The following is a 57671-nucleotide window of genomic DNA, read 5'->3' as shown; positions in this document are numbered from 1 at the left end:
AGTAGTTCAGCAGCAGTACATCCTCCGAGCATACCTCACGGATATCCTTGCAAATATTCATCATTTCAGCGATTCCGCGCTGTCCGTACATGATGCCGCCCGCACACAGCGTATCTCCTACGCATTGATCGACACCATATTTTAGTGGAATATCGACATCCGTCGCAAAAGCTTCCAGTCCACCGACACGAATTGTACATATGACATATTTCGCATCCTTCAGCGCTTCACGTCGATTCGTGGTCGCCTTAATCTCGATGGATAGTCCATTCTCCCGAATGTCACGTTGACACAACTCAGTTACCATATCCAGATTATGTTGACTAATATCTGTAAATGAAATTTCGATATCGCTAAATTCAGGTACGGTCAGCAGGTCACGCAATAATCCCCGAGTAAATCCAATACTTCCTGCTCCAATAAATGCTACCTTAAGAGACATTAGCTTCTCATCCACCCTTCCTTATTAAGACCCTTGATATTCTCTTCGTCATTGTAGCAATATCTATTCAGGAAGCGTTACCAATATCGTGACTTCTTCATCCGCTGTATGTACAAAATCCTCACCTGTGAACAACAAAAAGAAGAGATCACAAGACCTCTTCTTCTCTAGTCCCAGGACTTTTTTTCACCCAGCTCCCGATATTTAACAGGCGTTAAGCCGGTATGCTTCTTAAACAAGGTGTGGAAATATTGACGACTGCTGATCCCTACATAATCCGGAATATCCTGAATCGGAATTTCCGTTTGGGAGAGCAGCATCTTCGCCTTATCCATCCGCACCTTGGTCATATATTCTGTCAGTGTTTGGTCGGTATGTTTCTTGAATATCCGGTGCAGATAGCCTGGATGCAGGTTAACAAATGCAGCTACATCCTTAACCTGAAGCGGCTGATCAATATGCTGACGCATATATTGAATACTCTTCGTAACGTATCCGTCCGCAAGCGGCTCATTACCCTCTGCGGTACTTCTCAGCCTTGCGATCCGCACCAGCAGCTGACTGAACAGAAGCTCAATCATGAAGCTGGTGTCTGCAGAATGCTGCCGATCCAGCTCCAGCACCAGACTCTTCAGCACATAATAGACTTCTTCCGGATCAGATAACACAAGATGCCTGAACGGATGCGCCAGAAACACAGCGACCTCCCGCTCCTCCCTTGCTATATGTCCAAGAGAGAAGGGTCCCGAATACGGCTGGAAACCGAATTCTACATTCAGCATTCGACAGGGAGCCGCCTGCTCCACGATTAACCGATGAGGAACCCCCTCATCAAGAATAATAAACTCACCTTTACGCAGTACAATCCGCTCGGTCCTGTCGTCATCTCCCATCACATCAATGGCGCCTGTTCCTTGGATCATATACATGATCTCGGTCCAGCGATGCTCATGATATTCCATCTTGTAGTTCTGCCACTGTTTATAATAATAGGCATAGAATTCAGGTCCAGCCTCGGAAGGCGAGAGCTCATGATGAAAAAAACTGCCTCGCATCACCGCTCCTCCTTAGTCCTCTCGCAGTGCAATATATTTTTGAATGGCAGCTGAAACGGCAGTCATGCTGAGCGGCTTGCTCACATAGTCATCCATTCCAAGCTCCAAATATTTATTGCGATCCCCATGAATGGCATGTGCCGTGACGGCGATGATGTATGGACCTTCGTTACCAGGCATCTCTTGGCGAATCATTCTTGTTGCCATTAGGCCATCCACGACAGGCATCTGGACATCCATAAACACCATATCGTAAGCCTGATCTTTACAGGCCTGTACTGCCTGCTCCCCGTTTGGCACTACCGTTACCCGATATCCCAGCCTGTCCATCATCTTAATGAACACCAGCTGGTTCACCTCATTATCCTCTGCGACTAGAATCTTAAGTGGTTCGACAGAAGCTCCATGATCCTGTTCTGTCTGCTCACTCCATAGGCCTGCTGAAGGAGGCTGAAGTCTGAAGTTAGCTGTAAATATAAATTTGGATCCCGGGCCATCCGGTCTTGGTTCATACCAAATATCGCCCTCCATCAGCTCAACCAGCTTCTTACATATCGCAAGTCCAAGACCCGTACCTTCAATCTTCCGAGTCATATAATTATCGACCTGATAGAAGGGCTCGAATAACCGGTGCATCTTATCTGCAGATACGCCAATTCCTGTATCCTCAACCTCGACTTTGAGCCTCACATGCCTGGATGTCTGCTCGACTTGTTCGACACTTACCGATACACTGCCGCTTGGCGTAAATTTAACTGCGTTGCTCAATAAATTCATCAATATTTGTCTTACCTTGGTCCCGTCACCATACAGATACTCAGGTACGTTCGGCGCAATCGATGTTCTAACCTCAATCCCTTTCTCAATGGCTCTTGGCTGATTAATATAGTAAGCCTCAGACAAGGTTGTTCTCATGATGAACATTTCATGGACCAGGTCAATCTTACCGGATTCAATCTTGGAAAAATCCAAAATATCGTTAATAATGTTCAGCAAGGTGCTGCCGCTCTGCTTAATAATTTCAACATACTGGCGTTGTTCAGATTCAAGCTCGGTTTCCAGCAGCAAATCTGTCATACCAATGACACCGTTCATCGGCGTACGAATCTCATGACTCATCATCGCCAGGAACTCGCTTTTTGCCTTATTTGTTTTCTCAGCCGTTTCTTTCTCGATCAGAAGCCGCCTTTGCTCGGTAATATCCTTCAGAATCAGATAGAAGCCAACTCGATTATTGTGAATAATAATGGGAGCAAGAGAGGCAAGAACCTCGACAAGATGACCATCCTTGTGCTTGATATGATCAATTCCCTCTTCAATCAGCGCATGATCAAGCTCGTCTGATTTTAGATTCGCCAGTATTTGTTCGTCAATCAGCCTGGCAATTCTTGTCCCGATTAATTCCGCAATGGTGTAACCCGTCAATGTTTCTGTCATTTGGTTGCCATTAATGATATTGCCGTCCAGGCCAAATGAGATAATGGCATCATGATTGTATTTTTTTAGTGAAGTGTATCTTTCCACACTTTCATTCAGCTTTAATTCTGCTACTTTATTTGCTGTGATATCTATAAGATGGGCAATGAAATAGATCGGCTCCTCTGATGTTTCATCCAGCACCAAAGACACGTGGACACTGGCCCATACCGTGTTTCCGTTTCTATGCACATATTCCTTCTCAAATTTAATCGAAGACGAAGCGCGTTCCAGTAACGCTGATGGATGAACCGCTTCGGAGAAAATGTAATCAATCGCCGGAAGGTTCATGAGCTCCTCCAGCTTATAACCTAAGATATGACAGGCGGACGTATTCGCATGAATCCAATTGCCCTGGGTCGATACTAGAGCAATGCCTATCGGCGCTTGATTATAAATATGTTTTGCTATGGCTTGCTGATCAAATTGCAGGAAATCACTCATTTATCGCCCCTCCTCGTTCAAATATTATACATGAGGTGTCAGCATAGGAGGAGATCGTTTTTAGAAAATAGACAAAATTTACGGATTCTATTTTCTGGAATGTGAAAAAAGCGGCTTCGCTGTACAAGCGAAACCGCCCTCATGCGTCATACGAAGTCACACTGCACTCCCTCGCTGCCCGCTGTTCATCTTCACTAACCTCAAGTCTTGCTTATTCTATAGTCCCTGCCTTGCTTAACAATCTGTACAGCACTTCGGCTGCCTCTGCACGGCTTGTGTGCGTACTTGGATGGAGACGACCCGCTTGATCGCCTAAGATCATCCCGCTGTGCACCAGGTTTGCAAAGCTCTCCTTCGCCCATTCCTGCACATCTGCATAGTCTTTATACTTGCTCAGTATAGAGATCGCTCCTTCCTCTGAAGCGCCCACAAGACGAGCTGCACGATCAAGCATTACGGCCATCTCTGCCCGTGTAACAGGAGTATTGGGGGCAAACGAGCTGCTGGTTCTGCCAGAGATCAGATGATTCTCAACAGCCGCCTGCACATCGTCTGCGTACCAGGCATTCGAAGCTACATCTGTGAAGCTGCTTGCTTCGCCCGAGACTGGAGTCAGATCCAGGGCGTTAACGAGCATGGAAGCGAACTGAGCCCGGGTCACAGACTTATTGGGAGCAAAGTGCTCACTGGATATCCCATGAAGGATTCCGCTTGCGGCAAGTTCAGTAATGCTGTGAGCCGCCCAGTGACCATTCAGGTCTGTGAATGAAGGAGCTTCATCTGATGTACTGTCTTCCGGAAGCTCGCCGGGAATCGTTTCACCCTCTGTATTCATTTCCAGAATGGTAACTGTACCCCCAACCTCATTCGCTACTAGAAGCAGTGGACTTCCTGTAGTACTGTCCGCAGCAGAGATGAATTCCAGCCCTTCCGGTCCCGTATCTGTTGCCAGGATGTCCTCCTGACCGTATTTGCGGGTGTTCACATAGCTTGTAAACACAGGCTTCTCCGGGTTCGTCACATCGTATACCATGACCCCTCCCGTTCTCTCCAGACCCGTAAAGGCATAAAGCTTGTCTCCTACCTCACCAACGGTTACATATTCTGGCTCTGGACCCTTCTTCGGACTCCGGTCGTCCATCTCTTCATCATCATTGCTTACATTGAAGAATTCGGGGTTCGCTTCTCCTGTAATTCGTTCAAAATCGCTTCCGCTGTCATATACCTGCTCCATTGTATCTGCATTCCAGATGGAGAAGGATCGGCCTCCGTACAAGTACAATTCTTCGTATACGCCATTTTGCAAGCCCATTTCGGAAATGACACGAACATCATCATAATCTTCCGTTTGGCCCAGCCACTCAGATAAGGATGCAGACAGCTTGTAGCCCTCTTTTATATCCGATATCTTGAGCTCATTCTCAAGGCCTTCCCATCCTGTCGCATCTCCTTCATTCGCTGTGAAGAGATATGTTTGGCCATTTATTGTATGTGATGCAATACCATCCGGCATATACAGACTTTTGAGTGGAGCATTCTCAAGCTTCACCTGACCATCAGAGATCAGATCCGCCTCGTTTCCAGACTTACTCAGATCCTTAGCTCCCAGCCCTTGCACAGACACTACCTTTGCCTCTGCCAGATCAATTGCAGCAATGGCATTATTCTCCTGCAGAGCTACATATGCCGTCTTATTATCGTCAGAGAGGGCCATATATTCCGGCTCAAAATCCGTTTCTGCCTTCTCCTTCGTACCCATCGAAACGATGATTCCATCCTCATTCACATCACCGCGAATATGTACGTCATCTCCGATCACGGACGGATCATTGAACAAGACCTGCTTTACTTCATTTGTGCGTGTATCAATGATCGTAACACTACCTTTCGGATCTGCCCCGATGCCATCACGAGGCTCTCCCTCATCCGCAGTCAAAATATAACGTCCATCCGGGCTGATCTTGATCATATCCGGCTGCACACCTACCGCATATTCCTTAATCAGCTTGCCATCGTAATCCAAGACCAGCACTTTGCCTGCTTTCATGGAGGCTTCCTCTTGTACTGCTACAGCAACATATTTACCTGCCGTATTCACATCCACGCTTGTCAGATCACCGACCTTAAAATCAGCTGCTGCTGCAAGCGCCTCAATATTAATGCTGTTCACTTTGCTGGTCTTGCCGTCTTCTGCCAGCTTCACAATATCCAGACTTGGCGGCTGCGTAGCTCCGTTGACCAAGTAGAAGCTGTCATTGTCCTTGTTGTATCTAACGATCTCAGCAATACCGCCATCGGCATTGGTTACCCCTACTTCATAGCTTCCGATCTTGTTGATCTGAAACGCATTCAAGCTATTAGCTGCGTCTGCCACAGCCGGTGCTGCCGAATTACTGGCTGCATATACATCTGCCGGACCTGCCGGCACCATCCCCAGCGTAAGTCCTGCGGCCAGTAACATCGTTATGTATCTCCGTGCCTTCATTCTCATATTCTCTCTCCTCAATGAAATAATAGATTTAAGCTGCATTTTGCAATTGTATAAACGAACTGTTAAGAGAACAGCAGTATTGTGTATGACAGGTGTAAAACGAACGAAGAGAGAAATAATATTTCATTCGTAAATATTATAGAGTTTAGGATTAGGATTTGTTTTTATGTACAGCTTCATCCGTGCTTTGCAGCAAAAACAGAGAGGGTATATCCGTATCCTAAAAAAGAAGGAGGCCCCATCAGATGGGACCTCCTGTTTCATTAGAACGCCGGAATCATTGTATCCGGGTGCTTCTCTTCAATATATTTTCTTGCCTCATCGCTGGTAAGTACTTCGGCCAGCTTCTGAATGGCTTCTGAATCCTTGTTATCCTCGCGAGCAACGAGTGAAATCGCGTATTTCTCATCCATTTCCTCAGTTACAATCGCGTCCTTCGGCGTCAGGCCGAGAGGAGAGGCATAGGCAGGATACATTGTTACCAAGTCAACATCCTCATATGCACGAGCAAGCATCAGCAGATCCACTTCCTGGAACTTATAGTTCTTCGGGTTCTCTACAATATCGGATTGAAGTCCGTCGGTGCCGACGCCTTCCTTCAGCTTGATCATCCCGTTCTGGTCAAACATGGCAAGCGACCGTCCGATGTTCGCCGGATCATTCGGAATGGCAATCGTTGCACCTTCCGGAAGTGCATCAATACTGTCATAGTTCTTGGAGTAACCGCCGTAAATGATATGGTAAATCGGAGTGACTACCGTCAGATTGGCATCAGCATTATCATTGTACTGCTGCATGAACACTTGATGCTGGAAGAAATTCGCATCCACTTCATTATTCTTAAGTGCATCATTTGGCTGAATGTTATCCGATACGTTCACAACCTCGAGCTCGATTCCTTCTTCCTTCAATGTCGGCTTCAAGGCTTCCATCATATCAACCATGGCAGGAAGACTGCTTGCCACTCGCAGAGTCTGGGACTCACCTGTCCCTGATGCGCCTTCGTTATTGTCAGCTGTATCGCCGCTATTCGAGCCGCAGCCCGCCGCGACCAGCATTATTGTCAAGATTAATAGGAGCCCTGTCCACTTCATTACTCGTGTGCTGTTTAATGTTCTCATGAATTACAAATTCCCTTCCAAGTTTGATTAGTTAGCGTTTGTCCAAGCTTCTCGATAACAGATTACCCAAGTATTGAACCAACTGTACAAGCACAATCATGATCAAAATTGTAAACACCATCAGCTCAGTCTCATATCTTTGATACCCATAGCGAATGGCAAAATCTCCAATTCCACCGCCTCCCACGACGCCGACCACGGTCGAGTACGAGATGAAGCTGATGGTTGAAGTGGTAAGACCCCGAACCAACCCGGAGCGTGCCTCGACAAACAAGAATTTGAATATAAACTGCGAGAGTGTCGCTCCCATAGACGAGGAAGCCTCGACAACCCCTCTTGGCACTTCAAGCAGTGATTGTTCTGCCAGACGCGAATAAGTAGCAATCGCCACTACGGCAAGCGGTACGGAAGCAGCGACGGTTCCAAGCGCGGTCCCCACAATCATCCGGGTAAAAGGAATCATGAAGACGACCAGCAGCAGGAATGGAAAGGACCGGACAATGTTAACGATAAAATCGAGGATGCCAAATAGGGTCCGATTCTCATATTTCTGTCCTTTGCGCGTCAAATACAGAAGTGTTCCCAGCGGAAGACCCAGCAATATAGCTGCTGCCAGTGAGATCCCGACCATCAGAAAGGTCTGACCGATCGACTTCCACATCTCAGAAGAATAGGTCTCCACATAATTGGGATAGAAATGAACGACATAATCGTAGAGTCCTATAAAAAAATCACTCAACGCTCGTCACCTGCTTCCTGCTCCTCGTACCAGGCCAGCATATCTGGAGGCAATGCACCCTCTGCCAGCTCTACGGTCCGAAGGATTTTGCCCGAGTCCATGAAGGAAACCGATTGGCACAGCCGCTCCACAACAGATACCTCATGCGTAACGATCACGATGGTAATGCCCATTTCCCTGTTGACATGCTCCAGCAGCTCCAGCACACCGCCTGTTGTCTTCGGATCAAGTGCCGAGGTCGGTTCATCACAGAGCAGTACCTGGGGCTGATTTGCAAGCGCCCTGGCAATGGCTACCCGCTGCTTCTGCCCTCCGCTGAGCTGAGCCGGATATTGTGCCGCCTTGTCCGAGAGACCGACAAACTGCAAGTATTCCTGAACCCGCTGATTGCGTTCCTCTCGGGAGACACCAGCAAGCTCAAGCGGAACCGCAACATTCCCATGCACAGTTCGATTAGACAGCAGATTGAAATGCTGAAAGATCATTCCGATCTTTCTTCGCGCTTCCCGCAGCTCGCCTTCCTTCATCCGGGTCAGCTCCTGATCTCCCATATAGACTTGTCCCTGATCCGGCCTTTCCAATACATTCATCATACGAAGAAGAGTAGACTTTCCCGCGCCGCTTGCCCCGATAATGCCGTGAATGGACCCTTGCTCAATATGAAGAGACACATCATCAACGACGGTCAAGCCACTGCCATGCTTCCCTGCCCCGAATGTCTTGCTGACATGGCTTAGCGATATCACGTAAAATTCAATCCTCCTTAATCATAAAAGAGCCCGCACCGGATCGATAGACATGACCCGGGCGAGCGTGTGTAACACTTTTCCAAACAATCGAACCTTATAAATCATAGCATATATGAGTCTGAAATTCCATACATTTTCAACATTTAGGATCTAAATGTCTAAAAACTCAAGCCTCAGTATGGGGTATTCCCTGACTGTGACGTATTTCCAGAAGCAAAGCCCTTAAATAGGGTAGGTACATCATGATATCGGGTATTCGTAATCTTACCAGTGGACGTGCTGCTGTCGGTTCGCAGAATAGAATCCTTGACGTTCGAAATATCCGAGCTGTCTACATTCATCACGACTTTATAGGAGCTTCCGCCATTCTGACGAACAAGCTTGCCAATATCGTCGGCTCTGAAGTTCTTGATATTGAATGTACCTGCGGCATTGGCTTGGAAGACTTTATCGTAGGCTTTATAGGCTGCTCCGCCTGTAATGTTCACCGTTCCGGAGGATTTCAGGGTCAATGCGTCCTCACCCACATCCTGCCATGTTACATTCGTAATATTACAGCTTCCATAACAATGTACACCATCCGCTGCAGGTGCGCCGAGAATAACGTTCTTTAATGTAGCTCCAGCCTCCAGCCTGAATACCGGCTTCTGTCCCTCACCTTGTCCACCATCCCCAAGCGTACTCGGGTTAGCCACGAAGGTCTGCCCCTGTCCGTCATAAGTTTGTCCCGCAGGTACAATAATGGTTTGATTTACCGTGGTAGCCGCATTCATACTTCCTGGCAAAATGCCAAATGCAGCCGCGACCAGAGTCGTAGACAACAAGGCTCCCGTTAAACGCTTCTTCAACACTGTCTTCATCATTCATCCCGTCCTTCTATTTAGAATTTGAATACTGCTCCTCACGATACAGCGTGAATGTGCACCTTCACTTGCATCGTGTGTCCCAGCATATCAAAGGACAGACAAGTACCGGAATAATCATTAGACAAGTTAGCTCATTTCATACGTATCTCAAGGGGCCTGTGTCTTCTATATAACGGATTCATCAGATACATTACGCGCGAGGTTATATACTGCATATCGCCGTAACACGAATAATCATTAGAAGTGTTTTTTACTTAAACCAGCCTTTTTCCTTAAAATGCTTGATCGCCTCAATCCGGTTGCTGACGCCGAGCTTGTCCAGAATGACTGACACATAATTGCGTACCGTTCCTGTCGTAATGTACAGCTCATCCGAAATTTCCTTCGTATTCTTGCCATCTGCAATCAGCTCAAGCACGGCCTTCTCCCGATCCGTCAGCGGGTTCTTCTCGCCGTATCCTTCATCAACCAGCTCAGCCGCATAGATTCTTCTTCCTGACATGACACTCCGAATGGTCTGAGCCAGCTCCTCAATTGGACTGTCCTTAAGCAAGTATCCGCTGACCCCTGCCTTTAGGGCGCGCTCAAAATAACCGGTACGAGCAAAAGTAGTCAGTATAATCACTTTGCAGTCTCTGCCCTTGATTTCCTCTGCGGCGTCCAGCCCATTCTTGATCGGCATCTCAATGTCCATGATGCAAATATCCGGCTCATACTGATGGACGAGCTTAATTGCGTCCTCTCCATTATTTGCCCTGCCGATCACTTCCATATCCTCTTCAAGATCCAAGAGGGATGCGAGAGCCCCTAACAGCATCCGCTGATCTTCTGCAATTACAATTCGTATCAAGATATCCCACTCCTATCTCACTCTGCCGCAAGTACTGCATGTGGCACAGCAATGCGCAGCTCGGTTCCTTCATGTGTCGCAATATGGAGACTACCGTTCACAAATTCAAGCCGCTCCTTCATTCCTCGCAGCCCATTGCCCCGTGACTTCTTAGCCGCTTCTCCAATCCCCCGCCCATTATCCTTTATGATAACTGCCAGCTCGGTTCGTTCAGGATGGATCGTTATGTCACACCTGGTCGCCTCACTATGCTTGACCACATTCGTCACTGCTTCCTTCAGCGACATTCCGAGCACATTCTCGTTCATTAAAGAGAGGTCACTTAGATGCTCTTCCCCTTCAATATGAAGCTCAATGTCAGCCGCCTTCAAAATCTGACGGATTCGAAACAGCTCGTCCTCCAGCCGCGCCCCTCTCATCTGGGTGACCATCTCGCGCACTTCCTTCAGTGCGGTGCGTGCCGTTTGCCTTACATCATCCATCTCACTCTGTGCACGCTTCGGATCACGGACAACTAGCTTGCCCGCCAGTTCGCTCTTCAGGCCAATAAGCGACAGCTTCTGACCCAAAGTATCATGCAGGTCACGCGATATTCTCTGCCGTTCTTCTAGCTTGACCAGCTCGGAGATCCGTTTATTCGCATTCTCCAGCTGGCCTTCGAGCCGATCTTGTTTATTTTTGTTATAGGTGTTGACAGGAAGCAGTATCACAGCCATCATACTGATCAGTACAAAAGGAAGCTGCTTAATGACCACTTCATTGGCAGAAGCCAGTGAATAATTAATCGTAATAAAGGTCGTGACAAGATGTACGGTATACAGCGTAATAAATCCGGCCTTATTTTGAATCGTCCCAATGAAGAAAGCCAGAAAAAGTGAAAAATAAACAAAGCCGAAGATAAGCGCCATCATAACAGATATCGCGATTTGAAGCCCATACCAGATGTATACCGGCCATCCCCTCATGACAAGTCCGAGCAGATTCGAGCCGAAGAAGAGGATGATCAGCAGAACACCGAATACAACATATCCTTTGGAGGAAGATCCGATAATAAAATAAAACGGCAATATAAAACAGACCAGCCATACATAAGGGTTCAGGCCCGTATTTTTGCGAAACATATCCTGCCAGCGATGCATGCTGTTCATTTAAGTTCACCTGCTCATTTCCGAGAGTTCATCATCCGCTGCAGCCCTAATAATAAAAAGACTACAGATATGATTATCTATAGTCATCTTACCATAAGCACTGAAGTCTTATGCTTCCTATTTAAATGGCTGCTGCCTTCTTGTCTGCGAGCTCTCGCTGAGCACGCTCCTTGAGACGCTGCCCTTTCTTGTATTGCCTGAACGTTACAAATTTCTTCATATCCTCGTTCCACAATCGGAACCTCATCGCCTTGAAGCTCTCCAGGACGGTAATCGTCGTAGCTTGCTGCAAAGGCGGTGTGGCGTTGTGTGCCTCCTCCAAATGGTAGTTAGGCACCCTCGGGCTCAGATGGTGGACATGATGGAATCCGATATTACCCGTAATCCACTGCAGCGGCTTCGGAAGCTTGTAATAGGAGCTGCCTTCGACAGCAGCTTGAATATAAGACCATTCTTCCTCACTCTCGAAATAAGAATCCTCAAAGGTATGCTGAACATAGAACAGCCAAATGCCAAGCATGCTTGCAAAATAAAATACCGGCACCTGGACAAGCAGGAATGCCTTCCAGCCGATGGCCAGAATGAGCAGCGCATATACACTCACGATCAGCAGATTCGTTAAATACGTATTTAAGCGTTCCTTGCGCTTAGCACCGCGCCGATTAAATCGATATTGCAGCAAGAACACCGCAATCGGACCGATTCCGAACAGAATGATCGGATTACGATAGACACGATAATAAAACTTGGTATACCATGGTGATTCATTATATTCGGTGACGGTCATCATCCATATATCGCCGATTCCTCGTTTATCCAGGTTACCGCTGGAGGCATGGTGCACCGAATGACTGTATTTCCACTGCATATAAGGGGTAAGTGAGATCACACCCGTCAGCGTACCCACAATGTTGTTTGCTTTTTTATTTTTGAAGAAAGAACCATGACAGCAGTCATGAAATATGATGAATGTCCGAATGACAAAACCGGCAGCAACCAAAGTTATAGGCAAGGTGAGCCAGTAGGATACCGACAAACTTACGTAGGCCAAATACCAAAGCACAAATAAAGGAATAAGCGTATTTACCATTTGAATTACACTTGCTTTGAGCTCCGTTTTTTCGTAAGGAGCTACTTCCTTTTTTAACTGGGATTTAAATGATGCAGACATGACATCGTCTCCTTCACAGCAGGACAGGCAAAGTAACTTAGCGCTCCTTTGGACTCGTGTCCTTATTCTTCTTCCATTGTAGAAGAATAAGGACACCCCTTGAAGTCATAAACGTCAACTCATGAGTATGACAAATGTCATGTATCCTCCTATTTCGTATGTTTAACCAGTTACAGCTGTCCTCCGTACCATTCCAAATATCCAAGCTGTGCGGCCAATAAAAAGCATAGAGAAATCGCCGCCAGCAATATCATCAGGAAGCCCCAATCCTGCCATCTTACTTGCAGCTTCAAATAAAAATCACGATCCCGCTTCCCCGTGAATCCTCTGGATACCATGGCGACAGCTACCCGCTCGGATTTGCGAATGCTGCTGGCCAGCAGCGGAATCGAGTACCTCTTGAACGCGTGAAGAATAAAGCGCACTCCCCTCTCCCGCTGAATCCCCCGCATACGGTGGGCCTGCTGCATCGTCGCAAGCTCTTCCCGGAACAGCGGCAAGAAGCGATAACCTGCCATAATCCCGTAAGCGAGCTTCGGGGACAGCCTGCACTGCTGCATCAGGCTAAAGATCAGCTTCACCGGATCTGTCGTAAGAATGAACAGGAGCGAGAGCGCAGAGAAGGTGAGCGTACGAAGCCCGAGAGACAGAGCGGTAAGCACCGTTTCTCGTCCCGCCTCAAACCCGCCGATCCTGATCCATACTTCATCATTCATAACGATGCTCTCTCTCGGAAAGACAATCGCTGTCCACACATAGCCGAGGGCCATGATCAAGAATGGTGCAAACAGCAGCACCCATCTGCGCCAGGATACTTGGCCAAGCCACGCCGTAAGCAGGATCGTTACGATTAAAGCACTCAGCTGCGTGAAGGGATCAAATGCGAGTGACAGCAGTATGACACCAAGGGTGACGGCAAGGGCCTTAATACTCGGATTCATATGATGGAGATTCCAGCCGCCGTGCTGAGAAGAAGCGGAAGCACTTCCGGCTGATTTGACTGCACTTCCAGCTTCGAATGTGATTGCGTTTGCTTCGTCTGAACTTGTAAGTGCTTCGTACACACTTGAATTATGGACAGGGGCTTCAGCTGTATTCGGGAACTTCTCCGTTCTGATGCTAGAGTCCATTTCTAATGCTCTTGCCAGCTGTACCTCAAGCGGCAGCACCAGCTTCGCCTCAGCAAGTCGCTCCTCAGGCCAGTGCCACAGTGCTGACAGGCTGTCGTCCAGCTCTATCTTTCCTTCCATCATCACAATCACACGAGTAGCGTAAGCGCGGACCCATTCCATATCATGTGTGATCATAATGACCGTAAGTCCTTGCCGGACCCTGGACTTCAATGCTTCCAGCAGCCTCAGAGATGCATAGGCATCCTGGCCATAGGTGGGCTCATCACATATAAGCACCTGCTGCTCTTCCACAAGCATCGAAGCTACGCTGAGTCTTCGTTTCTGGCCCTGACTCAGTGCATAGGGACTGTAGTCTGCAAGGTGAGACAGCCGGAACTCGGATAGAAGCTCTGCTGTCCTCAGCTGAACCTCTTCCTCGGACTTACCTTGCAGGCGCAGTCCAAATGCAAGCTCCTCGCTCACTTTATCCGTAACGAACTGATGCTCGGGATGCTGAAAGACGAGGCCGACCCGCTTGCGGATGACAGACTCCGGCACCCGGATCATATCCTCTCCGCCAGCAAGAACCCGCCCTTCCTTAGGCGTGAGCAATCCGGACAGAAGCCCGGCCAGCGTAGACTTCCCTGCTCCATTCGGTCCGGTTATAGCGATGAATTCACCTGCTCTCACCCGCAGAGAGACATTCTGAATGACAGGCCGATCCTGTCGATAAAATGTCATCCCATGTGCCTCCAGCACAGGAGCATGTCTCTCTCCATCTCCTCTAGAATACAGAGATAGCTCAGAGCTCTTCTGCAAGTAGTCAATTACCTGCCCTTGCTCAAGCTTAGGACGTGATACCCAGTAATGGATGAGCTCTTCAGCAGTGAGTGGAAGAACATCCGCCGATCCCGGTACATATTCACTTAGCTGCCGCTGCAGGCTCACTGGGCCAGGCACCCAAATCCCCATTTGCTCCAGTTCAGCACGATATTTCGAGAAAAACTCGCTCGGTGCAGCCACTCGGCATATCTGTCCTTCCTGATCCATTAGGGCAATACGATCGATGTCTGCCATCCAGGCATCCAGCTGATGCTCGATTAGGAGCACCGTTATTCCATGCTTTTTGCGAAGTGATGAGATGAGCTGAGCCAGATTACGAGTAGCCACCGGGTCAAGATTGGCCGTCGGCTCATCCAATACAAGGATGCCGGGGCGAAGCGCGAGTGCACAGGCAATCGCTAGACGCTGCTTCATGCCGCCGGAGAGAGTGTGAATCTGAGCCGTTCTGTACGGCAGCAGGTCAACCATCTCAAGCGCTTCATCCATTCGGCTGCGGATCCTCTCATGTGGACATTCCACATTTTCCAAGCAGAAGGCAACCTCTTCTTCTACTGTCAGCATACAGAACTGGCTATCGACATCTTGAAAGACAATCCCTACCGCTTGCGCATGCAATGCTGCACTCTGCTCTACCATCGGCCTGCCCCATATCCTGACGCTTCCCGTAACCAGACTCTCGATCTCTTGCGGATAAATTCCGTTCAGACACAGCGCGAGCGAGCTCTTACCGCTCCCGCTTGGTCCCAGGAGCAGCAGCATCTCACCTGGAATCAAGTCGAATGTGATCCCATTTAATATAAGCGGAGCTTCTTCCTCATACTGAAGAGTCAAATCTCTCACTTCAATGGCAGCAGCGGACCTGCAAGTCTCATCGACAGGTTGATCTTTGTCCGTGTGGAGTACCATTATGCTTTGTGTGACCGGGCTGCTGCTTTGGCAACCGGGAAGCTTCGCAGCACACCCGTACGAACCAGTGCATCCGCAATCCATTTTCCGAGCAGACCGGCCAGAATTGCTCCGCTGATGATCCGTACCGCCAGCATGGCGATGACAAATTCAGGTGATAATGCAGCAAAGCCGGACCGGAAGTAGCCCCAGGCGAAGCTGAACACTGCTGCCCCTATACCTGACAGCATCAGGACGGGCAGCGAATATTTACGATAACGAACCGCTGCAAAGACCATTTCTGCTCCAAGACCTTGAATCATCGCCGATACGATAAGAATAGGACCGGTTGTGTTTCCAATCAGTACTTCAATAATGCCAGCAATAGTTTCGGACAAAAAGGCCGCCCCTGGCTTGCGGATAATATAGGCAGCAATAATGGAGACAATGAACCAGATTCCGAAGATCACCTCATAACCCATCGGTCCCATGACACCGGTGAGCAGATTGCCAATTTGTAAAAATACGAGATAAATGACGGCAAATACAACGGACAATGAGCTTAATACGATAATGTCACGCAGCTTCCAGGCTCCCATACGTTATTCCGCCTTCCCTTGCTTCTTATTAGAAGGACTGTTGCAGGACAGCGTTACGGTCATTACGACATGGGACACCGATTCCTGCGTCACTTCAAAGGATTGCTCCAGTGTCTTGAAGATCGTATGTACATCCCCTTCTAGGCGTGTAGCGTAATGAATACCTCCGCCGTAGCTGCCATCCTCCTTCGCAATATCAACGACGTTCGCAATCTTCTTCATGTATTCCGGCTCTCCGAGAGCGTATAGGGCATATTCCGCTGCTCCTTCAATACGGATAGAGGATACGATGTCTTCATTCATTCGGACAGCATCCTCTGACATGTATACATCACCCGCCGAATCACCCGGACAGCCAATAGAGAAGGTGCCGCTGAACACCACGTGCTCGCCTGTCTTGGCTGCATGCAGATAAATCGCCTTCATAACGTCAAAAACATGCTCAAGCCTGCCGCGTACGCAGGTACTTACATCACCGGTCTCTGTCCATACCTTGGAGGTATCCGCCTCTTGGATTGCACCAAGAATAATATCAACAAACCGATCGCTCATCGGATATAGCGAAAAACGACAGCCCACGATTCGACTTGTTCCACATACTTCTGTACTCATTACTCCATCTCCTCAGGTTCGTATTGCTGAAACAACACAAAAAAGAGCTGCACCCCTGAGTGAGTGCAGCTCAATAAAATGTAATGCCCTGAATTTTGCTTGATCTGAACTGAAGCTTGTGTCAGATCGGATGCCGGTTCCGGGCCTATATCATTTCATATCCCCGCACTTCCCCACGCTAGTATGATCTAGATCGGGTGTAAAGGGTTAACCGCCATCGTCCATATCATCGACGTATTGGTCTCTCAGCCAGTTAAGGCACCCCTAGTGCTGTATTTCGATTATGCTGTTCCAATCGTAACCCATTATACTGCTTTCTCCTGTTTTGTAAAGACTCGATTGTCTACACAAATTGGTAAACATGAATTATGATATTTACAACAAAGGAGGGCTCCACATGCTGGGTATTATTAACTTCGAAGTATTTCTGATCTCGTCCATCCTGCTCAATATTACGCCAGGGCCTGATACGATGTATGTTCTTGGCAGAAGTGTGGCTCAGGGGAAGCGGGCGGGCATTGTTTCGGCGCTTGGCATTACGGCAGGGGGCGTTGTGCATACACTGCTTGCTGCGTTCGGTTTATCCGTGATCTTGATGAGCTCTGCTGTTCTGTTCAATGTCATCAAGGTTGTAGGTGCAATTTATCTAGCGTATCTCGGCATTCGAATGCTGATCGACAAGGCATCGCCTAAGGCTAAGTCTCATGGTGGACCTGTAGATACGCCTTCCGAGTTATCGAATTCCAAAATATTTACACAAGGCCTTTTCACGAATGTAACCAATCCTAAAGTCGCCATGTTTTTTCTCGCATTTATGCCGCAATTTATTGCCCCGGGCAGCGATGCTTCGCCACTGCCTTTTGTAGTGCTTGGTCTTACATATTGCTTGACCGGAGGAATCTGGAGCATCCTGATCGCCGCCTTCTCGTCCACAGCAACGGGTAAACTGAGAAATAACGTCAAGATGAAGACGATCCTTAACAAAGCGACAGGGTTCATATTTATTGCAATGAGTATTACGCTGCTCAGAACCAAAGCTATAGAGTAGCAGATAACAGCCTATCTTCTACCCTTCGGGTTGCAATAAGCCGTATCATACAGTAAACTGTCAGGATACAATGTAGCTTGAAAGGAAGGCTGATACCATGGAGATCCCTTCATTAAATAGAATTAATGAGCTGAGCCGCAAACAGAAGAAAGAAGGCCTGACAGCGGAGGAAATTACCGAACAGAAGGCGCTTCGTGAGGAATATTTGAAGGCGATCCGCGGACAGGTATTGTCCACGATATCCGGACTGACCATCGTAGATCCGAACGGAGATGACGTTACTCCGGAGAAGCTCAAGCTCGAGCAGCAGCAGGATAAATCAAAGCTCAATTAAAGCAAAATAAGGATAGAATCGAATACCTGTACAACGGCGGGTATCTGTCGATTCTATCCTTTTCTTTTATGCAGGATCATCTATGCTATATCGCCAGTATTTCGCGGATTTCTTCCTCACTTAAGGTGGATGATGATTCCTGACCTGGCTGAATCACTTCTTCTATGAGATTTTTCTTACGCTGCTGAAGCTCATACATCTTGTCCTCTACGGTACCGCGGCTCACCAGCCGGATGACCTGAACCACATTCTTCTGTCCCATCCGGTGTGCCCGGCTCGCTGCCTGGTCCTCTACCGCAGGGTTCCACCACAGATCATACAGAATGACGGTATCAGCCCCCGTCAAGTTAAGTCCCGTACCCCCGGCTTTAAGCGATATGAGGAAGAAGTCCCTCTCTCCCTCATTAAATCGCTGACACATTTCAACACGCTCTTGGCCTGGTGTCTGTCCATCCAGATAAAAGAACGGAATACCCTGAGCTCCGAGCTCCCTGCCGATGATGCCCAGCATTTCTGTAAATTGTGAGAAGAGCAGCACCCTTTTGCCCGCGCTCCGGCTTTCTTCGATCAGCTCCATCAATTGCTCGAACTTCGCAGAGCTGCCTTGATAGCCTTCCACAAACAGCCCTGGGTGGCAGCACAGCTGTCTTAGCCGGGTTAGGCCGGCCAGGATCTTGATTCGATTCTTATCGAACTGCTTCTCGCTCAGATGCTTCACGGTCTCAGCCCGCAGCTTGGCCAAGAAGGCAACATAGAGCTTCTTCTGCTCGGTCAGCAGCTCGGAAGTGTGCAAGGATTCGATCTTCTCCGGCAGCTCCGCAAGTACATCTGCCTTGACTCGGCGGAGGAGGAATGGACGAATTCTGCGGGCAATAGCTTCTCTTGATAACTCGTTGAAGGCCTTTCGCCCCTGAAACAGCTCCGGAAATACAACGTCAAAGATGGACCACAGTTCTTCAAGGCTGTTCTCAATGGGTGTCCCGGTAAGTGCAAACCGGTGTCTCGCATTTATTGCTTTTACCGCATGTGCGGTTTGGGTTGCATAATTCTTGAACGCCTGGGCTTCATCCATAATAAAGGTATGGAAATGCCGTTCACTATACATATCCGCATCCATTCGCAGAAGCGGATAAGATGTGATAAGTACATCTACCGCATGATGCTCGCGGATCATTCTCAGCCGATCTGGCTTACTTCCGTCTACGATGACGGTCGTGAGTTCTGGAGCAAACTTCTCTAGCTCATTCTTCCAATTGTAAATAAGTGAGGCAGGCGCAGCGATCATTACAGGCTGCTTATGCTCGCGGATGGCTTGAAGCTCAGACACGATGTAGGTGATGCTCTGCAGCGTTTTGCCTAGCCCCATATCGTCTGCCAGAATGCCTCCAAACCGATAGGAGGCCAGCGTCTTCATCCACAGATATCCCTGCTTCTGATAGTCTCGCAGAATAGGAGCCAGCCGGGCAGGAACAGGGAAATCCATATGTTCAGGATGGGCGAGATTCTCCATGAATTCCTTCAATCTGCTGCCAAACTGTACTTGGTCTCCCAGATCCCGGTCCATCACACGGAGTCCTGCAGCGACCGGAAGCTTCATGATTCAGTCCTCGATCTCTCCCTTGCGAAAGCCCATATCGTTCATGAGCCTCACCATCTCTTGAAAGGCTGGTGCTGATAAGGGCATGAGTGCGCCATTCGACAGCTTATGATATCTTCTTTTGGCTTCCACGCTCTCGATCACGTGCTTAATTTCATTCACCGGTATTCCGTTAATATCAAATTTGAATTCCATCCAATCGGTGCGCTCATCCATGTCCATATGAATCTTCGGAGCAATCGGCTCGGACAGTACTCTGATCTTCACCGCTGAAGTGGCATATACATCAAGTAGCTGCTCAAGCTGAGGCATCGTGTAATACAGAAAATCAAACTCCGCATCCTCATTCTCCAGGTAATATCCAGATTCCGTCTGAGTAAAATCACTCGTTTGCATGAGCCGGATAATTTGTTCCTCTTGCGGCTTATCTCGAATAATGATCTTGTTCTCCGGGAGCCTCGCCTTCTCCTCCAGCGGATTGATCACGACATCTCCGTACTGGAACTCGAGACTCGCCAGCAGCTTGTCCCGAACGCGATCCAGATACAGCCTTGCCTTCATCGGCACTTGAACCATGTGGCTGGACACTTCCTCTGCCAGGTGCACTCGCCCGAGCCGCATCAGACCCGGAACGACCTTCTCCATGTAAGGGCTCATCTGCTTGGCAGGTATCGTGAGCTTGGGAATATGAACACGTGAGAGCTTCTCCTGTAAGCCCGCGATCTGGCTGACGGATTCCTCCGACATTTTATAGAAAATACCGTTCTTTAGCGTCATCCGATATTCCGGCAGGATCAGTACATCGCGAATCCCCATAGCCGTCAGCTCATAGCCTGCATCTGTGTCCGACTTCGTAAATTCAAAATCCAGGGGCAGCAGGCTGCCTGTACAGGATACGCCGCTGAATATCTGCTCCTCCTGCTGCGTATATGCCTCTGGTACATTCTGGAGCAGGGGCGCGATTCGCTCCCATGCCAGCGGAGGAATCAGCAGCAGCCTGTCCTGGTTTCTGCCACGTCCCGGATAGGAGTTTATCGATTCGTGATACATCTCCTCCTGACGCTCCAATTGGATGAGCTCTTTCAACACCGCTTCGTCATGAGGTCTGAAATAATGAGCTTCGGGGTTATAGGTGAAATTCTTCGAGAAGACATACGATCCCCCATGCTGCATCCGGCTAAGAAACTGCTTCATCTGCTGAACGATATACAAGCGCTTCGCTCCAAGCTTCATCTCCAGCCCGATCATCTGCTTATTCAAACCGTATGGAACAGGCCTGATCAAATACTCTATGCGAAGAGGCTCTCTTGTCTCCATAATATATTTGGCTTCCGGACTCACTCGGCTCGTGCTGCTGAAGAGGGCAAGCACATCCTCTATAAGCTGCTCCTCACTCGCTTCTCTGTGAAAGCGCGGGGTTAAACGTCCCTCTGGAACGACGGTCTCGGGATGAAGCAACGAAGGGTAAGACTTCACTTCAATCCGCCCCTCCTGCTGCATCTCGCTGATCTGAAGAAGGACAGCCGCAATATGCTTGCAATAATAATTGTAATTGGTGTAGGCAGGGCAAGTGCACTGCGCTTCCACATCGCCTCCGGCATTCATTTGGATCGAGACATCATATTTATTTCTGCCGCCGCCTTTAACAACCGCCTGAAAATTGCCCGCCGATGCGTCCGATAAAGTAATACCTACCATGCCTGCATTATAGTACTCTTCACCACGTTCATAGAACTTCTTGCCACACAGCAGTTTAATTTTCTTCCGATTCAGCATTGTCGTCATGTCGCTTTGTTACCTTCCTTCTGGCTTTTCACGTTTCAATTCTTGTAACTGCAATGATACCATTAATGAGCGACAGTTTCACTTCATAAGTCTCTTCGTCATTTGATGTACAACAAAAAAAGAAGGCAACAAGCGCCTTCAAGTTAGGTGGTGTATTTAATCATTTTTCGTATATTTCAATGACACAATCTGATTGATGCCTATTTTCTCAGCCCTTTTTACGGGTATTGGCTTGCTTTTATATACTTCAAAGCCTAATTTTTGATACAACTTCATGGCCGGAATATTGGTATCTGCGACTTCTTCAATCAAGTATATTTGATATGGTGTATGCTCAAGAATATACTGTACCAGCTGTGAAGCAATACCTTTACCTCTATATTCAACACTTGTTCCTATAAATTCGATAGAACCTGCGCCTGGCGGGAAATTTATATAAGGAGCTTCAAACTCCTTCTTTAGAAAAACACCGGCAAGACTGCCTTTATATATGCCCAAATGCTTGCGGAGCTCTGTTCTATCCAGCTTGACGGAGTGTGATATTCCGTTTGTACAAGCAGCTATACCGACTACTTTTCCTTCGGATACAGCTACGTAGAATTGATTCAGAATAAACATATGAGCAAATGCTGCTGCAATCTTGTTCTTATCTTTGGAGAAGTACCCTAACCACTGTGAGAACCCATCTGCAAATATTTCGGAGATCTCACCTCTCACATCAAACTGAGCTTGATCTGCTCTAACCACACGAATCGCGATAAAATCACTCCCTTTCCTTGAATAAAAATGCGGTGAGGACAGCGGGTGAAGGCATGATAAAACGACTCTTCAGCAGTACCTTCATCTCAGCCAGACCCTGGACCGACGCATAAAAAAAGACGGACATCTCATATGCATCACCCGAGCGAAACTCTCCAAGCTGCTGCCCTTTACGAATAAGCTCTGCTGTAGAATTAAGCAGTTTGCCATTTACTTGAATGATCTCGTCATATTGAATTGAAGTCGTGCCAGCACCTGCTAGTAACGATTGATTAATAAGAATTAGCAAATTGGCCAGCTCCTCCCCATTGATCAAATCGGTGTAGATTTCGTGGACAAACTGTTCCATTATCTGTCTCGGGGATACATCGGCTTCAAAGGAAACAATATTACGTTTCAAGCCTTCCAAGGCATAGGCTACCAATTCGTTGAATAATTGTTCCTTTGTTTTGTAATGCCGATATAAGAGCCCAATACTAATGCCCGCTGTATCCGCAATCTGTTGAACATTCGTCGAGCCAAACCCTTGGTGAACGAATAACTGCATTGCAGCTAATTGTATTTTAACTCTGGTCGCATTACGCATTTCTTCAAATTGCTCCTTGGTTCGCGGCAAACCGTTACACCCCTAATTTTTTGAGTGAGTTTTCACTCATTATAAAATAATACATTCCGAATCACAATCCTTTATGTGTTTACACTCTCATTTTTGCGCTAACTATGCTAAGGAGTATATCTCCATTTTCTTTATCCTTTTCTTAAAACATGAAAAATACCTCAGGCGATTTTCTATTTTTCCAAACATATAACCCAGGTAAGATTAATACAAGATAAGAAATGAGATTCTAGCATGGATCAGGCTAAGCTTGATTGCAGGCCTATTCAATTGAAGAATCGAAAGGAGACAACATCACTTGAAATCGATCGTACAGCTGCTCCATTTTGGATATCATCAGGCGATGAGCTGTATATTCCCTGTCGCGATCTTCGCAACGCTGGCCATAACCAGTGTGATTGAGATCCCTTTCCTCTACCGGTACGACGCCATTCTATTGATATTGCTCGCTGTGCAATATTTCATGTACCGCAGCGGACTGGAAACGATGGATGAGATCAAGGTCATCTGTGTATTTCACGTCATTGGCTTGGTACTGGAGCTGTATAAGGTATGGATGGGATCGTGGTCATATCCCGAGCCTGGATATACGAAACTCTTCGGAGTTCCACTCTACAGTGGATTTATGTATGCAAGTGTAGCCAGCTTTATGTGTCAAATATGGCGGAGACTGCGAATGGACATGACGGGATGGCCTGGAACACTGTCGTCGATGCTGCTAGGAGGAGCTATATATCTTAATTTCTTCACACATCATTTCATCCCCGATTATCGCTGGTGGCTGACTCTGCTTGTGTTCATTGTGTTCTGGAAGACATGGATCATCTATCGGGTACGATCTAAAACCTACCGAATGCCTTTGACGCTTGCCTTCCTTATTGTGGGCTTCTTCATCTGGACAGCGGAAAATATTGCAACGTTCTTTAATGGATGGAAGTATCCTGATCAGCATGACACCTGGCAGCTGGTGAGCTTCAGCAAGATCAGCTCCTGGTTTCTCCTTGTGATTATCAGCGTCATTATTGTGGCTCAGCTGAAATATGTTAAAGCAAATCGGAACATAAAAAAATCATAAAAAATGGAGCAGGGTCTAATCCTGCTCCGTTAAGTGCTCCAGACCATTTTCAATTGTTGTTTGCCATTGGCCATTGATATTCTCCAATTTATGAATGCCTGTATTGGAAGCCGGGAACTTATTATTTTTATTCGTCCATTCTAAGCCTTTCAAGATATGATATACGATATTAATAACCCCGCCATGAGTTACCACAAGAATGTTCTCCATATGCTCCTTGGATTGTTCTTCGCATAAGGAATTGAAGGTCTCTTGAATTCGCATGTAAAATTCCATTGGGCTCTCACCGCCAGGATACCGTTCATCCATTCTTAAGCTCGAAAAATACAGCCCTGGATATCGTTCGTTGACGATTTCATGAGGCATTCCGGCAATAACTCCATTATTCATTTCTCTCCAATCCCTGCTGCTTTCGACGGACAAATTCAGATCCTTAGCCAGTTCATTCGCCGTATCCAGTGCTCTCTGCAAGTCACTGCTAACGATCCGATGGATTGGATGAGTGCTCTTGTTATCTTTTAAATACCTGCCCAGTTTCTCCGATTGCCTATAGCCTTCAATATTCAGACCCCTTTGGCTCCAGCCCCCTCGATATCCTTCATCATCCGCACCATGCCTTACAAAATAGATTGCCATTGTTCTTCCCCCTAATTTCAACGTGCTTAAGTTAGTCATTCTTTCGAGCAAGCTAAAATTGAACACCAACTATACTAACACATATGGAAGAAATTAACTTATGTTAATGCAATAACCTTAGTTCTTTCTTTGTTAGTAATTTTCCAATTCTGTTTCTTTATCTTGAATGAAAGGATCGATGTCCAATACTGCAGAATCTTCATTATTAAAGAAAATTGAAGGTTTAATGCCATCCTCTTTAATTTGGGGCAAAAACTCATCAATGAACTCGGTTAGATCGATTGCCTAGCTCTTTTCATATGGCCTCCAAACTTTTTACATATAGGAATTTTAACTTTTCCTCATTTCATACGTTTTGTATAGAAAGGAGTGATCAACTTGTTTTTCTTTATATGGTTTTTCCTCATTGGTATTCTGTCACTTGTCATGGGGATTCGAGCCTTAAGAAACCCTGATGCTTGGCCTTTTGATCGATATGTTGATGAAGATGGGGAAACCGATCTGGTTAACATCAAAATAAGAGGGATTTGTCTTCTAGCATTCGGCGCTGTTCTTACTATCTTATCTTTTCAGCAGCTTATATGAGATTGAGATGTGGATTCCTGTCGTGAAGAAGCCCGGCACTTAGTAAAAGAAGAGCAGCAACAGTGACTGTCACTGTGTGCTGCTCTCTATTTTTGTCCCCAACACAACCATCAACTAATTTGCCCGCGAACTCCTTCTAATTGCTGACACAACTGCTCAAAGCTATCGGCTGCCGTTTGATGAGCTGTATCGATAACGATGCGGTCTCGGTCCCAAGCGTCATACTCCCGATGTATGACCTGCTCCCACGCTGGAAAAACGAGGCCCGGAATATCTACTGCACGCGTTTCGACTCGCTGCCTATGTTCATTTTGGTCAGAGCAGACTACTTCAATTTCCACAAAAGGAGCTTTAACCGACTCAGCTGCATTGCGCCAAGCTTCGCGTGTGATTGGGATCGGATTCACCGTATCTGCAATGACGTTGAGACCAAGCCGGAGATTCTGGGAGGCCAACGCATAACACACAATGTAGCCTTCCGGTCCATCAACCTTCGCTCCAGCATCCCGCATAGCCTGCTCTACAACATCCACCCGGAGATACACTGCACGTAACTCACGAGCCAGCATAGAAGACAACGTCGATTTCCCGGTAGCTGGCAAACCGCTAAATATATATAGCACCAAACCCACCTCCTAATAAATGAATCCTTTCTGACAATGAAATGAATGGATATCTCTTATTCAATCATTAAAACATAATTTATCCCCCTCGTCTTTTCTCTCCATGCTCTAATGCAGATGTTTTTCTTTTGCTGCAGCAGACATATGATTCATCCATCGACTACCCCAGCTTCAACAACCGCAGCTCTGCATAAAACCCATGACAGAAGTACATTTATTACGAATTAAGTATTTTATTTAAAATACTACCTTGACTGTCAAAGTACTTTGATGTACTATACAGTTAACGGAGGAGATAAATATGAGTAAGAACAAGATTACTTCAGATTTACTTCGCGGACACACAGATACCATGATATTGCGACTATTATCCGAAGCTGACCGTTATGGCTATGAGATCGTCAAGATGATTGCCGAGCGCTCGGAAGGCGAGTATGAATTAAAGGAAGCGACGATGTACTCCAGCGTCCGGCGATTAGAAAATGATGGCGAGATCGAATGGTACTGGGGTGACGAATCTCAGGGTGGAAGACGTAAATATTTCAGAATTACCGAGAAAGGCAAGTCCATCTATGTCCGCAACAAAGACAACTGGGAATACGCCAAGCGAGTGCTTGAAAATTTATTATAAGGAGATGTTTGTTATGAACGAGAAGCTGTCGAGTTACTTGAACAGTGTGTTTGCACCCTATGATGGAGTGAAGAGCGTTACCGAATTAAAGAGCGATCTGCTCTTCGATCTGGAGGAGCGGTACCGTGAACTAAAGGCTGAAGGCAAGGATGATGATACTGCCTTTGCAATGACTATTGACAGCATCGGAGATATTGAACAAACCGTGATCGAGGTGGCTAACCTCTCCCGCTCGCTGGAGCGGCAGGTAGTGACTAACTTAAAGGCGAGCAACCTGCCTCAGAGCGATTTTGCCGGCGTCACCGCCCACAAAGGAAATTTCTCATCAAGCGTTCTGCAAGGATCTGACTTCACGAATGCAGATTTGGCCGGCAGCTCGTTTCATTCTAGCAATGTACGCGATGCGATTTTCGACGGAGCAAACCTTACAGACTGTAACTTTTCCACACTTGATCTTGCAAATGGCCGCTTCCATAAATCGATCCTTGTACGTACCAACTTCAGCAAGTCGTGGCTGGCCGGAGCCAAATTCTTAAATACAAGACTGATGGACGTCAATCTGAGTATGGCCTACCTTAGAGAAACTACTTTCCAGAATTGTATCTTCGACGGAGCGGACTTCAGTAAATCGGATCTGGGAGGCATGTGCTTCGATGGGCAAACGTTTATCGGCGTTAAATTTGACAAAGCGGGGCTGCACGAGGTCTCGTTCAAGGGCGCTACACTGAGGAATGTGTCATTCCAAGGGTTCCCGCTGTCCAAGAAATATTACCGAGCCATCAAAACGATCAATTTCGAAGGTGCAGTCATGGATAAACTGACTTACGCATCACTTAAAGGCCTAGAAGCCGATTTGTCCAAAGTGACAGTTCGATAAATAAGGAGGAGAAAACGTATGAGCAGCCTATCTATTAAGGTTACAGGTCTTCAAAAGTCCTACAAGCAGCATCAAGTCCTAAAGGGGGTCGATTTTGAGGTTGAAAAGGGCAGCATCTTTGCCCTGCTCGGCTCCAACGGGGCTGGTAAAACAACAACGGTCAGAATTCTCACAACACTGCTCAAGCAAGACAGCGGAACCGCGAACGTGAATGGATTCGATGTAGCTGCTGATCCTAATAAGGTACGCCAGTCGATCAGTCTAACCGGACAATTTGCCGCCGTGGATGAAATTTTGACCGGACGAGAAAATCTGATTATGATCGCCAAGCTGCGATATCTCAAAAATCCACGCCAGGTAGCTGCTGAGCTGCTGACACGTTTTGGCCTGACCGATGCAGCCGACCGCAGAGTATCTACGTATTCCGGTGGAATGCGGCGCAGACTGGACATCGCCCTGAGCCTTGTGGGAAATCCGGAGGTTATCTTCCTGGATGAACCAACCACCGGACTTGATCCTGAGGCGCGCATCGAAGTGTGGAAGACTGTAAAAGAATTGGCTGACGGAGGCAAGACGGTGCTGCTCACCACGCAGTATTTGGAGGAGGCAGAACAGCTTGCCGACCGAATTGCCATATTGCACGAGGGCCGAATTATCGCGAGCGGTACGCTTACCGAGCTTAAACAGCTGTTCCCATCTGCAAAGGTGGAGTATGTCGAGAAACAGCCTTCACTCGAGGAAATCTTCCTCGCCATCGTCGGAACTAAGGGGGAAAAGTAAAATGGAAATGACAAAAAAGCACTTTTTCAGCGATATGGGTGTTATGCTTGGCCGTTCCATGCGGCATATTTTCCGCAGTATGGACACCATCATCACCGTCTGCATCACAACTATTGCCATGATGCTGTTGTTCGTTTATGTATTTGGCGGTGCAATTCAAACCGATACCGATAACTATGTTAACTACCTGCTGCCCGGCATCCTGCTGATTGCGATCGCCAGCGGTATATCTTATACGGCTTACCGTCTGTTTCTGGATAAGCAGCGAGGCATTATCGAGCGTTTTAACACGATGCCAATATCCCGTTCCGCCTTACTATGGGGGCATGTTCTAACCTCGGTCGTATCCAATGTTCTATCTGTTATCGTCATCATTCTTGTAGCGCTTATTATGGGTTTTCGCTCGCAGGCGGGTATACTCCCTTGGCTTGCAGTTGCCGGAATACTCATCTTGTTCACGCTGGCTCTAACCTGGGTCGCGGTGATTGCCGGACTGTCCGCAAATTCAGTCGAAGGCGCAAGTGCCTTCTCCTATCCACTGATCTTCCTGCCATTCATTAGCTCGGCGTTTGTTCCCACCGATACGATGCCGACGGTCGTTCGCGCCTTCGCCGAGAACCAACCGGTGACTTCGATCGTTGAAACCATCCGTGCATTATTGTCCGGTACACCCGTAGGCAACGATATCTGGGTCGCTCTTGCATGGTGTGTCGGGATAACCATCGTCTCCTACTTCTTTGCCATGCGGGTATACAAAAATCGGGTATAATTAGGGTTTCTTTTGAAAAAATGGAGCAACTGCCAACCCGGCAAGCTGCTCCTTCTTTATTTTGAAAATATGACAGTCATTATTTTTTTCATCGCTTCTATATGTAATAATTCGATTATAAAGGGTCCATCGCCCATAAGATTCCAATTTTATCATTATCTAAAGCGATAACACCCGTATCTATTGTATTCCATTTAGATTTGCTTATGGTTGCCCAAGAGTAGAGCTTAAGAAGATCACCGTTCGAATCAAAATGTCCATTTGTATAAAACATCACTTCTGGCTGAAATTGATCTACAAAATAGGCACTTAACTCCTCAGCCCATGACTTACTCGGTAAATCTATATCGTGAGTCATATTTGTGGAAATAGCATAAGTCAGAATTTTTGCTGCATAAGCCTTCTCGATATGCCTGAATTGCCATACATTCTCCGCATTATGTCCCATCTGCTCTAAGAACGATTCCAGTATACGATCTTTTTCCAGTTTACTTCTTAGTTCATAACCGTATGTGACTTTGCCTCCATCTCTTTTTGCTAATAGACAACGGAATTCCTCTTCACTTTGTATCATTTTGGACTGGTCCTCTCAATCTGTACAATGTATTAACATAGCTTCTCGCTCTTTCCGAACTTTTGTAGCTTAATGCCCAATACGATGCGCTTCAATATCAATGGGGTGCAAATGAATGTTATTCATCTGTTCTACACTGTGATTCTCTATACCAAGCAAGCGCGAGCTGCTCCATTTCCGTCACATAAGCTTTTTTGGCCGGGCTGTACTCACTTGTATGCTCATAGCGCTGAGCCAGTTCCTCTTTAAATCTGCCGTATCTTTCTGCTTCCTCAGGATGGCTTCTCAAATAGTCTCTCAACACGAGATGCCGCTCAATATGCGGATTGCCTGCTTGATAAAAATGAATATGATGAGTTCTGTTCTCTCCGCCCTTGCGAAACAGTCTTCTTCCCGGAATTCCCCAATCCCCGGCAACATCATACCCCAGCGAATGCATGGTATCATTGAAGCGGTCAACCCGATCAATCTGATTCACGATACAGATCATATCAATTACAGGCTTGGCCATTAAACCGGGAACTGCGGTGCTTCCAAAATGCTCAATGTTTATAATCTCACCGCCAAACAGGTTCATCAGAAAATCGGCCTCTTCTTGAAACCGCCTGACCCATACCTCGTCGTAATTACTCAGTCTCACTTTCATACCATCACTCCTCAAGATAATCAGAGTACTTATAAGCTGAAAGATAACACTCGCTGCTTCTCTTCATCAAAGAGATAATCGTACTTTTTAGTCTTAATCCATAAAATTAAGTTCTGAATTTGATGATGATCATCTTTATAACGACTCAAAAAATCCAAAGCAAGAATCAAATCATCGCTTTCCCACTTCCGTTTTCTACTCAGCATCTTTTTAACCCGAGTTAGAACTGCATCGACGGCTGTATCGTCACCGTGATGATGAATAGCAGTCACAGCATAGGATTTTACAGCAGGTGAGCGATCCTTTAAGGCTTCAATAAAGATCGGAAGATGCGAAGAATCTCCTAGCGCATCTAGTGCGCGAATTACTGCACTTCTTACCTCACCCTGATCGTGCTCCAATCGAGTGAGAAGATAAGGAATCGATCTGGCAGAGCCTGCCTTACACAAGGAGGCCATTGCATAGCAGAGATCGTTCGCATCGCTCGAGTTCTTTATTACTCCCAGAAGAGCCGTCTCGCTGGCTTCACTATTGCATTTTTTCAATGCCAAAATTGCTGAGTGCCGTACAAGCCAGCGATCATCTTGAATCCATTTTATAATAGGTGTACATTCCGGAACCTTATCCTGCTCTGCGATTTGATCGAGTATCGAGCTCAAAGTATACTTGTTTGTTTCCATATCAAGCCGTTCTATTAGAACATCAACAACACGGGTATCACCCGTATTTGATCCGATTTTACCAAGCATAAAATATATATTGCGTTTGAAACTCTCTTCTTTGCTGTTCTCTTCTAACAAACGATGGAGAAATGGGATCACAGCCGTATCCGTTAAGCTTTCAACAGTTCGGGTTGCATTCCAAGCTGGGGTCCCCTCATTAGTCCAAATTCTCTCATCTTCCCTATACATTAATTCCTGGCCTGACATTTGATATAACAGTTCAAGCAATTGTTGATTGTTCATGATACAAGCTCCTGGTTCTGTTCGATATATGATGCTTCAATTATACCATTTATGCCTTGTTTACCTATGTCTGCTCCCTTTCCTTCTCTTCAAAAAGATCATCGCTGCTACCGCCAATATAACAACCAGTACACCGCCGATAAACATCTCCATGTCATAGTCTTTGTTTGATATTCGACTCATCTCATCTGCAAGGTTGACTTCATTTCCTGCCTTTCTCCCCTGGCCTAAAAATTCCAAATCCTGCTCTGCTTGTGATATTTCCGCTGTACGGCTGCATAGGCTTGTGTAGAGATCGCTATTCTCAACTCTGTAGCTGTACACAAGATAGGTGCTCCCTGCTTCAAAATTGATGCCGCAAGAATTCTCCTCCCCCTCGTCGTATACAATGATTTGTGATTCATTAACGCCCTTCCATGTCTCTTCAATATCCATCAGATTCGCATCCCTGAATTCTATCGGTCCTCTGACGCCTTCCTGAATACGTTCCTGCTTGGTCTCAAGCACTTTACCTGTATAAACTGCTTCTGCATGCTCATAAGCTTCATTTGGTTCGAGGTTTGCACAACTGCAGGCGAAAGCCTTGTCTGCATAGAAAACTCCATACATATTTATTAATAACACAGCGGCAATTATAGCGATTAAGTATTTTTTCACTCTATCAGCTCCATTTATTGAATAATATCCCATCTTCGTTATATAGACGGTTATCAGATATGAAAGGTTTCGTTCCATTCCTGTTATAATCCGCTCTTTCATTAAAAAAAGAGGAACCGGCATACTGCCAATTCCTCAATTCTATTTGGGTATTTTGCATCATTAGATCTAGCTAATCATTGCAAGCTTCTTATTTAATAACAACATAGTCCAAATTCACAAGCTTCGCATAGGTTATGATCTGATCGGTGGTGAGGTTCAAGGATACAACGGTATGGTGACCGCCGCCGTTCTCAATCCACGCTTTGACGCCATCCTGGAAGTTCGGCTTCACATTCCACAACACACGGGCAACAGGAAGCTTAGGCGCAGGCGTTGTTGGCTCGAACAAAGATACTTCGTTAATGAGCAGCTTGTAATGTGTGCCGAAGTCAGCCATCGATACGACAACCCCTTCTCCTGCCTTGCCATCGAACACAAGACGTGCTGGATCTTCGCGATCGCCGATACCCAGTGGAGAAACGACAACTTTAGGCTTGTTAACCGCCAGTGTTGGATCTACCTCAAGCATGTGGGATTGAAGAATGGATTCCTGACCTGCCGCGAGCTCATAAGTGTAATCTTCCATAAAGCCGGTTGACTCGTTATGGCTCATGACTTTGAGCAGACGATCCAGGGCAGCTGTCTTCCAGTCGCCTTCACCCGCAAAGCCGTAGCCTTGGGCCATCAGGCGCTGTACCGCAAGACCCGGAAGCTGCTTCATGCCATGCAGATCCTCGAAGTTCGAAGTAAAGGCATTGTATCCCCCTTGATCGAGGAAACGCTTAAGGGCAATCTCATAGCTGGCTTGGACTTTGACACTGGCTTCCCAATCTTCCTTGCTGTAAGTACCATAGTCAAATTCGTACAGCTCCGCATATTCACTAAACAAATCATTGATTTCTTCTTCAGTTACCTCATTGACCACTTGAACAAGGTCGCCGATGCCAAAGTAGTCCACTGTCCATCCAAATTGGATTTGAGCCTCTACCTTATCCCCTTCCGTAACACCAACGTTACGCATGTTATCGCCAAAGCGGGCTACTCTGATGTTGAAGCTCTCGTTATAAGCAACAGCGACGTCCATCCAATCTGCAATTTGCTGCTGCACTTCCGGACGCTCCCAGTAGCCAACTACGATTTTATTTTGTTTGTTCAGCCGTGCATTGATAAATCCATACTCGCGGTCACCATGCGCTGCCTGGTTCAAGTTCATGAAGTCCATGTCAATAGTTGCCCAAGGGATGCTCTCGTTATATTGTGTAGCCAGGTGAAGCAAAGGCTTTTGCAGCAGCTTCGTTCCACGAATCCACATTTTTGCAGGTGAGAACGTATGCATCCAGGTAATTACGCCGGCAACCTCGTCACGATAGTTGACTTCCTTAATAATGCTTGTAATTTTGTCTGCACTGACTGCGAGATCCTGCAGTACAAGTGGATAAGGCAATACGCCGCTGTTATTCAGCGCATCTGTCATTTCCTGTGCATGTGCCTTCACTTCGGATAGAGCTTCTTCTCCATACAAGTGCTGTGAACCTACGACAAACCAAAATTGTTTTGCTGCTGCTGACATATGTTCATCCTCTTTTCTATAAGTTGTATTTTATAATATCGGGCTCTGCCCCCTGCTTTACTTCTGTCCGTAATAAGCGTCTTTACCGTGCTTGCGCAAATAGTGCTTGTCAAGAATACGCTGTGGCAGCTCTGGAGCGAAGCGGTTTAATTCTCTCGCAAATAGATTCATCTTCGATACTTCCTCCAGCACGACACTGTTCATCACCGCGGACTTGGCATCCTTGCCCCAAGTAAAAGGTCCATGTCCCTGGAGCAATACACCCGGGATTGACATGATATCAATACCACGCTGCTCGAAGGTTTCGATAATGACACGACCTGTCTCCGCCTCGTAACCACGATCCACTTCCTCCTGGGTCAAGAAACGTGCACATGGAATGGATCCGTAGAATGTATCCGCATGCGTTGTTCCCATCACAGGTACATCAAGTCCAGCCTGAGCCCAGACCGTTGCCCACATGGAATGCGTGTGTACGATACCGCCGATCTCTGCATAGTGCTTGTATAGCACGGCATGTGTCGGTGTATCAGAAGAAGGTCTCAGTTCTCCCTCAACCACATTGCCATCCAGATCCACAACGACCATATCGCTGGCCTTCATCGTCTCATAGCTGACACCGCTCGGTTTGATGACGAATAATCCGCTCTCCCGATCGATTGCACTAACATTACCCCATGTATATTTAATAAGTCCTTGTTTCGGCAAATCGAGATTTGCCTGGAACACTTCTTCTTTCAGTTGTTCTAACACCTTGGTCCCTCCTATTTCACACTAAATTGTCCACAGCGGCCTGCTCAATGACAAGCCCCTTCTTGTATCGCTCGATAAAGACCTCAAAGCCCTTCACATCCGCTTCATCCGGATGAATCTCTTCTTCTTCCACATCGCTGAATACTTTCTTATCAAGGAAATCTTCCAGGCTCTCTTCGCCGTTCTTGTTCAGGAGGTATGAAGCGAGAACTGCCATCCCCCAAGCTCCGCCTTCTCCGGCCGTCGATGTAACCGATACAGGCACGTTAAGTGCGGCTGCCATCATTTTCTGGCCGACGACCGGCGTCTTGAACAGTCCGCCATGAGCCAGGATGCTGTCAATCGCGACATTCTCTTCCTTCGTCAAGATGTCCATCCCGATTTTTAGAGCGCCAAATGCAGTAAACAGGTGAACTCTCATGAAGTTGGCGAGATTAAATTTGCTCTCCGGGGAACGGACGAACAGCGGGCGTCCCTCTTCAAGACCTGTAATATTTTCACCGGAATAATAGCCGTAGCTCAGCAATCCGCCGCCGTCAGGATCCGCCTCCAGTGCTTTGTTCAGCAGTACGCTGTACAGCTTCTCTGTATCCACCTTTTGCCCGGCTGCTTCAGAGAACTCACGGAACAATCCGAGCCATGCGTTGAGGTCACTTGAGCAGTTGTTCGCATGTACCATACCCACTGGACTGCCGTTTGGCGTCGTAACCATATCGATCTCCGGGTAAACCTTGGACAGATCCTTCTCCAGGACGATCATGGCAAAAACAGATGTGCCCACCGAGACATTCCCCGTGCGCTTTCTTACACTGTTCGTCGCGACCATCCCTGTTCCCGCGTCGCCTTCCGGCGGGCACAGAGCTATGCCTGGCTGTAAATCTAGTGATGGGTCCAATATCTTGGCACCCGCTTCGGACAGCACGCCTGCTGCTTCGCCTGCAGAATACACCTTAGGCAGCAGGTCGCTCACTTTCCACGGATAGCCTTTATCTGCAACCAGCTCATTAAACTGCTGGATCATGGATTCGTTATAATTTTGCGTAGATTCATCGATGGGGAACATGCCTGACGCATCACCGATGCCAAGCGCCTTGTTTCCCGTGAGCAGCCAGTGTATATATCCGGCCAATGTCGTTACGAATCGAATCTGAGGTACATGCTCTTCCTCATTTAATATCGCTTGATAGAGGTGAGCAATGCTCCAGCGTTCAGGAATGTTGAACTGGAATTGTTCCGTCAATGCTCTCGCCGCCGTACCTGTTGTTGCATTGCGCCAGGTCCGGAACGGGACTAGCAGTTTATCTGAATCGTCAAAAGCCATATATCCGTGCATCATCGCAGAGAATCCGATCGAACCGACCGTTTGGAGAGTGATTCCGTAATTCCGTTCAACCTCCTGCTTCATCTCGCGGTAAGCCTCTTGCAGACCTGTAATAATGTCATCCAGGCTGTACGTCCAAAAACCATCCTTCAGCTGATTCTCCCACTCGTAGCTTCCAGAAGCGATCGTTTGAAACCGCCCATCAATAAGAACGGCTTTGATCCGTGTGGATCCAAACTCAATACCAAGCGACGTTTCTCCCTTAGCAATCGCTTGTTCGATGCTTACTTGACTCGACATTACCTTGGTCACCTCTCTGGCAGCGCTTCATTAATAAAATCATTGTAAGAAGGCGCTTTCTAAATTGACAGGTATAGTATATTTTTTGTACGTACATTTGTCAATATTATTAGTTATATATACATACAAATATGGACATAATATATTTTTGTGCCTTATTTCTTAAATCTTCATATTAATTCTGCATAGCAGCCATCTGGTATGAGTTTACAATTATACATATAACATTCCTGTATTTCATAAAAACAACATAAAATCATCTGAAATAGACCCGTCTCTTTATTTATTTCACAATCATGCTATAATTTGTACATACAAATTTACCAAATGAACGAATAACATAGCGAACAAGTATGGAAGAAGGAGTTACATGAAACCAAAGTATCAAGTCATTATTGATGATATAAAGAGTAAAATACTATCCGGAGACTATGGTGCAGGAGAACAAATTCCTACGGAATCTTCCCTGCAATCGATGTATGAGGTCAGCAGACAAACGGTTCGAAAGGCGATCCTGGAGCTATCCAACGAGGGTTTTTTGCGGAGTGAAAAAGGATCCGGAACCTATGTCAGCAACCAGTATCGGATGAGAACAGGCGGGGGCTCTACGAAAAAGACGATCGGTGTCATCACAACCTATATCTCCGACTACATCTTCCCCTCTATCATTCGCGGGATTGAGAGCAGACTGAATGAGGACAATTATTCACTCCTGCTGGCCAGCACCAACAATGATGTGGCACAGGAGAAAAAAGCGCTGGAGATGATGCTCTCCTACGGTGTGGACGGACTGATCATTGAGCCTACCAAGAGCAATCTGTACAATCCGAATATTGCATATTACCTGTCATTTAAGGAACAGGACATCCCCTTTATTATGATTAATGCCTATTACGAAGAGATTGATGTCCCTTTTCTGTGCCTTGACGACGTGCAGTCCAGCTATCTGGCGACCAAAGAATTAATATCGAATGGACACACTCAGATCGGACTCATCTCCAAAATGGATGATTTGCAAGGAAAGTATCGGATGAAGGGCTATATCAAAGCACTTGGAGAAGCCAAATTACGCTTTCATCCAGAGCTCGTTTTTTCCTTTGATACGGAGACGAAGCAGACGCTATCGAGCAACCTGAAGGAATACCTGGATGTAAATAGAGAAGTGCTTACCGCTATCGTCTGCTATAACGACGAGGTCGGACTTGAAGTGGTTCATGCGTGCAGACAGCTGGGGATCTCTATTCCGGAGGAGTTATCCATCATCGGTCAGGACAACTCCTATATCGCCAAGAATGCGAACATCCAGTTAACGACGCTGACTCACCCTCAGGAAACGATGGGACGCGATGCTGCCGACTGGATCATTAGGAAATTACAAGGCAAAAGAGACTTGCCGGACAGCACGTACTATCAGCCCGAGCTTGTTTACGGTGAGACCGTTCAGAAGAGATAAATGGGGTATAACTGGAATTAATACAGTTGGAATAAAAATTCCTAACATGTAAAACTGTCTCAAATGACAAAATTCATTATTAAACCTATTTCAGCGCGCATTATCTTATGTAGTTGAATTTCGTGCACGAGGAAATTCGCTCAGCAAATAGTTCATTTGATTTTGGCTAGTTCAGACAATAAGAATTTTGATGAATTAAAAAGTGAACTTTACCTATTTACAGAAGAGGATCTTAGAAACTTACCTAGATATCATTCTCTAAATTATGTAAAAAGCAAAGATGTTTACGCTCGTTACATAACCAAGCTTCCTAGTTTTGTATCCAAAAGAACACTGCAAAACAAAAGACCATCAAATAAATGATGGTCTACTTTTTATTCAGTCGTTGCATATAAAAGGATCAAATAAAGTAAGATTAATTTGTCTTCCCAGTTGATAAAGATTTTATCTTCAAGCAACAACAATGCTTCCTTAATACACTTGCCGTCTTTACCAGTCTTAATGCAATATACCCAAACATTCGTTCTGTTTAAAAGAATTTTATTGATTACTAGCTATCTAGGATCTCGCTGATAGTATTTCATTTTATTTTAAATTAACTATATATCTATTCCAGACAAGAGATCTGGATACTTTTCGCGTCCCTTATTAATTATAAATCGATTAAGCTCCGTAATTTCATCTCCAATAGGAGAGTAATACTTGTTGTCAATTTTCACTGTGTTATTTAACTCAATTTTATTATCATTTTCAATGATTTTCAATCTATATAGGTAACCTACATTGCTTTCTTTTACAGGATTGAGTTTAATAGAGCGTAAGAAATTAGCTATTCTTTCAATATCTTTTGGATCCTCTATCTTAATTTCGTTTCCATCACTATATATTATTTCAATCCTATTGACCTTGTCCAAGTTAGAATCGATTTCATTAGTCAGTAACAACTCGCCCGCCCCATCAGTTGTTCTCCCATTGCAGCCAATTAATGACATGATAAGTAAAATAGAGACCACAGAATATCCAAAAACTTTAATCATTAAAACCCTCCCTTTGCACGAATTCTAGTCCTCTATATTTAAAAGAGGACTAGAATAGCCGTATTGTAATATATCCTTAAGTTACTGAGGCACAGCTCTTACAGTTTCATTCCAAGAAATTAAAGCTTACGATCTCCCAAATATGTCCATCGAGATCTTTAAAGTGTCCTGAATAGCCCCAATCGTATTCCTTCGGCTGAAGAGGCAGCAGTTCTCCACCAAATTCCACTGCGCTTTGTAGTATGAAATCGACTTCTTCCTTGTTCTCCGCCGTGTGACTCAATATGACTTTGGAGCCAAGATCTAATGAGCTGGAAGTATTAAGCTCCTCCAGTTCGGAACGAAGGAATAAGACTAAGGAGATCCCATCTTCCATATCAAATATAATGTGGTCGGCACCTTCCTCCAGACCCTCAGTCGGCAAGCCCAATCCCTCTTTATAAAAAGCAATCGACCGTTCCAGATCGTTTACCGCCAAGGTGATAATATTTATTTTCGGCTTCATATCGTATCCTCCTACAGCATGGTGAAATTTATTATAACAAAGTAGAAGAAAGTGTGTGCAGTAGCACTAATCCATATACTTAACAATAATGCGTGTTAGAGCTCCAATACGGTAACCTGTTCCCCTTCCACGACCTCACCGTTATCGCGGAAGCCTGCTCTTTCGTACAGTTTTTTCGCTGCCGTGTTCTCCGCCTTATAAGAGATCCAGCAATACCGTGCTGGTCCTGCCGGGCAGGTACGGATAAACTCAAGGATTTGTCTCATCGCTTCTCGGCCATACCCTTGGTTCTGGTAACGCGTGTCCATCATCAATCTCAGGATACAGTAGCTGTCTTCTGCAATACTCGGGAGCTCGTACCCCGTCATCTGATAAGTGATCAATACAAAACCAACCGGCAGATCATCCGCGTAAATGGCAAAAGGAAATGGATGCCCTCCATTCGTAGCCAGCACATAACACGAAGCCACACTAGACAGGTTGGAGGCTACATAGCGGCGCTGATCCTCTGTTACCTCCAGATTGAAGATTTCACGTCGGTTTTCAAGTGTAATTTTTCTGAGCGTAATCATGTAAGAACTCTTCCTTCCAATCGGTAAATTTGCTGCGCCGCGGTCGCATGAATAATATACATAATATTCAAAAAAAGTAATAGACTTATATTTAATTTTTCAGTATCCTATTATGTATCCATGTCTTTTTTAGAGCAGAAAAAAGCAGCCAGATGCAATTGAACTGAAGTTCATTGCATCGGCTGCTTATTTTTTCATGTAACCTATCGTTACCGATTATTCGTTTGTTGTTGCCCCTGTATCTTCAGTGGAATCAGTGGACTCCGTAGCCGCATCAGTACTTTCCTCTGCTGGCGTAAGTGTATTTGAAATCTCGGCATTGGAACGCAGATCCGTCATCCAAGTGGAGCTGAGCTCACCGATTTGTTGATCCACCAATATTGTGCGAATCTCTTCTTTTTTGTCCTCCAGTGTTGGATTCGTTGCTTCTTTATGATCTGTTTTCATGATGATGTGGTAACCATAATCCGACTTCACTGGATCGCTAATTTCATTTATTTCCATGGAAAAAGCTGCTTTCGAGAATGGCTCTACCATATCTGCTTCACCAAAGAATCCGAGATCGCCGCCATTCGCTGCGGAAGCCGTATCTGTGGATTTCTCCTTTGCCAGTGTTGCAAAGTCTGCTCCACCATCCAGCTCTTTCTTGATCGCATCTGCTTCTTCTTTAGTTTCAACGAGAATATGAGAAGCTTTCACTTGCTCTGGTGTAGCGAAGGACGCCTTGTTCTCCTCATAGTAAGTGCTGATCTGCTCATCTGTTACTTCGGTTTGCGGCTCTAGAATTTTACGCATTTTCACTTGAAGATCCATATTTTTCTTAAGAGCGTCAAGTGTCATTCCAGATTGAGCAAGTGCCGAGTTAAATGCTTCTTCACCGCCATATTGCGTCTTCAACGTTTCAAGCTCGGCATTTACGTCCTCTTCTGTAACCGTCACGTTAGCATCAGTCGCTGCCTGATCGACAAGCTCCATCGTAATCATGTTCTCCAACGTCGCTTGTCCGCCAAGTGTCACAAGCTCGTTATACAGCTCGTCCTTGGAAATGTCTGTACCATTCACAGATGCAACAGCTTCCTTACCGCCTCCAAACGGAGGATATATAAGCACAATAATCAGTGCAGCTGCAAGAACTCCCGATATCACCATCCAGACTACACTATTCTTTCCTTTGGCTGCTGGCTGCTCTTCGTTCTCTGCCTGATCCTTCTGCATCTCTGGGTCTGTAGCTGCTTCCGGCTGTGTTTCCACCTCTGTTACCGGCTGTACCTCAGATTGCAATTCCAGCTGTGATTCCGATTCCGTCGCAGGCTCACTTCCTTGCTGTATTTCTTTCTCTTCTTGCAAAGAATTCTGCTTCTCTTCCTCATTGTCGAAACGCGATGGTTTGTTGTTATCCATTAAACTAAAACTCCCTTCGTGTCTTTCCATATCATGACCTTTTATTAAATATAAAGGATTTCAAAAATAAAACATTAAAATAACATAAAAAATCTATAGATTCGAATCAGATACCATAATATGCACTTCTTTTATGTCAAAATTTCCTTTAACCTCAATCTATTCTTCTCATTTAAAGCATAGCCGACTAATTCTTCGTTATAACCCTCCGTTTGAAAAATACTAATAATTTTGTAGATTCTATCCTCTAGATTCCGGTTCATATTGGTCTCAAGCTGGATCTCCAATGGAATGACGGGCAGCATCATATCCTTATAAGGGACTGAAACGATGTGTTCCCATACATGCGGTCCATTTTCCCAGAAGCCCGAGCCAGGGATGTATTCAATATGTTCTGGTGGCTGAATGCATGCAGCTTCAAACTCAATTCCATGCACGACAAGGCGGGCAAAGGTCCAATGGTTTTTAGAAAAATCGGTAAACGTCCTAGTAGGAGTAGAAGCCGATGAGTACCAGTCCTCCATTGATGTGTTTAATTCATCTAAGCTCTCATCCTTAGTAAGAAACTCTTCAAAAATCTTTCCAATTTTATGGACATCTTCTGGCTTGGATACAAGAATATCAATATCTCCTGGCATGATTTCACATCCTTGGATAAAAGAGCTGAGAGAACCTGCAAAAACATATCGGACACCTTCCGCATTTAAGGCTCTAGCGATCAATTCAATAACGTTCATAAGCTGTGCTGGCGTAGTCACCGAATATACACCTTTCCTTTCTTGAGTTAAGAATCAAGAGCATTCTAGAAAACTTGGTACAAGCTTATACATTTTATACAAAAACATATCAGAGGGTACAGTCAACTTGTAGATCCATATATCATTATAAAGAAATTTTGCACCGACGGAAAAGCAAATCTCGATAGTTATACTCACTAGCGCCTGTACTCTATCAATGCTCTCTTGTTAGAAAAACCGATATATACCTTCCTGAAAATAGCTATACTCTTCCTCCGTTATCCTTAACCTGCCATAGGACTCCAAAAAGACTTCCTTATCCCTCGCTTGATCAAATACTCCCTGCTTCGGACGAATCGCCAGTGCCATATCAAATCGTGGATCACCATAGCCTGCTCTGGGCCAATCGATAATGCCGCATACCTTATTGTCTTTAATTAATACATTATTCGTATGGAAGTCACCATGAATCAGCGTATTCTTTATCGGTAGTGGTCTATTCCTATCTAGTCGCTTGAGCAGTTCTTCTGTTCCATCTATATTATAATTAGCTAGATTGTATCTGGCTTTCATAAGCATCGAATCGATCCAGGGCGGATCATTCTTATGTAATGGTCCAGGACATGGACATTCATGAATTCTCCTTAGGCATGCACCATATTGAGACACCACTTCTTCTCGATCCCTGTGGTTAGGTTGATCGCTCAAGAAATGTCTCAAGCTTATTCCATCTATGTAATCCATGAGCAGCCATCTTGAATCGCCTTCCACATGGAAAGCATACGTGCTTGGAACAAGCAGACCCGTAGTCGAAAGATATTGCAGCGCTGCATATTCATCTGATAACCATTCGTTAAATAAGTCATGCTCTGTCTTCTTAATCACGAACTGGTGATCACGCGTTTCGATCTTCACGACAAGTGAAGTATGACCCTGCTTTGGATATGAGATGCTGCGAATCTCACCGATTAGATCTACAAGCTGAGCAGGAATATCCTCTATATTCATGGGTTATCTCCTTTTGCTTATTTTACATGGCTTCGGACTTGTTCAGCTAATTATACAATATTATAATTTGATATGTATCTAATTTAATGCCGAAATATAATACTGTAAAGCTCTTTCTAGAATAAAATGTCTCTAGTCACGGCCTCTCCTATACGCCTTTTCCATGAAGCGTTTCTTCCACTACCTACTCAAGATTTTTATGGCCTACGTATTCTCATGGCTAATCGAGAAACCGTTACTAAGCGCCTCAACAGTGCCGTCAACCAGATTCATCGCTGGGTCGATATTGTCTTTCCTGAGTTGCGGCAGGTCTTTAAGATCCTTACCTGCACCAGTGCATTTGCCACACTGAGACTCTTTCCGTTACCGAGTGAGATCGGTCAGTTAACTACGGATCAAGTTATTTCTGGCTGGAAGCAATATGTGAAGCGTCATGCTGGAGTGAAGCGCGCTGAGCTGCTGATTTCACTTGCAAAATCCAGTGTGGGTACGACTCAAGCTCTCCGTTCTTACAAGCTTCATCTGAGTCAGCTGCTCGAAGAATATGACTTAGCTCAGCGTCAACTTGAGCAGATCGAGCATGAGCTCCATACTATTCTCAAATCTATTCCTTATGCACAGAAGCTGCTTGAAATCCGAGGCATTCATGTAACAAATCTAGCAGGTATTCTTGGTGAGGCTGGAGATCTAAGTGGTTATCCACATGGTAATGCGCTGTTACGTCACGCCGGCTTGAATCTAGCCGAGGCTAGTTCCGGGAAATGGCGAGGAAAGATGGTGTTGAGTAAACGAGGCCTACCTCGCTTACGTCATTTTCTGTATCTCATGACGATGAGCATGGTGATGACGAACCCGGAAATTCGGGCTTTACACCACTTCAACGTCGAGGAAAAGAAGTTAAAGAAGATGAAATCCATTATGAAATTATGCGGTAAAGTGGCGCGTATGCTTGTTGGTCTGACCAAAAACAATGAAGCTTACGATTTGACCAAAGTTTTCCCACAGGCAGCATAAAATTATACGATCCTCACCAGCTCATGCATTCGTAGGATTTCAAGAAGCACGGAGTATCGGGAGACATTACGCAAAAGGGCTCGGACCTGTTCCGTTAGAAAGACCGACCTCCACCCCTTAGATAGATGTGACGAAGGAATGATAAGGCTTTGACCCGTTGAGACATGGGAGCGAGAATCGCTAAGGCGAAGTGGAGACGTGCAGTATATGGAACAATTTAGGTGATATATGTCTCACCTTTATTTGCGCATGCCCTTTTCTATTCACCCCAGCCAAAAGCTGCTCCATAACTTTTTCTCGCACACTTACTAGAGGTTGAAATCCTGCGAATTCATGAGTCTGAGTGAGGAAACTAAATCATTTCGAGGGAGCGTAATGGTGAGCTACTAACAAACTGCTTCGTCACTCTCCAGTGGGTGCTTAGGAGATATAGATTAACTCGTTTAATTCCCATATGTTGCTTCTATATCGATCCACCCGGACTCATACAGAATTTCAGTATGACCTGTGACCCTGTTTATTTTCACGAGGAGATCACTACCATTATTGTCGGATATGTGCCCATAATAATAAAGAGTAGGATACACAGTAATGCTGAACACAATTATTATGAGAATAAGCATGATGAATGTACTTAAATACTTCTTACTCATGGTTCGCCTCCCCGATCTATCAGCCTCAAATTTCCTGCTTAATTCCCGCCCTATACTTTTAATACTTACTTCTCTGAATTGCTACCGGTCTCTTGTTTTAAACTATCGTTTCCCGTTTGCTCAATTCTGATATACTATTTTACCTTCTTTATCATAGCCCGTTGCTTTTATTCCTGGCACTGTTCCGTAATAATATGTCGAAACCACATACCAAATTCTAAAACCAAGTCTCGAATCAAAAAACAGAGCATTTTCATTTAGATTCCCTATTCTGAAAGATCGCTTCATAGAACTTATTTAAGGTAAGCCTCCTAAAGTTTAACCAGTTAAATTCAATTATTTGAAATTGAGTAAAAGCTAAATTTATAGTATGATTTTACTTGTTAAAATTGGAGGCGGTTACTATGGCAATGAACAAAAAAGGGTTTGAAAGCAAAAAAGCAAGGGAAGGAACACCTACTAACCCATAAACTGTGGCTTCTTCTCTAATCCATTGAGAGAGGTTTCTTATCGATGCAAAACAATACAATTAAATTCTTTGACTTTCATGTATGGGCAACAAACAAGATGTTTACTCACTTAGAATCATTACCAGACAATATATTTATTGAAGAAACACCAAGTTCATTTCCAACTATTAAAGATACATTAATTCATATTTATGTAGTTGAAAAAGGCTGGTTATCTACATTAAAGCTAGAAGAGCTAACCGATATCGACGAAATGACCAAAAACGTGCAATCATTAACAAAACTTGCAGAATCTAAAGATATTCAAGGTTTAAAAAAGTTATTTGATGATTTACATGAGGACTATAGAAAATTCTTTAAAAGCATTGAAGATTTTAACCAAGTAATCCCGGTTTTTTTTGGTCAATCACATATGGCATATGGAGATATAATTACTCATGTAGTGAATCATGGAACAAATCATAGAGGCAGCATAACAACTATGTTGAGACAATTAGGTCACGCTAGTTGTAATACTGATTACGGTGCATATATATACGAATTACAACATTAATGTTGCAAAGAAGCCTGTTGAATGTAACAGGCTTCTTTTGTTAGTCTTAACAAAAAAATCATCCACTGTAAAGACGTGTTGAATTACTAGACCCAGGATACAAAAGCTAATGATAATGAATAAAATATTGGCATACATTTCGAGGTTATCCTGCAAAATTGTATAAAGTAAAAATGAATCTGCTGCACCGTGAACAAGACCCGTAATAATTCCACGAACTCCTAAACCGAAAAAACAACAGCAAGGATTAATTGAAATGTTTTCAAGAGATCAACTCCATAATTTTATACTTTTTTTACCTAGGAATGAGTCTGACGTGTTGTGGATTCAAATAATTGGATCAGCTCTTTAGAATATTCAGTGATATCAAAATCAGGGTTCGTTACGAGCTGCTGACTTGCGAGATCAATTGCACTTCTAATCGTCATAGCTAACACTCTAGTGCCTGCAGACGTAAAAGTCCGGAAACTTCCGTCCTCTTGGCCCCATTGTAGAATTTCAATAAGTGGCTCATATATCGCATTATCTCCTGGTTTATGATAAAACAGCTTCCCTTCTTCATCTCTAACATTCATCACAATTTCAGCGACAGCAGCCACCTGTTCCTTATGCGCATGAATAAATTCTAGATTTGTTTCGATATAGCACTTCAGCATAGAAGACGGAGTGGATTCATTTTCGATTTTTGACAAAAACGAGGCTCCCTTCATGTATAAATCCACTACAATATTTTGCATTAGTTCATCCTTGCTGGAAAAATGATACGTAACGACCCCCTTACTAATCCCAGCCCGTTTAGCAATTTGTCCGATCGAAGCCTGTGCATACCCTAGATCCCATATCGTCTCAATAGCGATATCCATAATTTGCGCTCTTCGCGCTTTTTCAATAAACGTCTTTTCATTAGATTTAGTACTCATGATCAAATATTAGCACGATCGTACTAATTGATCAATAGCTATTTGCTTCAGCCCTGTTACAGCTGTTTTCAATTGGCAGGTACGTATTTTGAAAGAGTCGTAATCAATCCACTTGTCCAATTCAACATTTCGTCCGTAAACTGTTCAAACTGATCTTCGCTGAAGCTGCCGGATTTAAACTGTTCTGAAATCTGAAGGATACGACGATCCTGATCGACAAGCACGTCATACATCTCTGTTCTCTGCTTAATGTAACTCCCTGTTTCATAATAATGCTTTGCCTGTAGTGTAAAAACAGCTGCTTTGTAAAGCCCGGCAAGTGCCTGCATATCTGCGCTATGCAAATAATTGTGGCTGCACATATGATAGAGATTGCAGGCACCGTTTAAAACCGCATGCCGGATATCAGTATGCTCAATTGGAGGAATCATTTTATCCAAGTTGCCGTGATAAGAGATCGTATCGTGATAGAACTGAAACAAATCGTATTTTGCCCATCCAGAAATTTCATTTACACCGGATACGAAGCCGCAAATTTTCTCGCGATTAGACAAACTCTGGATAGCTGAATTGTACTGTTTCAAATCCTCCAGATTTACCCTATCCAAAATCAGAACCACGTCTATATCGCTGTTCTCATTGGCTTCTCCTCGTCCATAGCTGCCTTGCAGACCAATAAATATTACTCTATCACGAAACTCTCTCCTAACCGTATTCGAATATAACTCCATCCAGTTTTCAATATGAATCATCGTTATTATATCCCCTTTCAAGTTGTTTACTGTGTAAAACCATTCGCTGCGTCGGATAACCGAATTCGGTCAACAATTCAGCTTCTGCAAATCCTAGGTCTTTCAATGCTTTCCGATAACCGGTATCTGCTTTATCTCCTTCTCGAAATGTAGTTATGCTAATACTATTGATCTTTAACCATTCACTAATAACCACTTCCATAAATAATTTGGCAATCCCCTGCTTCCGGTATAAAGGATGAACTCCCAAGAAATCGATGCTTTCCCTCGCGTAAGAAATCAACATATTTCCAATAACAGTATCGCCCTCTGTCATGATAAAGGCTCGTCCTTCTGCAATGCACTTACGCAACACCTTCATATGCTCTTCCTCATAAAGGTAAGGGTAACCATCAATAACAAGGCGGACCAAGCTCATCCAAGCATCAACATCTTTCTCAGATGCAAATCTAATTTTCTTTCCGCATTCTGCTTCTTTTTTGCTTTCTTCCCGAAAATATTCATCATCGAACCTGAATCTTAACTGTAGCGCATAATATTGTTCGTCTTCTCTAAATTGAAGCGGCGTTTTCTTATACATCGCTTTAAAAATAGTAGTGAAAGCCTGCTGACTATCGTAGCCCGCTAGTATTGCAATATCCAGAATGGGTTTATTCGAAAAGGCAAGTAACTTTGCCGCTTCCGTTAATTGTCGTCGCTGCACATATTCATGGATAGTCATACCAACCCTCTTTGAAAATATCCGATGCAAATAGTATTTCGAATAATGCAAGGCGTTTGCAATTACATCCAAATTCAATTTTTCAGTCAAGTGATCTTCTATATAATTAATCGTAGTTATAATAAGATTCGATGTGTTCAAAGCCTCACTCTCCCTCCTAAAATAGTAGCAAGCATCCGTTCCGCAGTTTTAATTATTCTTGCGCTATGTTCACCAAAAAGAGCTGTTAAATCTAGTTAGCATCTATCAGGAGGTTTTAGTCTAGTATATTAATTAGTATTTCCCGTTAGAGTGACGTTATAACGTCATTTCACATGCTCATTCCGTAAGTAAATGCAATATTCTTTATTTGTACTAAGCGATTGGTTATTACGGATCCCACAATAGATGATCTTTACTTCTCTTTGTATAAGAGAACCATATGTACAGCTGTATGCCTTTCCTACTACATTAAAAAAAGGGAACAGCTGCCGCGGCAGTCTGCTCCCAGATCATCTTTTCTTTGTTACATGTATATATAAAAAGGGTAACCGAACTTCACACCCTAATTCGTTTTGGGGACTTCACTAACTTGGATCTATTTATATTAATAACCTTGTTTGATTGAACTAACGTTTTCCGTTAGACGTTAAACAAAAGGCTCGGACCGTTGAGACATAGGAGTGAGAATCACTAAAGCGAAGTGGAGACGTGCAAATATGGAATAATATAGGTGATTATCTATTCACAGCAGTTGCTAATCGATAACTGTTCCATGCTGTTGCGGAGTTACGTTCTCCTTTAGTGAAATCTCAAAGCGTTACAATCATTCAGAAGGATGATGTGGGTTTAACCGTAGACCACTGAATAAGCGAAACTTCTGATTCATCAGCTGTAACTGCTCCAACGCAAATATTCGTCTGATCAGGATTCGCAAGATAATGCTGAATAGTAAACCTGATGGCTTTTGAGATGTTCAAATTCAATAGTTCACTCTTATGAATCCAATACAATTCTCCCTCATCCGAAGGAATAAAGTGTGTCTCGCTAAAATAAACATATTGTTGCCTGAGTTCACCATGACTCTCTTCTATTAAAATGTATTTCAGGGTGAAATTCTCTATTTCATTCTCTTTATATCCTGTTTCCTCTTCAATCTCCCTATAGCTTGCCTTCATCGGAAAGTTTAGCTCCTCCTGCTCAAGATGCCCTCCGATACCACCCCAAAATTCAAAGTTTAGATCTGACTCATTCTCAATAAATTTGTTGCATGACTAATGTTTGGAACAATACTTTTTACCAGAATCAACTCAATTCCTCTATAAAAATGATCGTGCAAATCTGTAATGCATTCATATTTCACCTTATTGTGGATTTGAAGACCTTTCTCAAAAAGAATCGTCCATTCATTATCAGCAAAGTTTATAAACCCATTATGTATTTCGATGTGATCCTTGATCATATTTTCGCTTTCTAGTGATATACCTATCCAGTCGTTATCTTCATCGAACAATAAGTAGCACTCTTTATATGACTCTCCTCCATTATTAAGCATGTATCCTTCTTGCTCATAGAAATAGATATAAACGAGTAACAGTTCATCCGCTTCTTGCATTCTAATTTTCAAGAGATATTCCTCCTAGTGATTACAGCATTAGCAAAACGACAAGAGAAGAAAGAAAGCTTAGTACTGCGATGAAAATATGAAGCCCTATCAATATCGTTTTTTTCAGAAGATTACTTTGCTTTTTTTGAATAAAGTAGGAGTATACGAACACAGCGATCACAAGGGGCAAATATTGATGAAGATCAGGTCCAGCTTGACTCGGTAATGCTTGGTTAATATATTCACGTGTAGTCTCATCATTTATCATAAATCCGTATATAACTCCGATGATCACTGGGATCAATAATTGAAATGTAAACTGAATTAGATCTTTCTTCAAAAAGGAAGGAACAAGTCTTAGGTATTTGTCATTGACCATATTATATTGGCCTCCTTATTCATAGTTAAAAGTTTCCTCTTATAGAAGTTCACTTGTTAACATGGATATGCTGACGTTCTTTCCACTCGAACTCATTCCCCAAATGAAATGTGGATAGATCGATCACGAGATCGAGTTCTTTTTTTGGAGCATCCGAAAACCTCTTCTGTCCGTGCGCCCAGCAGCAATACAGCTCTACGTCCTCACCAATTTCCATATTGGAGCTTAAATATTTGAAAAGCTCTACCACGCACTTTTTGTTTACATGATATAACATGGGGGGAGCATGTTTAATTTCGTCATTGATCTCAAAGGAACCTTCTTCTGGATACACTTGATAAACAAATGGATGTCGGAAAGGATGCGATGATTCTTCTCTGGTTATGGGACCCGTTATATATAATCCTGCTGCATCCTCTTCAGTATCATAGATATCCATAAGTTTATCTCCTCTTGGGTATTTCTCCAGCAGTAATTGCATACCGCGTTGCTCCTTAGCGGCAGGGTTTCACATTCGTTATGTAATCATGAATCGTCATCACTGTTTTTTCTGTCCGAACGAGCCTATAGGAAGCTCATGGCTTGCTGCAACATAATAGAATAGGGTCACCGTGTCAATCTCATCTCCTATCTGAAACTTTAGTTTGAAATATCAAATTTATGCCTTAGGATTCTCCATCTGCAAATGACCAATGAGCAGGGTGTTTTAAATAACGAGGTAATTGGGTATGTTGATTACCTTTGGCTGAATTGACCTGTGCTTGAGCAAGAAAAATACATCCCGTAAGATCCGCTCCTGATAAGTCAGGGTGAAAAATATATCGATGATTGAACAACACTGGATCGCACCTATACATCCGAATCCTAGATAAATACGTCACCGTAATGGTTTATATCTTGTCCAATCTGGTACAATAGCGACTAAGAGGTGAAACCATGCTAGATTCGATTGATAACCACATCTTACAGCGCCTAGCTCAGAACAGCAGGATCTCTTATACCGATTTGGCCAAGGAGGTTGGACTGTCAGGGGTTGCGGTGAAGGAACGGATTGACAAGCTTGTTAACCAAGGCATTATTGAACAGTTCTCCATCGTCGTAAACGCTGAAAAATTGGGCAAGAAAATATCTGCCTATCTGGAGCTAGAAGTGGAACCTGCCCATTTGAATACGATTGTCGAAGAACTGAAAGCAAATGAACAAGTTGCTGTATTATATGAAATGACAGGCGCCTGTCTGCTTCATGTTCATATATTGGTCGAGGATATGGATCAGATGGAACAGTTTATGCATGAATCTATTTATGCACTGACAGGGATTCTACGAGTAGAGAACCAAATACTGCTGAAGCGCCACAAAAATCAGGACGGCTTAAATATATAAGATATCGTCCAATGGACAAAAGAGAGAACCTAGAGACCTAGCAAGGTCCTGCGATTCTCTCTTTTCTGCTAGCAGGCTATGATTTAATGATTGGTCTTGGATAACTTCGACTTGTAGAACTCGGCAAAATACTCGCTAACCACCGCTGTATGGCTATCTGACAGCTCTACCTTCGCCGTTAATTTAAGCTTCTTGCCATTGTACGTTCCGGTTGACTCCCCCACTCTCATGGATAGCGTGTTGCCATTATAGCGGATCGTGATCGTTTCCGCCCTTGGCTCCCAACCTACCTTGGCGCCAAAGCTCTCGAAGCTGTTTCTTAGCCCCACTGTCTTTTGCTCCGCATCACCGAACTGTCCTTTGTTAATGACTGCGTGCACGCCCCAGTTGCCGTCAACCACTTGAGTTATTCCAAAATCGGAGGAAATGGACATGAGGGAATAGGCTTCATCCTCGCTTAAGTTCATCCCCTTCATTAAGAAGGATTTTGTCTTGAATGCGGCATCTTTCATCGCTTTATCAAGGGACGATTGGTTATAGATCTCCTCCTGGGCATTTGCTCCAAGCTCTTCTAAATAGTTCGTATAGCTAAAGCCATGAATGACCCATTCGTTTTCATTTTCGAGAAGTGGGTAGTTCAGCTCGCTAAGCTTAGGACTAAGCTGATCTTTCTTATGAAGTATGAGCTGAATATCCCCTGTTACCGATGTCTCAATTGCCGTGCCGTTAAGCTCTGAATCGCCCTGACCCGCATGCGGATCGCCTACCGTTAACAGTGCACCTTCAACGGAAACAGGATAATACATCGTTGCCCCTTCGGTTACACGCCAGTCATCAATGTTACCACCATAGTAAGAAGGCGGAACCGAGTCTACGATATCTGCTTCCTTCGGAGCAACAGCCATGGTACCAAAATGCAGCCTAACCGGAACCTGTACGCCTTCAAGTACATTGAAGTTCTTCTCGATGGTATCATGATCCACAACGATTCCTGGATACTTTATGATTGGATGCACTTTACCATCTGGGTCCGTCTGAGGCGTCCACATATAGTTGTATAAAGCAGTAGCGTAATCCGTTACACCGTCCGAACTCATCTCATAAATCGTTACAACCTCTCGTTTCTTCGGCTCCTCTATCATCTCCCCATACAGATAACCCCAGTTCGCAGCCACATTAACACCATAAGTTTGACCTGCATATTTCTCATTCCCGTTAGGGCGCAGCTGCATATCTAGTATACGAACCTCCAGCACATCTCCGGGCTCTGCGCCCTTTACTTCAATAGGTCCAGTCATGATATGTACGCCAGGGCCTCGATCTGCCATGTGTTTATGTTCGCTGTCCCAGTGAAAAATGTCCTCCACTCCCGCATCGCCCTCAATCATCCTCTCATAATCATCGCCGGAGTGATGCGTAATGGCTTCGACCGTGACGATATCTCCAGAGTTCACTGTAAGAACGGGGGCGCCTTTCCCGATATTCCCCCACCGAACGTTATCCGCATTTGCTGCTAAATAGTGTGTTTCCGGTTTAGATGAAGCTTCTGAAATGTTAGAATACCCTACATAGTCAACTGAACTCAGCACAAGAAAAGCTGTAACAGTCAGACAAACCTTACGTGAAATACGTCCCCCCATGATAAACTCCCCTTCATATTCGATTTAGCGTTAGTTTTACTAACATGTTAGTGAGATTGAGTTTAGCATAAGGATAAAAGATTAACAATATAAACTTTACAGAAAAAAAACTTAATTTAATCAACCAGCGTACAATGAAACCTTAAAAAAGTAAGAAAATATGAGTATCTTTCGCCGTTCTAACCCTCTTCAAATTGATGACTTTACGATGCTTAATGTAAAAAAGCAGCTGCCTTTTCGGCAGCTGCTTCATGTTAATTTATATTCAGTTTCATACTATTTACTAAGTAAGAGTTTCAAACCTTCGTGGCTCGCAACAAATCCGATTCGTTCGTAGAATCTAAGAGCCTCTTTACGTTCTTTGTCCGTTGTCAGTTGAACCATTTCACAACCCATAGCTTCAGCCTCATGAATAGCATACCGAATGAAAGACTCTCCTAAGCCTTTCCCCGATAATTACGGTCAATACGAACTCCCTCGATCTGACCACGTGTCATCCCTAGTCTTGCAATTCCAGGAATAATGATCAGCTGAAGACAACCAATCACTTGGTTGTCTTCCAGAGCAACGATGATGAAGTTGCCTGTCTGCTGCTCCATTCTTGTAAATGCTTGGACGTAGGCTTCTGGCAATGGATCTTCAGCTCTTTCTCGAGTCGCTCCTAATTTATCATCTGCTAACAAACGAACGATGGCAGGAAGATGCTCCACAGCTGCTCTTGTAAATTCCATAGAACCTCCTATTGGATAAAAATATGTTATGTTTCCGATCTATAATAACGTATTTCCATTCATGACCTCTCTAAGTACCATTTCATCGCATTCTTGTATAGCACCTTATCTGCTTGCTCTTCATCCACTGTATGATATATCAGTTCGATATCAGCATGATTATAGGGCCTCTTCGCTCTCGTCGATGGTAAATCTGTTCCGAACCTAAGCGCATCGGGGTTCACATCGGATATTTCACGAATAGCCTTCACTACATCAAGCTCTACCTTGCCAAATCCAGTAGCCTTGACCCTTACCCCTTTATCTACTAGAGATAAAAGATACTTAAGACCTGCTTCAGACAAACCCAAATGATCCACTGAAACCGCCGGAAGACGTTCTAAAGTGGATGCAATTTCAGGCAAAGAAGTCGAATCAATATACAGCTCTGCACGCCACCCTGCCAATTCATATACTCTTCTTGCGAAGTAGTCTAACTGAGAAAGATCCTCTGAACCTCCCCGCTTCACATTGAACCGAACGGCTCTTACACCGTGATTATGTAATCTTAGAATCTCTTCATCGGATGTATCATGCGGCAGCTGCGTCACTCCAACGAAATTCTCACCTAGTTTTTGCAAGGAATCGATTAGATAGGTTTGATCAAATCCCAGAAAAGAGCCGGATACAACTGCCCCACCCTTCATATCTAATTCCTGTACCCGTGCTAAATAATCATTCGAAGTAAAGGGATTGGGTAACCATCACAATGAACAGCATCAATCATCTCCCCTGGATTTTTTACATTCCGATACGATGAATTTACACATTCCTACAGTCGATTTTACAAATGTACGAATTTCTCTATTTTTTGAGTCATAAAACATCCAAATCGTACGATTTTGATATAAAGCGGAAATTGTTCTATAGCTGTCTGAGTCCCCAAAATGCTAAAGTTACGGCGTAACAGGCATCTGAGATGGACACTTTCTCACTCATTTGCGGATGCATGTAGAAAAATTTTCAACGATCAAGAATAGGGGCGTGTAGTTGCAGGCTATGAAAAAACAATCAAAAAAATCACTCGCATTTCTTCTCATGTTATCTATGGCAAGCTCGTCGTTAGCAGGTCAAAGTTTCGCAGCAAGCCCGGAGGTTCAGCTCTCCGATATTAAGGGCCACTGGGCAGAAGCAAAAATTCAAGCTTGGATCGATCAAGGATTGGTTCGAGGATATTTGGACCGTACCTTTAAACCGAACAAATCCATCACTAGAGCCGAGTTTATAAATTTAGTCAATGCTGCTTTTGGATATTCAGGACAAAACAAGATTAACTTCAAAGATGTTTCTGTGGATGCCTGGTACTATGAAGCTGTAGCTGCAGCCAGCGCCGCTGGATATATAAGCGGGTACTCGGATCAAACGATGAAGCCGCAAAATTCCTTATCCCGGCAAGAAGCAGCAGTGATCATCGCCGGAATTCTGAATTTGGAGGATAATGAGGAAGCCGCGGATGCCTTTAGCGATTCATCCACCATTGCAGCTTGGAGCAAAGGAGCTGTAGGTGCAGCGGCAGCGGCAGGAATGATATCCGGTTACGAAGATGGCAGCTTTAAACCTCTTCATTCAATCACGCGTGCCGAAGCCGTTGAAATCTTGGTTAATGCGGTAGATACGAATACCCAAGTAGGTGCCAAACCATCTAAACCCATAGGAACGACAAACCAGCTCAATGTTGCCCCTCCTGCGGATGAAGCCTCTTTATCTGCCGTTCGCCATGGTGACAATGCAGCTGACGACACACTCAAAAACACGGCTGCAACAAATCCTTTTATTCAGATTCTGGATGGTTTTGATGCAGTATGGTCCTTGAACCAATCAGCCTGGAGAGATGGAACAGCACTAACTACGCCTGGAATAAATGGAGAGGTAGCAAAGTACGGAGACGGACCGACCGTATATTATGACGGTTTTAAAAATGATGCTGCTGCTGTCGTTGCAGATAACAAAACCTATGCAAATGTCGAGATCAGAAATAAGGCAACCTGGGTTGCGAACATTAAATATGTAGAAGATGTCACGCAAAATCGTACCAAAGAAGAAGCACTTGCAGCTTATTATGATGACCAAAGAGATAAGATCTATAGTATGATCGACGGTTTCGGCCCTCTGGCTAACACTTACGTAGATATCATCAAGCCAACGACTAGTGTTGAACGAAGCATCGATGACATGGATGTCGTCTTGACAGAAACGACGACAGAAGACCAAAGCCAGGGAATTGGCAGCGATTGGGCCAATACTGAGCTTGCAGATATGGTTGCTCTAGTTGATTTAGTTCGTTTCAAAATCCCGGCCTCATCTAATCCTTCTAAATACTTCTACTCTTCGCCTAGACCGTGGAGAATGAACTCAAACGGAGAGGTTAAAGAGGTCGTCGATCAGAATGGTTTGGCTGTTTGGGAAACAATCGGTAAAGGTGAAGCTACAGATGAGCCCTTGCCTTCAGGTGGAACAAAATCAACCGGCGAAAGACATTTCCAATCGTACGAAACTGAAGTTGAAGTTATTCCTGCCTTGAGCTATGTAAGAAGAGAAGCTGAGGACGGACAAGGGAAAGATGGTGCTTTTCCAAGCGGACATACAAGCGCATCGTACTTATCCGTATTACCTTTTGCCTACGCTACGCCAGAACGTTACGCTGAATTTTTGACCAGAGCAGCCCAAATGGGTGAGAATCGCATCGTAACCGGAATGCACTCACCGCTTGATGTCATCGGTGCAAGAATTCAAGCTACCGCCATGACGGCCTATGCATTCAATAAGGAAGAGAACAAAGAATTGTTAGAGAAGGCATATGACAATGCAGGAGAAGTATTTGGCGCAGCCGCAGCCGCGAATAACATGAGCCTGTACGACTATGCGCATACCGTGACAGAGGATTATACGTTCCAGAGTGCATATGATGAGACCAAATGGGCAGATCATGATGCCAATAAAGCCTTCTACAGAGAGAAGCTTACTTACGGCCTGCCTCAAACTGGAATCAAAGGCCTCGCTCCGGAAGTGCCAGAAGGCGCAGAAGCTCTACTTGAAACGCGCCAGCCTTATTTAACCGATGAACAGCGCAGAGAAGTATTGTATACGACATCCATTGACTCCGGTTATCCTGTACTGGACGAATCAAACGGCTGGGGCAGACTGGATCTCGTTACCGCTGCGGATGGATACGGCGCGTTCTTGGACAATGTAACCGTGAATATGGACGCTTCAGAAGGACGCTTTAACGCACAAGACTGGTGGAGAAATAATATCAGTGGTGCTGGCATGCTTACGAAGAAGGGATCGGGAACCCTTACTTTGACAGGAAACAACACCTATTCTGGCGGAACCTTGCTTCAAGGAGGAACACTGGAAGCCCAGTCTGCGACCGCATTTGGTACCGGTGATCTGTATGTGGAGAATGGAACGGTCATGGTTACCACCGATGGAGCATTGAAACTGAACAGAAACTTTACCATGGACAACGGAACCTTAGAAATGGTGATGGATAATGACAACAGTCAGATCCATGTCAGCAAAATGCTGTATCTTGCTGGGGGAAGCCTGAATCTGGATCTATCTAACTATAACATTGAGGGTTCTAAAGATATTACATTAATTACTGCCGGTGGAGTTAAAGGTCAATTTGATCGTGTAACTGCGGATGGTTATGACGTGACTGTCACTTATAATGAGGATCGTGTCATTGCCCATGTTACAGCAAAATAATAAATAGAATAGTTAAGGGCTGAACTAGTTTCTAGTTTCAGCCCTTTTTGTAAATTATGAATACTTCTTTGATAGTAAGAAAAGAAGGTTCTCTTTTACATCCGCCCATTCGTTGTCTAGTATGCTGTAAAAAATATTATCATGCATGGATCCGTCTGCCTTGATTCGATGCTTACGGAAAACACCTTCCTTGATCGCTCCGATTCGTTCAATTGACCGTTGTGATCGGATATTTTGTCCACTCACGGAGAACTGGACGCGCATGAGATGCAGCTCCTCAAAGCAGTGTCGCAGCAGAAGAAATTTGCACTCCGTATTGACACCCGTCCTCCAATAGTCAGGCGATAGCCATGTCCATCCAATCTCAGCATTTCTATTCGCCATATCCAGATCCCCTACTCGGGTGGTTCCGATGATCTTCCCTGACGCTTGATCCAATATGGTGAAGGGAATCTGGGATCCATTATTTTTATTTGCCAATGCATCAGTCAGTACCTGATCCAGTTCTTCCGTTGTATGGATCGTTCTCCAGGTGTATTCCCATACCTTTGGAGACAACAAGACGCTGATTAATTCTGCCTTGTGGCAATCTTCCATCGGAACAAGAGTTACTATTTTTCCTTCTAGAATGCAATTCATCTGATCTTGTTTAATAATTACTCTCCTCCGTCCATGTGGGCCAATTCAAATACTCGATTCCATTGTCTCGTTAAATAAGGTTACGGAGCCAATGTTAGAAGTTTCGACTAAACTCCTTACATCCATATTTTTACTAATTATATCACCAGATAATGAGTCTAAGCTATTTCCTTTTTAACTATCCTACCCTTAATGAAAAAAAACGAGCAGCTGCCAACTGGC

54 protein-coding genes, 3 pseudogenes and 1 riboswitch (1 of these 58 running past the window's edge) are annotated in these 57671 nt (G+C 44.8%); of the genes and pseudogenes, 12 read left to right on the top strand and 45 right to left on the bottom strand.

The annotated features are described in order from the left end of the window. The 14 genes from TCA2_RS20090 to TCA2_RS20025 form a co-directional block, all read right to left on the bottom strand. Positions 1–442, bottom strand: partial view of an alpha-glucosidase/alpha-galactosidase gene (locus TCA2_RS20090; RefSeq protein WP_047913397.1) — the 5' end (the start) only. The gene continues 1064 nt to the left of window position 1, outside the view; only the first 442 of its 1506 coding nucleotides appear in the window; it begins with the start codon at positions 440–442; its stop codon lies beyond the left edge, outside the window. Positions 443–609: 167 nt separating this feature from the next. Beyond that, positions 610–1497 carry an AraC family transcriptional regulator gene (locus TCA2_RS20085; protein WP_047913396.1) on the bottom strand — a complete coding sequence of 296 codons (888 nt, stop codon included), beginning with the start codon at positions 1495–1497 and terminating at the stop codon, positions 610–612. A gap of 12 nt (positions 1498–1509) precedes the next feature. Then, positions 1510–3417, bottom strand: coding sequence for a PAS domain S-box protein (locus tag TCA2_RS20080; RefSeq protein ID WP_047913395.1), 1908 nt, complete (start codon positions 3415–3417; stop codon positions 1510–1512). 211 nt (positions 3418–3628) lie between these two features. After that, complete coding sequence (locus tag TCA2_RS20075; RefSeq protein WP_052512245.1) at positions 3629–5908, bottom strand: choice-of-anchor I family protein; 2280 nt, start codon at positions 5906–5908, stop codon at positions 3629–3631. Positions 5909–6171: 263 nt separating this feature from the next. Beyond that, positions 6172–7029, bottom strand: coding sequence for a MetQ/NlpA family ABC transporter substrate-binding protein (locus tag TCA2_RS20070; RefSeq protein ID WP_238546462.1), 858 nt, complete (start codon positions 7027–7029; stop codon positions 6172–6174). Positions 7030–7060: 31 nt separating this feature from the next. Further along, a complete protein-coding gene (locus tag TCA2_RS20065; RefSeq protein WP_047913482.1) occupies positions 7061–7690 on the bottom strand; it encodes a methionine ABC transporter permease in 630 nt (209 codons plus the stop codon). A 74-nt stretch (positions 7691–7764) separates the two neighbouring features. Further along, positions 7765–8514, bottom strand: coding sequence for a methionine ABC transporter ATP-binding protein (locus TCA2_RS20060; protein ID WP_052512244.1), 750 nt, complete (start codon positions 8512–8514; stop codon positions 7765–7767). A 176-nt stretch (positions 8515–8690) separates the two neighbouring features. Further along, entirely contained in the window at positions 8691–9380 is a 690-nt protein-coding gene (locus TCA2_RS20055; protein WP_370510373.1) for a pectate lyase, read from the bottom strand. A 253-nt stretch (positions 9381–9633) separates the two neighbouring features. After that, on the bottom strand, positions 9634–10233 hold the full coding sequence (locus tag TCA2_RS20050; protein ID WP_047913394.1) for a response regulator transcription factor: 600 nt from the start codon (positions 10231–10233) through the stop codon (positions 9634–9636). 17 nt (positions 10234–10250) lie between these two features. Beyond that, on the bottom strand, positions 10251–11372 hold the full coding sequence (locus tag TCA2_RS20045) for a sensor histidine kinase (RefSeq protein WP_047913479.1): 1122 nt from the start codon (positions 11370–11372) through the stop codon (positions 10251–10253). A gap of 130 nt (positions 11373–11502) precedes the next feature. Further along, positions 11503–12552: a fatty acid desaturase gene (locus TCA2_RS20040; RefSeq protein ID WP_047913393.1), complete on the bottom strand. Its 1050-nt coding sequence runs from the start codon at positions 12550–12552 to the stop codon at positions 11503–11505. A gap of 170 nt (positions 12553–12722) precedes the next feature. Continuing rightward, the gene (locus tag TCA2_RS26370) at positions 12723–15413 is read right to left on the bottom strand and encodes an energy-coupling factor transporter ATPase (RefSeq protein WP_052512243.1); all 2691 of its coding nucleotides are present in this window, start codon (positions 15411–15413) and stop codon (positions 12723–12725) included. Next, complete coding sequence (locus TCA2_RS20030; RefSeq protein ID WP_047913392.1) at positions 15413–15991, bottom strand: ECF transporter S component; 579 nt, start codon at positions 15989–15991, stop codon at positions 15413–15415. Before TCA2_RS20030 ends, TCA2_RS26370 begins: the two co-directional genes overlap by 1 nt. A gap of 3 nt (positions 15992–15994) precedes the next feature. Further along, positions 15995–16603: a YkoF family thiamine/hydroxymethylpyrimidine-binding protein gene (locus TCA2_RS20025; RefSeq protein WP_047913391.1), complete on the bottom strand. Its 609-nt coding sequence runs from the start codon at positions 16601–16603 to the stop codon at positions 15995–15997. A 153-nt stretch (positions 16604–16756) separates the two neighbouring features. Further along, positions 16757–16879: riboswitch (TPP riboswitch) on the bottom strand. A gap of 121 nt (positions 16880–17000) precedes the next feature. On the opposite strand from TCA2_RS20025, the gene TCA2_RS20020 reads away from it, so the two are divergent. After that, complete coding sequence (locus tag TCA2_RS20020) at positions 17001–17651, top strand: LysE family translocator (RefSeq protein WP_047913390.1); 651 nt, start codon at positions 17001–17003, stop codon at positions 17649–17651. Positions 17652–17748: 97 nt separating this feature from the next. Then, positions 17749–17985: a DUF896 domain-containing protein gene (locus tag TCA2_RS20015; protein ID WP_047913389.1), complete on the top strand. Its 237-nt coding sequence runs from the start codon at positions 17749–17751 to the stop codon at positions 17983–17985. Positions 17986–18070: 85 nt separating this feature from the next. On the opposite strand, the gene TCA2_RS28085 is transcribed toward TCA2_RS20015, so the two are convergent. The 4 genes from TCA2_RS28085 to TCA2_RS20000 form a co-directional block, all read right to left on the bottom strand. Further along, positions 18071–19582, bottom strand: coding sequence for a DEAD/DEAH box helicase (locus TCA2_RS28085; protein WP_370510372.1), 1512 nt, complete (start codon positions 19580–19582; stop codon positions 18071–18073). 3 nt (positions 19583–19585) lie between these two features. Continuing rightward, complete coding sequence (locus TCA2_RS28080) at positions 19586–21367, bottom strand: SNF2 helicase associated domain-containing protein (RefSeq protein WP_370510371.1); 1782 nt, start codon at positions 21365–21367, stop codon at positions 19586–19588. A gap of 156 nt (positions 21368–21523) precedes the next feature. Beyond that, positions 21524–22120, bottom strand: a complete 597-nt coding sequence (locus TCA2_RS20005; protein WP_047913388.1) for an N-acetyltransferase — start codon at positions 22118–22120, stop codon at positions 21524–21526. Positions 22121–22130: 10 nt separating this feature from the next. Then, on the bottom strand, positions 22131–22742 hold the full coding sequence (locus TCA2_RS20000; protein ID WP_047913387.1) for a TetR/AcrR family transcriptional regulator: 612 nt from the start codon (positions 22740–22742) through the stop codon (positions 22131–22133). Between the two features lie 298 nt (positions 22743–23040). On the opposite strand from TCA2_RS20000, the gene TCA2_RS19995 reads away from it, so the two are divergent. After that, positions 23041–23817, top strand: coding sequence for a DUF817 domain-containing protein (locus TCA2_RS19995; RefSeq protein ID WP_047913386.1), 777 nt, complete (start codon positions 23041–23043; stop codon positions 23815–23817). Positions 23818–23832: 15 nt separating this feature from the next. On the opposite strand, the gene TCA2_RS19990 is transcribed toward TCA2_RS19995, so the two are convergent. After that, entirely contained in the window at positions 23833–24453 is a 621-nt protein-coding gene (locus TCA2_RS19990) for a histidine phosphatase family protein (protein ID WP_047913385.1), read from the bottom strand. Positions 24454–25148: 695 nt separating this feature from the next. Beyond that, the gene (locus tag TCA2_RS19980; protein WP_047913383.1) at positions 25149–25661 is read right to left on the bottom strand and encodes an AAA family ATPase; all 513 of its coding nucleotides are present in this window, start codon (positions 25659–25661) and stop codon (positions 25149–25151) included. A gap of 301 nt (positions 25662–25962) precedes the next feature. On the opposite strand from TCA2_RS19980, the gene TCA2_RS19975 reads away from it, so the two are divergent. The 4 genes from TCA2_RS19975 to TCA2_RS19960 are packed head-to-tail and all read left to right on the top strand — an operon-like array spanning position 25963 to position 28718. Further along, positions 25963–26292 (top strand): PadR family transcriptional regulator, encoded by a 330-nt coding sequence (locus TCA2_RS19975; protein WP_047913382.1) that lies wholly within the window; start codon positions 25963–25965, stop codon positions 26290–26292. Positions 26293–26305: 13 nt separating this feature from the next. Continuing rightward, on the top strand, positions 26306–27169 hold the full coding sequence (locus TCA2_RS19970; protein ID WP_047913381.1) for a pentapeptide repeat-containing protein: 864 nt from the start codon (positions 26306–26308) through the stop codon (positions 27167–27169). Between the two features lie 18 nt (positions 27170–27187). Next, positions 27188–27949, top strand: a complete 762-nt coding sequence (locus TCA2_RS19965; RefSeq protein WP_047913380.1) for an ABC transporter ATP-binding protein — start codon at positions 27188–27190, stop codon at positions 27947–27949. Position 27950: 1 nt separating this feature from the next. Continuing rightward, positions 27951–28718 carry an ABC transporter permease gene (locus tag TCA2_RS19960; protein WP_047913379.1) on the top strand — a complete coding sequence of 256 codons (768 nt, stop codon included), beginning with the start codon at positions 27951–27953 and terminating at the stop codon, positions 28716–28718. A 115-nt stretch (positions 28719–28833) separates the two neighbouring features. Here TCA2_RS19960 and TCA2_RS19955 read toward each other — a convergent pair whose 3' ends face one another. From TCA2_RS19955 to TCA2_RS19925, 7 genes are all read right to left on the bottom strand, one after another. Beyond that, positions 28834–29292: a hypothetical protein gene (locus TCA2_RS19955; RefSeq protein WP_047913378.1), complete on the bottom strand. Its 459-nt coding sequence runs from the start codon at positions 29290–29292 to the stop codon at positions 28834–28836. Positions 29293–29410: 118 nt separating this feature from the next. Then, complete coding sequence (locus TCA2_RS19950; RefSeq protein ID WP_047913377.1) at positions 29411–29938, bottom strand: GrpB family protein; 528 nt, start codon at positions 29936–29938, stop codon at positions 29411–29413. A 29-nt stretch (positions 29939–29967) separates the two neighbouring features. Next, positions 29968–30903 (bottom strand): HEAT repeat domain-containing protein, encoded by a 936-nt coding sequence (locus TCA2_RS19945; RefSeq protein WP_047913376.1) that lies wholly within the window; start codon positions 30901–30903, stop codon positions 29968–29970. Between the two features lie 60 nt (positions 30904–30963). Continuing rightward, positions 30964–31560, bottom strand: coding sequence for a hypothetical protein (locus TCA2_RS19940; RefSeq protein WP_193746096.1), 597 nt, complete (start codon positions 31558–31560; stop codon positions 30964–30966). Positions 31561–31750: 190 nt separating this feature from the next. Continuing rightward, complete coding sequence (araA, locus tag TCA2_RS19935; protein ID WP_047913374.1) at positions 31751–33172, bottom strand: L-arabinose isomerase; 1422 nt, start codon at positions 33170–33172, stop codon at positions 31751–31753. Between the two features lie 57 nt (positions 33173–33229). Continuing rightward, on the bottom strand, positions 33230–33925 hold the full coding sequence (locus TCA2_RS19930; protein ID WP_047913373.1) for an L-ribulose-5-phosphate 4-epimerase: 696 nt from the start codon (positions 33923–33925) through the stop codon (positions 33230–33232). Between the two features lie 16 nt (positions 33926–33941). Further along, positions 33942–35546 (bottom strand): xylulokinase, encoded by a 1605-nt coding sequence (locus TCA2_RS19925; RefSeq protein WP_047913372.1) that lies wholly within the window; start codon positions 35544–35546, stop codon positions 33942–33944. A 370-nt stretch (positions 35547–35916) separates the two neighbouring features. On the opposite strand from TCA2_RS19925, the gene TCA2_RS19920 reads away from it, so the two are divergent. After that, the gene (locus tag TCA2_RS19920) at positions 35917–36999 is read left to right on the top strand and encodes a GntR family transcriptional regulator (RefSeq protein ID WP_047913371.1); all 1083 of its coding nucleotides are present in this window, start codon (positions 35917–35919) and stop codon (positions 36997–36999) included. Positions 37000–37598: 599 nt separating this feature from the next. Here TCA2_RS19920 and TCA2_RS19915 read toward each other — a convergent pair. The 6 genes from TCA2_RS19915 to TCA2_RS19890 form a co-directional block, all read right to left on the bottom strand. Continuing rightward, a complete protein-coding gene (locus TCA2_RS19915) occupies positions 37599–38036 on the bottom strand; it encodes a hypothetical protein (RefSeq protein ID WP_047913370.1) in 438 nt (145 codons plus the stop codon). 106 nt (positions 38037–38142) lie between these two features. After that, positions 38143–38541, bottom strand: a complete 399-nt coding sequence (locus TCA2_RS19910) for a VOC family protein (protein ID WP_047913369.1) — start codon at positions 38539–38541, stop codon at positions 38143–38145. Between the two features lie 95 nt (positions 38542–38636). Next, positions 38637–39113: a GNAT family N-acetyltransferase gene (locus TCA2_RS19905; RefSeq protein WP_047913368.1), complete on the bottom strand. Its 477-nt coding sequence runs from the start codon at positions 39111–39113 to the stop codon at positions 38637–38639. Between the two features lie 216 nt (positions 39114–39329). Next, positions 39330–40514, bottom strand: a complete 1185-nt coding sequence (locus tag TCA2_RS19900; RefSeq protein ID WP_052512242.1) for a peptidylprolyl isomerase — start codon at positions 40512–40514, stop codon at positions 39330–39332. A gap of 131 nt (positions 40515–40645) precedes the next feature. After that, positions 40646–41272, bottom strand: coding sequence for a hypothetical protein (locus TCA2_RS19895; protein WP_047913366.1), 627 nt, complete (start codon positions 41270–41272; stop codon positions 40646–40648). Between the two features lie 207 nt (positions 41273–41479). Beyond that, positions 41480–42259: a phosphotransferase family protein gene (locus TCA2_RS19890; protein ID WP_047913365.1), complete on the bottom strand. Its 780-nt coding sequence runs from the start codon at positions 42257–42259 to the stop codon at positions 41480–41482. Positions 42260–42475: 216 nt separating this feature from the next. Between TCA2_RS19890 and TCA2_RS19885 the strand changes: the two genes are divergently transcribed. Together TCA2_RS19885 and TCA2_RS19875 are read left to right on the top strand one after the other, a co-directional pair. Next, the gene (locus TCA2_RS19885) at positions 42476–43273 is read left to right on the top strand and encodes a transposase (protein WP_238546461.1); all 798 of its coding nucleotides are present in this window, start codon (positions 42476–42478) and stop codon (positions 43271–43273) included. Positions 43274–44439: 1166 nt separating this feature from the next. Further along, a complete protein-coding gene (locus TCA2_RS19875) occupies positions 44440–44949 on the top strand; it encodes a DinB family protein (RefSeq protein WP_047913363.1) in 510 nt (169 codons plus the stop codon). 299 nt (positions 44950–45248) lie between these two features. Here TCA2_RS19875 and TCA2_RS19870 read toward each other — a convergent pair whose 3' ends face one another. The 8 genes and pseudogenes from TCA2_RS19870 to TCA2_RS27695 form a co-directional block, all read right to left on the bottom strand. Further along, complete coding sequence (locus TCA2_RS19870) at positions 45249–45812, bottom strand: TetR/AcrR family transcriptional regulator (protein ID WP_238546460.1); 564 nt, start codon at positions 45810–45812, stop codon at positions 45249–45251. 125 nt (positions 45813–45937) lie between these two features. Further along, a complete protein-coding gene (locus tag TCA2_RS19865) occupies positions 45938–46621 on the bottom strand; it encodes a nucleotidyltransferase domain-containing protein (RefSeq protein ID WP_052512241.1) in 684 nt (227 codons plus the stop codon). Then, positions 46608–47483 (bottom strand): GNAT family N-acetyltransferase, encoded by an 876-nt coding sequence (locus TCA2_RS19860; RefSeq protein WP_047913362.1) that lies wholly within the window; start codon positions 47481–47483, stop codon positions 46608–46610. Before TCA2_RS19860 ends, TCA2_RS19865 begins: the two co-directional genes overlap by 14 nt. Positions 47484–48151: 668 nt before the next feature. Continuing rightward, on the bottom strand, positions 48152–48499 hold the full coding sequence (locus TCA2_RS19855; RefSeq protein WP_052512240.1) for a hypothetical protein: 348 nt from the start codon (positions 48497–48499) through the stop codon (positions 48152–48154). A 59-nt stretch (positions 48500–48558) separates the two neighbouring features. After that, on the bottom strand, positions 48559–48948 hold the full coding sequence (locus TCA2_RS19850; RefSeq protein WP_047913360.1) for a hypothetical protein: 390 nt from the start codon (positions 48946–48948) through the stop codon (positions 48559–48561). 19 nt (positions 48949–48967) lie between these two features. Continuing rightward, positions 48968–49306: a hypothetical protein gene (locus tag TCA2_RS19845; protein ID WP_047913359.1), complete on the bottom strand. Its 339-nt coding sequence runs from the start codon at positions 49304–49306 to the stop codon at positions 48968–48970. Positions 49307–49355: 49 nt separating this feature from the next. Beyond that, positions 49356–49787 carry a hypothetical protein gene (locus TCA2_RS19840; protein ID WP_047913358.1) on the bottom strand — a complete coding sequence of 144 codons (432 nt, stop codon included), beginning with the start codon at positions 49785–49787 and terminating at the stop codon, positions 49356–49358. Positions 49788–49971: 184 nt separating this feature from the next. Then, positions 49972–50112, bottom strand: a pseudogene (locus tag TCA2_RS27695) (pentapeptide repeat-containing protein); the annotation flags it as partial. Between the two features lie 130 nt (positions 50113–50242). Here TCA2_RS27695 and TCA2_RS19835 point away from each other — a divergent pair. Continuing rightward, positions 50243–50689, top strand: coding sequence for an Lrp/AsnC family transcriptional regulator (locus tag TCA2_RS19835; RefSeq protein ID WP_047913357.1), 447 nt, complete (start codon positions 50243–50245; stop codon positions 50687–50689). 83 nt (positions 50690–50772) lie between these two features. Here TCA2_RS19835 and TCA2_RS19830 read toward each other — a convergent pair whose 3' ends face one another. From TCA2_RS19830 to TCA2_RS19820, 3 genes and pseudogenes are all read right to left on the bottom strand, one after another. Next, positions 50773–52329: an acetamidase/formamidase family protein gene (locus tag TCA2_RS19830; RefSeq protein ID WP_047913356.1), complete on the bottom strand. Its 1557-nt coding sequence runs from the start codon at positions 52327–52329 to the stop codon at positions 50773–50775. 276 nt (positions 52330–52605) lie between these two features. Next, positions 52606–52928: pseudogene (locus TCA2_RS19825) on the bottom strand (GNAT family N-acetyltransferase). Between the two features lie 191 nt (positions 52929–53119). Further along, positions 53120–53803, bottom strand: a pseudogene (locus TCA2_RS19820) (amidohydrolase family protein); the annotation flags it as partial. Between the two features lie 295 nt (positions 53804–54098). On the opposite strand from TCA2_RS19820, the gene TCA2_RS19815 reads away from it, so the two are divergent. Further along, positions 54099–56810, top strand: a complete 2712-nt coding sequence (locus TCA2_RS19815; RefSeq protein WP_047913473.1) for an S-layer homology domain-containing protein — start codon at positions 54099–54101, stop codon at positions 56808–56810. Between the two features lie 54 nt (positions 56811–56864). Here TCA2_RS19815 and TCA2_RS19810 read toward each other — a convergent pair whose 3' ends face one another. Beyond that, the gene (locus TCA2_RS19810; protein WP_047913355.1) at positions 56865–57449 is read right to left on the bottom strand and encodes a GNAT family N-acetyltransferase; all 585 of its coding nucleotides are present in this window, start codon (positions 57447–57449) and stop codon (positions 56865–56867) included. Positions 57450–57671: the final 222 nt, after the last annotated feature.

It is taken from the genome of Paenibacillus sp. TCA20 (genome assembly GCF_000732325.1).
Classification (GTDB): Bacteria; Bacillota; Bacilli; order Paenibacillales; family Paenibacillaceae; genus Paenibacillus; species Paenibacillus urinalis.
Note: the sequence above shows the minus strand (reverse complement) of the source record. Positions and strands in the feature narration are given on the sequence as shown.

Bases quoted from the DNA above. Each gene is read 5' to 3' on its own strand.
- TCA2_RS19925 (WP_047913372.1), bottom strand. From the start codon at position 35,546: ATGTCGAGTCAAGTAAGCATCGAACAAGCGATTGCTAAGGGAGAAACG.
- TCA2_RS20080 (WP_047913395.1), bottom strand. From the start codon at position 3,417: ATGAGTGATTTCCTGCAATTTGATCAGCAAGCCATAGCAAAACATATT.
- TCA2_RS19915 (WP_047913370.1), bottom strand. From the start codon at position 38,036: ATGATTAAAGTTTTTGGATATTCTGTGGTCTCTATTTTACTTATCATG.
- TCA2_RS19840 (WP_047913358.1), bottom strand. From the start codon at position 49,787: ATGCAATTACTGCTGGAGAAATACCCAAGAGGAGATAAACTTATGGAT.
- TCA2_RS19910 (WP_047913369.1), bottom strand. From the start codon at position 38,541: ATGAAGCCGAAAATAAATATTATCACCTTGGCGGTAAACGATCTGGAA.
- TCA2_RS20070 (WP_238546462.1), bottom strand. From the start codon at position 7,029: ATGAGAACATTAAACAGCACACGAGTAATGAAGTGGACAGGGCTCCTA.
- TCA2_RS19965 (WP_047913380.1), top strand. From the start codon at position 27,188: ATGAGCAGCCTATCTATTAAGGTTACAGGTCTTCAAAAGTCCTACAAG.
- TCA2_RS19810 (WP_047913355.1), bottom strand. From the start codon at position 57,449: ATGAATTGCATTCTAGAAGGAAAAATAGTAACTCTTGTTCCGATGGAA.
- TCA2_RS20045 (WP_047913479.1), bottom strand. From the start codon at position 11,372: ATGCATCGCTGGCAGGATATGTTTCGCAAAAATACGGGCCTGAACCCT.
- TCA2_RS20025 (WP_047913391.1), bottom strand. From the start codon at position 16,603: ATGAGTACAGAAGTATGTGGAACAAGTCGAATCGTGGGCTGTCGTTTT.
- TCA2_RS19885 (WP_238546461.1), top strand. From the start codon at position 42,476: ATGGCTAATCGAGAAACCGTTACTAAGCGCCTCAACAGTGCCGTCAAC.
- TCA2_RS19865 (WP_052512241.1), bottom strand. From the start codon at position 46,621: ATGATTCATATTGAAAACTGGATGGAGTTATATTCGAATACGGTTAGG.
- TCA2_RS19960 (WP_047913379.1), top strand. From the start codon at position 27,951: ATGGAAATGACAAAAAAGCACTTTTTCAGCGATATGGGTGTTATGCTT.
- TCA2_RS19905 (WP_047913368.1), bottom strand. From the start codon at position 39,113: ATGATTACGCTCAGAAAAATTACACTTGAAAACCGACGTGAAATCTTC.
- TCA2_RS20040 (WP_047913393.1), bottom strand. From the start codon at position 12,552: ATGTCTGCATCATTTAAATCCCAGTTAAAAAAGGAAGTAGCTCCTTAC.
- TCA2_RS19955 (WP_047913378.1), bottom strand. From the start codon at position 29,292: ATGATACAAAGTGAAGAGGAATTCCGTTGTCTATTAGCAAAAAGAGAT.
- TCA2_RS19920 (WP_047913371.1), top strand. From the start codon at position 35,917: ATGAAACCAAAGTATCAAGTCATTATTGATGATATAAAGAGTAAAATA.
- TCA2_RS28085 (WP_370510372.1), bottom strand. From the start codon at position 19,582: ATGAAGCTTCCGGTCGCTGCAGGACTCCGTGTGATGGACCGGGATCTG.
- TCA2_RS20020 (WP_047913390.1), top strand. From the start codon at position 17,001: ATGCTGGGTATTATTAACTTCGAAGTATTTCTGATCTCGTCCATCCTG.
- TCA2_RS26370 (WP_052512243.1), bottom strand. From the start codon at position 15,413: ATGGTACTCCACACGGACAAAGATCAACCTGTCGATGAGACTTGCAGG.
- TCA2_RS19975 (WP_047913382.1), top strand. From the start codon at position 25,963: ATGAGTAAGAACAAGATTACTTCAGATTTACTTCGCGGACACACAGAT.
- TCA2_RS19890 (WP_047913365.1), bottom strand. From the start codon at position 42,259: ATGAATATAGAGGATATTCCTGCTCAGCTTGTAGATCTAATCGGTGAG.
- TCA2_RS19900 (WP_052512242.1), bottom strand. From the start codon at position 40,514: ATGGATAACAACAAACCATCGCGTTTCGACAATGAGGAAGAGAAGCAG.
- TCA2_RS20055 (WP_370510373.1), bottom strand. From the start codon at position 9,380: ATGATGAAGACAGTGTTGAAGAAGCGTTTAACGGGAGCCTTGTTGTCT.
- TCA2_RS19950 (WP_047913377.1), bottom strand. From the start codon at position 29,938: ATGAAAGTGAGACTGAGTAATTACGACGAGGTATGGGTCAGGCGGTTT.
- TCA2_RS19815 (WP_047913473.1), top strand. From the start codon at position 54,099: ATGAAAAAACAATCAAAAAAATCACTCGCATTTCTTCTCATGTTATCT.
- TCA2_RS20065 (WP_047913482.1), bottom strand. From the start codon at position 7,690: ATGTGGAAGTCGATCGGTCAGACCTTTCTGATGGTCGGGATCTCACTG.
- TCA2_RS20030 (WP_047913392.1), bottom strand. From the start codon at position 15,991: ATGGGAGCCTGGAAGCTGCGTGACATTATCGTATTAAGCTCATTGTCC.
- TCA2_RS19845 (WP_047913359.1), bottom strand. From the start codon at position 49,306: ATGGTCAATGACAAATACCTAAGACTTGTTCCTTCCTTTTTGAAGAAA.
- TCA2_RS20085 (WP_047913396.1), bottom strand. From the start codon at position 1,497: ATGCGAGGCAGTTTTTTTCATCATGAGCTCTCGCCTTCCGAGGCTGGA.
- TCA2_RS19875 (WP_047913363.1), top strand. From the start codon at position 44,440: ATGCAAAACAATACAATTAAATTCTTTGACTTTCATGTATGGGCAACA.
- TCA2_RS19835 (WP_047913357.1), top strand. From the start codon at position 50,243: ATGCTAGATTCGATTGATAACCACATCTTACAGCGCCTAGCTCAGAAC.
- TCA2_RS19855 (WP_052512240.1), bottom strand. From the start codon at position 48,499: ATGAAGGCAAGCTATAGGGAGATTGAAGAGGAAACAGGATATAAAGAG.
- TCA2_RS19990 (WP_047913385.1), bottom strand. From the start codon at position 24,453: ATGGCAATCTATTTTGTAAGGCATGGTGCGGATGATGAAGGATATCGA.
- araA (WP_047913374.1), bottom strand. From the start codon at position 33,172: ATGTCAGCAGCAGCAAAACAATTTTGGTTTGTCGTAGGTTCACAGCAC.
- TCA2_RS19830 (WP_047913356.1), bottom strand. From the start codon at position 52,329: ATGGGGGGACGTATTTCACGTAAGGTTTGTCTGACTGTTACAGCTTTT.
- TCA2_RS19870 (WP_238546460.1), bottom strand. From the start codon at position 45,812: ATGGATATCGCTATTGAGACGATATGGGATCTAGGGTATGCACAGGCT.
- TCA2_RS20075 (WP_052512245.1), bottom strand. From the start codon at position 5,908: ATGAGAATGAAGGCACGGAGATACATAACGATGTTACTGGCCGCAGGA.
- TCA2_RS19970 (WP_047913381.1), top strand. From the start codon at position 26,306: ATGAACGAGAAGCTGTCGAGTTACTTGAACAGTGTGTTTGCACCCTAT.
- TCA2_RS19945 (WP_047913376.1), bottom strand. From the start codon at position 30,903: ATGAACAATCAACAATTGCTTGAACTGTTATATCAAATGTCAGGCCAG.
- TCA2_RS28080 (WP_370510371.1), bottom strand. From the start codon at position 21,367: ATGACGACAATGCTGAATCGGAAGAAAATTAAACTGCTGTGTGGCAAG.
- TCA2_RS20015 (WP_047913389.1), top strand. From the start codon at position 17,749: ATGGAGATCCCTTCATTAAATAGAATTAATGAGCTGAGCCGCAAACAG.